At 68.5% G+C, this 55,321-nt stretch carries 56 protein-coding genes (2 of these 56 only partly in view); 16 read left to right on the plus strand and 40 right to left on the minus strand.

The window, feature by feature from the left end:
• From HPF_RS21940 to HPF_RS21950, 3 genes are all read left to right on the plus strand, one after another.
• Positions 1-231, plus strand: the end of a protein-coding gene (locus HPF_RS21940) for a hypothetical protein (RefSeq protein WP_066156791.1). It extends 474 nt beyond the left edge of the window; the window shows 231 of its 705 coding nt (coding positions 475-705); its start codon lies off the left edge, out of view; the stop codon is at positions 229-231.
• Positions 232-245: 14 nt separating this feature from the next.
• Entirely contained in the window at positions 246-542 is a 297-nt protein-coding gene (locus HPF_RS21945; RefSeq protein WP_133157825.1) for a hypothetical protein, read from the plus strand.
• A 188-nt stretch (positions 543-730) separates the two neighbouring features.
• Positions 731-2,548: a methyl-accepting chemotaxis protein gene (locus HPF_RS21950; RefSeq protein WP_243721644.1), complete on the plus strand. Its 1,818-nt coding sequence runs from the start codon at positions 731-733 to the stop codon at positions 2,546-2,548.
• A 7-nt stretch (positions 2,549-2,555) separates the two neighbouring features.
• Here the strand turns inward: HPF_RS21950 and HPF_RS21955 are convergent, their stop codons facing one another.
• Both HPF_RS21955 and HPF_RS21960 read right to left on the minus strand, forming a co-directional pair.
• The gene (locus HPF_RS21955) at positions 2,556-3,815 is read right to left on the minus strand and encodes a cytochrome c (protein ID WP_133157827.1); all 1,260 of its coding nucleotides are present in this window, start codon (positions 3,813-3,815) and stop codon (positions 2,556-2,558) included.
• Entirely contained in the window at positions 3,812-4,501 is a 690-nt protein-coding gene (locus HPF_RS21960; RefSeq protein WP_424955184.1) for a c-type cytochrome, read from the minus strand. Before HPF_RS21960 ends, HPF_RS21955 begins: the two co-directional genes overlap by 4 nt.
• Positions 4,502-4,616: 115 nt before the next feature.
• Between HPF_RS21960 and HPF_RS21965 the strand changes: the two genes are divergently transcribed.
• Positions 4,617-4,847, plus strand: a complete 231-nt coding sequence (locus HPF_RS21965) for a cysteine-rich CWC family protein (protein ID WP_079367392.1) — start codon at positions 4,617-4,619, stop codon at positions 4,845-4,847.
• Between the two features lie 36 nt (positions 4,848-4,883).
• Here HPF_RS21965 and HPF_RS21970 read toward each other — a convergent pair whose 3' ends face one another.
• On the minus strand, positions 4,884-6,362 hold the full coding sequence (locus HPF_RS21970) for a DegQ family serine endoprotease (RefSeq protein WP_133157829.1): 1,479 nt from the start codon (positions 6,360-6,362) through the stop codon (positions 4,884-4,886).
• A 92-nt stretch (positions 6,363-6,454) separates the two neighbouring features.
• On the opposite strand from HPF_RS21970, the gene HPF_RS21975 reads away from it, so the two are divergent.
• Entirely contained in the window at positions 6,455-7,144 is a 690-nt protein-coding gene (locus HPF_RS21975) for a DUF1345 domain-containing protein (RefSeq protein WP_165961757.1), read from the plus strand.
• On the opposite strand, the gene HPF_RS21980 is transcribed toward HPF_RS21975, so the two are convergent.
• Both HPF_RS21980 and HPF_RS21985 read right to left on the minus strand, forming a co-directional pair.
• A complete protein-coding gene (locus tag HPF_RS21980; RefSeq protein ID WP_133157830.1) occupies positions 7,145-8,482 on the minus strand; it encodes an ATP-binding protein in 1,338 nt (445 codons plus the stop codon). It lies immediately after the preceding gene.
• The gene (locus HPF_RS21985) at positions 8,479-9,138 is read right to left on the minus strand and encodes a response regulator (RefSeq protein WP_133157831.1); all 660 of its coding nucleotides are present in this window, start codon (positions 9,136-9,138) and stop codon (positions 8,479-8,481) included. Before HPF_RS21985 ends, HPF_RS21980 begins: the two co-directional genes overlap by 4 nt.
• Before the next feature lie 127 nt (positions 9,139-9,265).
• Here HPF_RS21985 and HPF_RS21990 point away from each other — a divergent pair, with 127 nt between their 5' ends.
• Both HPF_RS21990 and HPF_RS21995 read left to right on the plus strand, forming a co-directional pair.
• Positions 9,266-10,771, plus strand: a complete 1,506-nt coding sequence (locus tag HPF_RS21990; protein ID WP_133157832.1) for an MFS transporter — start codon at positions 9,266-9,268, stop codon at positions 10,769-10,771.
• A 4-nt stretch (positions 10,772-10,775) separates the two neighbouring features.
• Positions 10,776-11,561, plus strand: a complete 786-nt coding sequence (locus HPF_RS21995; protein WP_066156823.1) for a class II glutamine amidotransferase — start codon at positions 10,776-10,778, stop codon at positions 11,559-11,561.
• Here the strand turns inward: HPF_RS21995 and HPF_RS22000 are convergent.
• From HPF_RS22000 to HPF_RS22060, 13 genes are all read right to left on the minus strand, one after another.
• Positions 11,548-12,123: a hypothetical protein gene (locus tag HPF_RS22000; protein ID WP_066156825.1), complete on the minus strand. Its 576-nt coding sequence runs from the start codon at positions 12,121-12,123 to the stop codon at positions 11,548-11,550. The two genes, HPF_RS21995 and HPF_RS22000, sit on opposite strands and share 14 nt — an antisense overlap.
• Before the next feature lie 215 nt (positions 12,124-12,338).
• Entirely contained in the window at positions 12,339-13,286 is a 948-nt protein-coding gene (gshB, locus tag HPF_RS22005; protein WP_133157833.1) for a glutathione synthase, read from the minus strand.
• Positions 13,283-14,467, minus strand: a complete 1,185-nt coding sequence (locus HPF_RS22010; RefSeq protein WP_133157834.1) for a benzoate/H(+) symporter BenE family transporter — start codon at positions 14,465-14,467, stop codon at positions 13,283-13,285. Before HPF_RS22010 ends, gshB begins: the two co-directional genes overlap by 4 nt.
• A gap of 19 nt (positions 14,468-14,486) precedes the next feature.
• Entirely contained in the window at positions 14,487-16,355 is a 1,869-nt protein-coding gene (locus HPF_RS22015) for a potassium transporter Kup (RefSeq protein WP_127806752.1), read from the minus strand.
• Between the two features lie 141 nt (positions 16,356-16,496).
• Positions 16,497-17,780, minus strand: a complete 1,284-nt coding sequence (gene gshA / locus HPF_RS22020) for a glutamate--cysteine ligase (protein ID WP_066156836.1) — start codon at positions 17,778-17,780, stop codon at positions 16,497-16,499.
• 105 nt (positions 17,781-17,885) lie between these two features.
• The gene (locus tag HPF_RS22025) at positions 17,886-19,166 is read right to left on the minus strand and encodes a glutamate-5-semialdehyde dehydrogenase (protein ID WP_133157835.1); all 1,281 of its coding nucleotides are present in this window, start codon (positions 19,164-19,166) and stop codon (positions 17,886-17,888) included.
• 21 nt (positions 19,167-19,187) lie between these two features.
• The gene (gene holA / locus HPF_RS22030) at positions 19,188-20,240 is read right to left on the minus strand and encodes a DNA polymerase III subunit delta (protein WP_133157836.1); all 1,053 of its coding nucleotides are present in this window, start codon (positions 20,238-20,240) and stop codon (positions 19,188-19,190) included.
• Positions 20,241-20,244: 4 nt separating this feature from the next.
• A complete protein-coding gene (locus HPF_RS22035; protein WP_133157837.1) occupies positions 20,245-20,814 on the minus strand; it encodes an LPS-assembly lipoprotein LptE in 570 nt (189 codons plus the stop codon).
• Positions 20,815-20,865: 51 nt separating this feature from the next.
• On the minus strand, positions 20,866-23,541 hold the full coding sequence (gene leuS, locus HPF_RS22040) for a leucine--tRNA ligase (RefSeq protein ID WP_133157838.1): 2,676 nt from the start codon (positions 23,539-23,541) through the stop codon (positions 20,866-20,868).
• 75 nt (positions 23,542-23,616) lie between these two features.
• Positions 23,617-24,069 carry an ExbD/TolR family protein gene (locus HPF_RS22045; RefSeq protein ID WP_066156844.1) on the minus strand — a complete coding sequence of 151 codons (453 nt, stop codon included), beginning with the start codon at positions 24,067-24,069 and terminating at the stop codon, positions 23,617-23,619.
• A complete protein-coding gene (locus tag HPF_RS22050) occupies positions 24,066-24,731 on the minus strand; it encodes a MotA/TolQ/ExbB proton channel family protein (protein WP_127806755.1) in 666 nt (221 codons plus the stop codon). The genes HPF_RS22045 and HPF_RS22050 overlap by 4 nt, the downstream gene beginning before the upstream one ends.
• 27 nt (positions 24,732-24,758) lie before the next feature.
• Positions 24,759-25,580: a 4-hydroxy-tetrahydrodipicolinate reductase gene (dapB, locus tag HPF_RS22055; protein ID WP_133157839.1), complete on the minus strand. Its 822-nt coding sequence runs from the start codon at positions 25,578-25,580 to the stop codon at positions 24,759-24,761.
• Entirely contained in the window at positions 25,577-26,158 is a 582-nt protein-coding gene (locus HPF_RS22060) for an outer membrane protein assembly factor BamE (protein WP_133158207.1), read from the minus strand. The genes dapB and HPF_RS22060 overlap by 4 nt, the downstream gene beginning before the upstream one ends.
• A 174-nt stretch (positions 26,159-26,332) precedes the next feature.
• Between HPF_RS22060 and fur the strand changes: the two genes are divergently transcribed.
• Positions 26,333-26,776 (plus strand): ferric iron uptake transcriptional regulator, encoded by a 444-nt coding sequence (gene fur, locus HPF_RS22065; RefSeq protein ID WP_066156852.1) that lies wholly within the window; start codon positions 26,333-26,335, stop codon positions 26,774-26,776.
• Positions 26,777-26,794: 18 nt separating this feature from the next.
• On the opposite strand, the gene hprK is transcribed toward fur, so the two are convergent.
• The 4 genes from hprK to HPF_RS22085 all read right to left on the minus strand — a co-directional run bounded on the left by hprK (position 26,795) and on the right by HPF_RS22085 (position 30,169).
• The gene (gene hprK / locus HPF_RS22070; RefSeq protein ID WP_066156855.1) at positions 26,795-27,745 is read right to left on the minus strand and encodes an HPr(Ser) kinase/phosphatase; all 951 of its coding nucleotides are present in this window, start codon (positions 27,743-27,745) and stop codon (positions 26,795-26,797) included.
• 104 nt (positions 27,746-27,849) lie between these two features.
• Positions 27,850-28,320 carry a PTS sugar transporter subunit IIA gene (locus HPF_RS22075; RefSeq protein WP_066156858.1) on the minus strand — a complete coding sequence of 157 codons (471 nt, stop codon included), beginning with the start codon at positions 28,318-28,320 and terminating at the stop codon, positions 27,850-27,852.
• A gap of 140 nt (positions 28,321-28,460) precedes the next feature.
• Complete coding sequence (gene hpf / locus HPF_RS22080) at positions 28,461-28,790, minus strand: ribosome hibernation-promoting factor, HPF/YfiA family (RefSeq protein WP_066156861.1); 330 nt, start codon at positions 28,788-28,790, stop codon at positions 28,461-28,463.
• Positions 28,791-28,942: 152 nt separating this feature from the next.
• Positions 28,943-30,169: an MFS transporter gene (locus tag HPF_RS22085; RefSeq protein ID WP_133157840.1), complete on the minus strand. Its 1,227-nt coding sequence runs from the start codon at positions 30,167-30,169 to the stop codon at positions 28,943-28,945.
• Positions 30,170-30,212: 43 nt separating this feature from the next.
• Between HPF_RS22085 and HPF_RS22090 the strand changes: the two genes are divergently transcribed.
• Together HPF_RS22090 and corA are read left to right on the plus strand one after the other, a co-directional pair.
• Positions 30,213-31,481 (plus strand): patatin-like phospholipase family protein, encoded by a 1,269-nt coding sequence (locus HPF_RS22090; protein WP_133157841.1) that lies wholly within the window; start codon positions 30,213-30,215, stop codon positions 31,479-31,481.
• A 178-nt stretch (positions 31,482-31,659) separates the two neighbouring features.
• Positions 31,660-32,646: a magnesium/cobalt transporter CorA gene (gene corA, locus HPF_RS22095; protein ID WP_066156869.1), complete on the plus strand. Its 987-nt coding sequence runs from the start codon at positions 31,660-31,662 to the stop codon at positions 32,644-32,646.
• A 25-nt stretch (positions 32,647-32,671) separates the two neighbouring features.
• Here the strand turns inward: corA and HPF_RS22100 are convergent, their stop codons facing one another.
• From HPF_RS22100 to HPF_RS22125, 6 genes are all read right to left on the minus strand, one after another.
• Positions 32,672-33,337 (minus strand): dihydrodipicolinate reductase, encoded by a 666-nt coding sequence (locus HPF_RS22100; RefSeq protein WP_133157842.1) that lies wholly within the window; start codon positions 33,335-33,337, stop codon positions 32,672-32,674.
• Positions 33,334-34,083, minus strand: coding sequence for a 5'-methylthioadenosine/adenosylhomocysteine nucleosidase (locus HPF_RS22105; RefSeq protein WP_066156873.1), 750 nt, complete (start codon positions 34,081-34,083; stop codon positions 33,334-33,336). The genes HPF_RS22100 and HPF_RS22105 overlap by 4 nt, the downstream gene beginning before the upstream one ends.
• A 64-nt stretch (positions 34,084-34,147) precedes the next feature.
• Positions 34,148-35,845 carry a long-chain-fatty-acid--CoA ligase gene (locus HPF_RS22110; protein WP_133157843.1) on the minus strand — a complete coding sequence of 566 codons (1,698 nt, stop codon included), beginning with the start codon at positions 35,843-35,845 and terminating at the stop codon, positions 34,148-34,150.
• 213 nt (positions 35,846-36,058) lie between these two features.
• A complete protein-coding gene (gene pntB / locus HPF_RS22115; RefSeq protein WP_133157844.1) occupies positions 36,059-37,477 on the minus strand; it encodes a Re/Si-specific NAD(P)(+) transhydrogenase subunit beta in 1,419 nt (472 codons plus the stop codon).
• 19 nt (positions 37,478-37,496) lie between these two features.
• Positions 37,497-39,119, minus strand: coding sequence for a Re/Si-specific NAD(P)(+) transhydrogenase subunit alpha (locus tag HPF_RS22120; RefSeq protein ID WP_066156878.1), 1,623 nt, complete (start codon positions 39,117-39,119; stop codon positions 37,497-37,499).
• 49 nt (positions 39,120-39,168) lie between these two features.
• Positions 39,169-39,900 (minus strand): hypothetical protein, encoded by a 732-nt coding sequence (locus HPF_RS22125; RefSeq protein ID WP_133157845.1) that lies wholly within the window; start codon positions 39,898-39,900, stop codon positions 39,169-39,171.
• Positions 39,901-40,188: 288 nt separating this feature from the next.
• Here HPF_RS22125 and HPF_RS22130 point away from each other — a divergent pair, with 288 nt between their 5' ends.
• A complete protein-coding gene (locus HPF_RS22130) occupies positions 40,189-40,671 on the plus strand; it encodes an NUDIX hydrolase (protein ID WP_079367373.1) in 483 nt (160 codons plus the stop codon).
• 11 nt (positions 40,672-40,682) lie between these two features.
• Here HPF_RS22130 and HPF_RS22135 read toward each other — a convergent pair whose 3' ends face one another.
• Together HPF_RS22135 and HPF_RS22140 are read right to left on the minus strand one after the other, a co-directional pair.
• Complete coding sequence (locus HPF_RS22135; RefSeq protein ID WP_066156883.1) at positions 40,683-41,330, minus strand: response regulator; 648 nt, start codon at positions 41,328-41,330, stop codon at positions 40,683-40,685.
• Entirely contained in the window at positions 41,305-42,660 is a 1,356-nt protein-coding gene (locus HPF_RS22140; protein WP_066156888.1) for a HAMP domain-containing sensor histidine kinase, read from the minus strand. Before HPF_RS22140 ends, HPF_RS22135 begins: the two co-directional genes overlap by 26 nt.
• 199 nt (positions 42,661-42,859) lie before the next feature.
• On the opposite strand from HPF_RS22140, the gene HPF_RS22145 reads away from it, so the two are divergent.
• The 5 genes from HPF_RS22145 to HPF_RS22165 all read left to right on the plus strand — a co-directional run bounded on the left by HPF_RS22145 (position 42,860) and on the right by HPF_RS22165 (position 47,856).
• Positions 42,860-44,746 (plus strand): methanol/ethanol family PQQ-dependent dehydrogenase, encoded by a 1,887-nt coding sequence (locus HPF_RS22145; RefSeq protein WP_066156890.1) that lies wholly within the window; start codon positions 42,860-42,862, stop codon positions 44,744-44,746.
• A gap of 75 nt (positions 44,747-44,821) precedes the next feature.
• A complete protein-coding gene (locus HPF_RS22150) occupies positions 44,822-45,430 on the plus strand; it encodes a pentapeptide repeat-containing protein (RefSeq protein WP_084397364.1) in 609 nt (202 codons plus the stop codon).
• 2 nt (positions 45,431-45,432) lie between these two features.
• On the plus strand, positions 45,433-45,903 hold the full coding sequence (locus HPF_RS22155) for a c-type cytochrome (RefSeq protein WP_066156893.1): 471 nt from the start codon (positions 45,433-45,435) through the stop codon (positions 45,901-45,903).
• 100 nt (positions 45,904-46,003) lie between these two features.
• A complete protein-coding gene (locus HPF_RS22160) occupies positions 46,004-46,504 on the plus strand; it encodes a hypothetical protein (protein WP_243721646.1) in 501 nt (166 codons plus the stop codon).
• Complete coding sequence (locus tag HPF_RS22165; protein ID WP_133157846.1) at positions 46,501-47,856, plus strand: GAF domain-containing protein; 1,356 nt, start codon at positions 46,501-46,503, stop codon at positions 47,854-47,856. Before HPF_RS22160 ends, HPF_RS22165 begins: the two co-directional genes overlap by 4 nt.
• Before the next feature lie 15 nt (positions 47,857-47,871).
• Here the strand turns inward: HPF_RS22165 and HPF_RS22170 are convergent, their stop codons facing one another.
• The 10 genes from HPF_RS22170 to ypfH form a co-directional block, all read right to left on the minus strand.
• Entirely contained in the window at positions 47,872-48,615 is a 744-nt protein-coding gene (locus HPF_RS22170) for a hemerythrin domain-containing protein (RefSeq protein ID WP_066156897.1), read from the minus strand.
• A gap of 154 nt (positions 48,616-48,769) precedes the next feature.
• Positions 48,770-49,171, minus strand: coding sequence for an alternative ribosome rescue aminoacyl-tRNA hydrolase ArfB (gene arfB / locus HPF_RS22175; RefSeq protein ID WP_066156899.1), 402 nt, complete (start codon positions 49,169-49,171; stop codon positions 48,770-48,772).
• A gap of 28 nt (positions 49,172-49,199) precedes the next feature.
• Positions 49,200-49,739, minus strand: a complete 540-nt coding sequence (locus HPF_RS22180) for a cytochrome b/b6 domain-containing protein (RefSeq protein ID WP_133157847.1) — start codon at positions 49,737-49,739, stop codon at positions 49,200-49,202.
• Positions 49,740-49,752: 13 nt separating this feature from the next.
• Positions 49,753-50,010, minus strand: a complete 258-nt coding sequence (locus HPF_RS22185) for a PepSY domain-containing protein (RefSeq protein ID WP_066157162.1) — start codon at positions 50,008-50,010, stop codon at positions 49,753-49,755.
• 140 nt (positions 50,011-50,150) lie between these two features.
• Entirely contained in the window at positions 50,151-51,020 is an 870-nt protein-coding gene (locus HPF_RS22190; protein WP_133157848.1) for an ABC transporter permease, read from the minus strand.
• Positions 51,021-51,024: 4 nt separating this feature from the next.
• A complete protein-coding gene (locus HPF_RS22195; protein WP_207959238.1) occupies positions 51,025-51,894 on the minus strand; it encodes an ABC transporter permease in 870 nt (289 codons plus the stop codon).
• A gap of 5 nt (positions 51,895-51,899) precedes the next feature.
• Complete coding sequence (locus HPF_RS22200) at positions 51,900-53,036, minus strand: ABC transporter ATP-binding protein (protein ID WP_133157849.1); 1,137 nt, start codon at positions 53,034-53,036, stop codon at positions 51,900-51,902.
• A gap of 4 nt (positions 53,037-53,040) precedes the next feature.
• The gene (locus tag HPF_RS22205) at positions 53,041-54,105 is read right to left on the minus strand and encodes an extracellular solute-binding protein (RefSeq protein WP_066259533.1); all 1,065 of its coding nucleotides are present in this window, start codon (positions 54,103-54,105) and stop codon (positions 53,041-53,043) included.
• Positions 54,106-54,258: 153 nt separating this feature from the next.
• Positions 54,259-54,723 (minus strand): hypothetical protein, encoded by a 465-nt coding sequence (locus tag HPF_RS22210; RefSeq protein ID WP_133157850.1) that lies wholly within the window; start codon positions 54,721-54,723, stop codon positions 54,259-54,261.
• A protein-coding gene (gene ypfH / locus HPF_RS22215) for an esterase (RefSeq protein WP_133157851.1) crosses the window boundary here: on the minus strand, positions 54,720-55,321 show its 3' portion. The gene runs 43 nt beyond the window's last position; the window shows 602 of its 645 coding nt (coding positions 44-645); the start codon falls outside the window, past its right edge; it ends in the stop codon at positions 54,720-54,722. Before ypfH ends, HPF_RS22210 begins: the two co-directional genes overlap by 4 nt.

A 55,321-nucleotide genomic window follows, 5' to 3' on the forward strand; every position in this document is an offset into this window, starting at 1 on the left:
ATGCGCGAGGGCATGCGGCAGTCCTTCGGCAACAAGATCTACTACGGCGAACCCAAGGAGCTGCAGGAGCGCCTGACCCGCCACATCCGCGAGCAGTGGCTGCCCTGGGTCGATGCGCAGATGAAGCACACGCTGCAGCGCCACCGCGAGATCGACACGCCCGAGGAGTACGCGCGCAACCGCACGGCCTGCGGCGGCGAGATCGCGCGCACGCTGGACGCCATGCGCTGAACCCGGAACCACCCATGTCCCTGAACTACCTGATCTTCGACGCCGCCGACGATGGCGAAGGCACCGGCAGCTGGGAGGCCGTCGCCAGCGTGCGCCGCGCCGACCTGCCGGCGGTGATGGCCGAGGTGGAGGCCGTGCTGGCGCTCGCACAGCGCGAAGCACCCGGACCGCGCGGTCCGCTGGACGAAGGCGGCGCCTGGGACGCCGACACCCAGGTGCACGAGGATGGCGACTGGACCGAGGTCCGGCTCACGCTGACCGGGCCCTGGGACTGGGGCGAAGCCCTGGTGGCCGACTTCAGCGGCCTTTGAACATCGGCCGGCACCACACGCTGCACGAAGTGGCGCCGGCGCGGCGAAAAGGAGGGGATCCGCCCGTCTGTTCGGGCTCAAGTGCCGTTCGACTTTGGCCGATCATGAACAACCCCGAGGTCTCGCCTACCAGGCCAGACCGTCCAACGCATTCATCAGATGCGGTGTTTCCGTCCAATGAGGTCAACGTGATCCCAGCTTCGTCAAAATTTCTTCGCCTGTCGATCAAGGCCCGCCTGGTCCTGACGGTCGCCGTGCTGGTGGTGGTCAGCCTGGTCGTCGTCAGCACCTTCAACTTCCTGAGCCTGCGCTCGACCACCCGGGCATCGGTGAACGCCTCGGCGCAAAGTCTGGCCCTGGCGCGCGCCGAGGGCATCGGTCAGTGGGTCGCCAGCAAGTCGGCCGTGGTGGGTGCGCTGTTGCCCGCCACCCAGGTGGAAGACCCCATGCCGGCGCTCACCCAGGCGGTCAGGAGCGGGTTCTTCGACACCACCTACATCGGCTACCAGGAAAAAAGGGCGATCTTCTCGAGCCCGCAGAACCTGCCGCCCGACTGGGACCCGACCGGACGGCCCTGGTACCTGCAGGCGGCCAATGGCCAGGGCGTGGTGCTGACCGAACCCTATGTGGATGCGGGCAGCAAGAAGCTGGTCATGACCTTCGCGGTGGCCGACCGCAACGGCAGCGACACGCGGGCGGTGGCCGCCGGCGACGTGTTCATGGACGTGGTGGCCGCGGCCGTGACCGCCATCAAACCCACGCCGTCGAGCGATGCCTTCGTGCTGTCGGCCGAAGGCAAGGTGATGGTGCACAGCAACCTGGATCTGGTGCTCAAGGAGGCGTCCAGTCTGAGCCCTGCGCTGACCCCGGCGGCGGTGGCGGCGCTGGGCGCCGACCTGACCGAGGTGGACATCGGCGGCACCGCCCGCCTGTTGACCGCGGTGCCGGTGGCGGGCACCAACTGGAAGCTGGTGATCTCGCTGCACAAGGGCGAAGCGCTGGCCTCGGTGTCGAACTTCCTGCTGCAGTCCCTGATCGGGGCTGTGGTGGTGACCGTGGCGGCCGTGCTGCTGGCGGGTGTGGTGGTCGCGCGTTCGCTCCAGCGCCTGGACCGCCTGCAGGCGGCCATGCAAGACGTGGCCTCGGGCGACGGTGACCTGACCAAGCGGCTGGACGCGAGCGGGCACGACGAGCTGGCGCGCATTGCCCAGGGCTTCAACGCCTTTGTCGACAAGATCCAGGCCACGCTGCGCGACATCCGCGCCACCAGCGACGCCGTGCATGAAGCGTCACGCGAGATCGCCAGCGGCAACCACGACCTGTCGTCGCGCACGGAGTCGGCCGCCTCCAGCCTGCAGCAGACCTCGGCCACCATGGAGGAAATGACCTCGGCGGTGGCGCAATCGGCGCAGTCGGCCCAGGAGGCCAACCAGATTGCCGGCGGCGCGGCCGCCTCGGCCGAAAAGGGTGGCGAAGTGGTGGGCCAGGTGGTGGCCAGCATGGAAGCCATCACCCACAGCTCGCGCAAGATCAACGACATCATCTCGGTGATCGATGGCATCGCCTTCCAGACCAACATCCTGGCGCTGAATGCGGCGGTGGAAGCGGCCCGCGCCGGCGAACAGGGTCGGGGATTCGCCGTGGTGGCCGGCGAGGTGCGCAACCTGGCGCAGCGCAGCGCCGAAGCGGCCAAGGAGATCAAGCAGCTGATCGGTCGCTCGGTCGAAAGCGTCGAGGCCGGCTCGGCCCTGGTGGGGCGCACCGGCGAGGTGATGCAGGAGATCGTGCAGAACGTGCGCCGCGTCTCGCAGATGATGCAGGAGATCGCCACCGCCTCGTCCCAACAGCGATCAGGCATCGAGCAGGTGGGCATGGCCATCGGCAACCTGGACCAGATGACCCAGCAGAACGCCGCGCTGGTCGAGGAAAGCGCCGCTGCGGCCAGCGGTCTGCAGGATCAGGCCGAGCGCCTGGCCCGCACCGTGGGCCAGTTCCGCATCGGCTGATCCCCCCTCAGCGCACGCGCTGCACGTCCAGCGGGTTCACCGGGTTCGCCTGGTGGCCCCAGCTCTGGCGCAGGAAGCTCGCCACCGCGGCGATCTCCGCGTCCTGCAGCAGGGTGCGGAACGGCGGCATGCCGTAGGGGTGCGGATGGCCCGGTGTGGACGGCGCGAAGCCGCCGCCGACGATGGCCTGCAGGGCGTTGGTGGGGTCGTCCATGGTGACCACGCGGTTGCCTGCCAGCGGCGGGTACGCGCCCTGGCGGCCCTCGCCCTGCTCGCCGTGGCAGTCGGCGCAGTGCTGCCGGTACAGGCGCCCGCCGGTCTCCAGCAGCCCTCCGTCGGCGCGCTTGAAGGCCGGAGGTTCACTGGCTTTCACAGGCAGGCTCTTCAGGTAGCCGGCCATGGCGTTCACATCGGCCTCGGGCAGGTACTGCATGCCGTGGAACACCACCTCGGCCATCGGCCCGGCCACGCTGGCGCCTTCCACGCGGCCGTTCTTCAGCAGGGCGGCCACGCGCTCCACCGGCCAGTCCTGCACGCCCGCCTGGCGCGGGTCGAGCAGCGAGGGCGCAAACCAGCGGCCATCGGGCAGGCGCTCGCCGCCGAAGGCCTCGGTGGTCGCGCCCCAGGCGTTGCGCGTGCCGTGGCAGGCGGCGCAGTGGGCGACGCCGTTGACCAGATAGGCGCCGCGGTTCCATTCGGCGCTCTGCGCGGCGTCGGGCTGGAAGCGGCCAGGCTCGAAAAACAGCGCGCGCCAGACCGCGAGCGCGGGCTGGGTGCCGTAGGGGAAGCGCAGCGCGTGCGGCGTGTTCGGCTGGCGCACCGGCGGCAGGCTGCGCAGGTGCGCCCAGAGCGCGGCCACATCCTCGTCGCTCAGGCGGGTGAAGTGGGCATAGGGAAACGCGGGGTAGAGCAGCCGGCCGTCGCGCGAGCGGCCTTCGTGCAGCGCGCGCTGGAAGGCCTGCTGCGACCAGGCGCCCAGACCGGTCTCGGCGTCGGGCGTGAGGTTGCCGGCATAGAGGTCACCAAACGGCGTGCCGATGCGGCGACCGCCCGCATAGGGTGCGCCCCCGCGCTCGGTGTGGCAGGCCATGCAGTTGCCGGCGCGCGCCAGTTCGGCGCCGCGCGCCAGCAGCGTGGGGTCGGCGGGTGCGGCGTCGGTCGCGGGCGGCAGCGCAGGCGCGTGCATTTCCACAGCGATCACGGCGCCCAGCAGGGCCAGGCCCGCGACGAAGACGGCGGCGATCCAGCGCAGGGGGCGGCGGCTCATTTCGCAGCTCCCGGCGCAGGCGGTGTTAGCCCGCAGCGCAGCGGCAGTGGCTCGGTGGTGGGTGCGGCCGGGTGCGGGTCGGCCGGCAGCGGCTGCGCGGCGAGCCAGCTGGCCACGGCCGCCACATCGGTGGGCGAGAGACGCTGCGCCACATGGGCCATGCAGTCGGGCGCAAAGGCCTTGCGCAAACCGGTCTGCCAGGCGCCGAGCTGGCCGATCAGGTAGTCGCGCGGCAGGCCCAGCAGGCCGGGCACGGCGGGCCGCACACCGGTCATGGCCGCGCCGTGGCAGGCGGTGCAGGCCGGCAGATCACGCGCCGGGTCGCCGCGGCGCACCAGCGCCTCGCCGCGGGCCAGATCGGCGGCGCTGCCCTGCGGCGGCAGCGGTGGCGGGTAGGGCAGGTCCAGCGATGCAAAGTGCTGCGCGATCAGGCGCAGGTAGTCGTCGCTCAGGTGGTCCAGCAGGTAGCGCATGCCGTCGTTGTTGCGCCGGCCGTCGCGGAAGTTCAGCAGCTGGTGGTAAAGGTAGTCGGCCGGCTTGCCCGCGATGCGCGGGAAGAAGCCACCCGGCGTGGCGCGGCCTTCTTTGCCGTGGCAGAGGGTGCAGGCCTGGACGCGCTGGTCCATGGAGTGGGGAACGGTGCGCGGATCGGCCGCCGCCGCGCCGCCAACGGCGAGTGCAAGCACGAACGACACAAGAAGGGGAAAGGGTGACAGGGACAGCACGGAAGACCTTGGACAGAGCAGTGCAAAAAGTACCACAGGGCGTGGATGACTACACTGATCAGAACCGGCCTTTTCCATGCAGACCACACCCACCTCCGACCCCACCCGCTGCCCGCTCTGCGGCGGCGACAACCGCTGCGCGATGGAGCTTGAGCGCGCGACCGGCCAGCCCCAGCCGCCCTGCTGGTGCGTTGATACCGCGTTCCCGCCCGGCCTGCTGGCGCAGCTGCCCGCGGAAGCCGAAGGCAAGGCCTGCATCTGTGCCGCCTGTGTGGCGCGTTTCGCCGGTGAAGGTCTCGGGCCCTGAACCCGGCACACCGCGCGCCCGCGGTGCCGGGCACCATCAGCCCAGTTTCACCGGCACGAAGATGCGGTCGCCGTCGCGCTGGATCAGCAGCGCCACCGACTTCTGGGCCTTGGCCACCGCCGCACGCACCTGGTCGATGCTGGTCACCGGCGTGCCGTTGACCGCCACCAGCAGATCACCCGGCTGCACACCGGCGCGGGCCGAGGCACCGGCCACGTCCTCGATCACCAGGCCGCCGTCCACACCCGCCTCGCGCTTTTCCTGCGGCTGCAGCGGCCGCAGCGCCAGCCCCAGGCGGCCCTGGCTTGCGGCCTTGTCGGTCTGGGCCACCTCGGCCTTCTTGTCGCCCGCATCGCCCAGCTGCGCGCTGAGTGTTTCGCGCTTGCCTTGGCGCGCGAGTTCGAGCGCGACCTTCTCGCCCGGGCTGGCCTGGCCGATGTAGGCCGGCAGGTCGGCCGAGGACACGATGGGCTGGCCGTTGACGCTCAGGATCACGTCGCCAGTCTTCAGCCCGGCCTGGGCCGCCGGGCCACCAGGTTCGACGCCAGAGACCAGGGCTCCCTCGGGCTTGTCGAGCTTGAAGGAATCGGCCAGCGCCTGGTTCACCTCCTGCACCGTCACGCCCAGCCGCGCATGGCTGGCCTTGCCGGTGGCGACGATCTGGTCGCGCACCTTGCTGGCCACCTCGATCGGGATGGCGAAGGACAGGCCCTGATAGCCGCCCGAGCGGCTGTAGATCTGCGAGTTGATGCCCACCACTTCGCCGCGGGCGTTGAACAGCGGCCCGCCCGAGTTGCCGGGGTTGATGGCCACGTCGGTCTGGATGAAGGGCACCAGGCTGTCGTCGGGCAGCGAGCGGCCCTTGGCGCTGACCACGCCGACGGTCACGCTGTTCTCGAAGCCGTAGGGCGCGCCAATGGCCAGCACCCATTCGCCGGGCCGCATCGACTTGGAGCTGCCCAGCGGCACCACGGGCAGGTTCTTCGCGTCGATGCGCAGCACCGCCACGTCGGTGCGCGGGTCGGTCCCGAGCACCTTGGCCTGGAACTCGCGCCGGTCGGTGAGCTTGACCGTGACCTCGCTGGCGTCCTGCACCACGTGGGCGTTGGTGAGGATCAGACCGTCGCTGCTGACGATGAAGCCCGAGCCCTGGCCGCGCACCGGCTGCTCCGAGGGCCCGCCGCGCGGGCCGGCGAAGCCCGGGAAGCTGCGGAAGAAGTCGTAGAAGGGGTCCCGCGGGTCGAGCCCGGGCACGCCGGCCCGCTCCTCGTCGGACACCTTGCGCATTCCGCTGACGCTGATGTTGACCACGGCCGCACCGTGGCGCTCGGCGATGCCCGCGAAGTCGGCCTGTCCCGGGCTGGTGGCGGGCGCCGCCGCCACCACGGCGGACGGCGAAGGCGCAGCGGCACTGGCATGCGAACCGTGCAGCCAGGTGGCGCCGGCACCGCCGATCGCACCGGCGGCCGCCAGGGCCAGCACCAGACGGGTGGGGGTGAGGGTGTTGAGTTGCATGATCGCTCCTGTGAAATGGGTTGGACTGGCCAAGAATGTGGGCGCGTTCACTTAGACGGGGCTTAATCCGCCCGCGGTGGCACACTGGCCGCATGAGATCGCACCCCCTGCACGGCCTGCACTGGTCGGCCCGCTTCAGCGCCCTGGAACGCCAGGCGCTGGCGCTGCTGCCCGGGGTGCTGACCGGCCTGGCGGTGGCGCGGCTGGTGGCGGCGCCGGCCGGCACCGCCCTGCTCTGCGGCTGGGTCGCGTACTGCACCACCTACCTGGGGCTGATGGCCCACCTGGCCCACCGCCTCAACGCCGCCGACACCCGCCGCCGCGCCCAGTGGGAAGACCCGGGCGCGGCCATGCTGTTCGTGCTGGTCACGCTGGCGGGGCTGGCCTGCCTGGTGGCCGTGGCCATCGCCGCCGACGCCGGCGCCCACCTGCGCGGCGCGCCGCGCATGGCCCACCTGGCGCTGATGGTGCTGTCGCTGATGGGCGCCTGGCTGCTGATCCAGAGCGTGTTCGCGCTGCACTACGCGCGGCGCTACTACCGGCCGGACGGGCATGACCGCCCGCACGTGGGCGGCCTGGCGTTTCCGGGCGGCGAGGCGCCCGACTACCTGGACTTCTTCTACTTCAGCGCGGTGATCGGCATGACCTCGCAGGTCTCGGACGTCGCCATCACCGAGCGCTCGCTGCGCCGGCTGGCCACGGGGCACGGTCTGCTGTCGTTCGCCTTCAACCTCACCGTGCTGGCACTGGCGGTGAACGTGCTGGCCAGCACGCTGGCCTGATCAGGCCGCCGGCAGCTCCAGCCGCACGCGCAGGCCGCCCAGCGTGGGCGAGGCGTCCAGCCGCAGCGCGCCGCCGTGCATCTGCGCCACCGACTGCGCGATGGCCAGCCCCAGGCCGCTGCCGGTGGAAGGCGCGTCGGGCAGGCGGTAGAAGCGGTCGAGCACGCGCGTGCGCTCGGCCTCGGGAATGCCCGGGCCGCTGTCCTCCACCACCAGCGCCACCCTGCCCGCTGCTTCGCCGGCCAGCACACCGACCTCGATGCGGCCAGCGGCCGGCGCGTACTTGATGGCGTTTTCGATCAGGTTGCGCAGCAGCAGGCGCAGCGCGTCGGCATGGCCCGTCACCATCGCCGTCTCCAGGCCCGACAGCCCCAGCGCCTGCGAGCGGGCCTGGGCATCGGCCACCGCCTCGCCGATCACCGACCTCGCCAGCGCCGCCAGGTCCAGCGGCGCGGCCGGGGCGCCCTCGGCCTGCCGCGCCTGCTGGCGCGCCAGCTCCATCAGCTGGCCGACCAGCCGTGTGGCGCGGTCGATGCCGGCGTCCAGCCGCTGCAATGCGCGCTCGCGGGTCTCGACGCCCTCGGCGCGGCGCAGGCCCTGCACCTGCAGCTTGAGCGCCGCCAGCGGCGAGCGCAGCTCGTGGGCCGCGTCGGCCACGAAGCGCTGCTGCACCTCAAAGGCCTGGCCCAGGCGCTGCAGCAGGCCGTTGAATTCCTGCACCAGCGGGCGGATCTCGTCGGGCAGGTCCTGCCCGGCCAGCGGCGCCAGGTCGTCGGCGCTGCGCGCAGCCACCTGCTCGCGCACCCGCGCCACCGGGGCCAGGGTGCGGCGCACCAGCCAGCCCACCGCCAGCATCAGCACCGGCGCCAGCCACAGCACCGGCGCGGCCGTGCGCAGCGCCAGGTCGCCGGCCATGCGCTGGCGCACCGCCATGTCCTGCGCCACCTGGATCACCAGGCCACCGGTGATGACCGAATAGACGCGGTAGGTGGTGCCATGCGCCACCACGTCGGCAAAGCCCAGCACCGCGCGTGCGGGCAGTTCGGGCCGGTCGGCCGAGCGCAGCAGCAGCGAGCCGTCGACCGACCAGATCTGCAGCACGAAGTCGAAGTCCTGCTGCGACGGCGGCACCGGCAGCACGCCGGTGGCCAGGCCCTCGGGCAGGCCGGCGCGCAGGGTCTGGGCGGTCTGGCGCATCTGGTAGTCGAACAGGGCGTCGGCCTCGGCCCGCGCCGCGCGCCAGGCCAGGGCGGCCTGCAGCAGCGCGGTGGCCAGGATGGCCAGCAGCACGAACACCAGCAGGCGGGCGCGCAGGGAGGTGGGCCAGCGCAGCGTCATGCCCTGGGCACCAGGTAGCCGACGCCGCGCACGTTCTGGATCAGGTCGGCGCCCAGCTTCTTGCGCAGGCCGTGGATGTAGACCTCGACCGCGTTGGAGCTGATCTCGTGCTTCCAGTCGTAGAGTTTTTCTTCCAGCTGCGCGCGCGAGAGCACGAGCCCCGGCCGCGCCAGCAGCGGCTCCAGCACCGCCCACTCACGCCCCGAGAGCACCACCGGTTCGCCATTCACCGTGACCTCGCGCGTGGCCGGGTTGATGCACACGCCCTGGTGCTCGTAGACCGGCTCCGCCCGGCCCGAGGCGCGGCGCAGCAGGGCGCGGATGCGCGCCAGCAGCTCGTCCATCTCGTAGGGTTTGACCACGTAGTCGTCGGCCCCGGCGTCCAGGCCTTCGACGCGCTGGGCCAGGGCGTCGCGGGCGGTGGCGATCAGCACCGGCACGCGGGAACGGCGTGCGCGCAGCCGGCGCAGCACCGACAGGCCGTCCTGCCGCGGCAGGCCGAGGTCGAGCAGCACCAGGTCGTAGTCCTGGGTGCGCAGGGCCGTGTCGGCAGCGTCGCCGTCGCGCACCCAGTCCACGGCGTACTGCTCGGCGCGCAACAGGTCGAGCACCGATTCGCCGATCATCGAGTCGTCTTCCACCAGCAAGAGGCGCATTGCAAACCGCGCCGGCCTGAGTGCCGCGCGCGGGTGCCGGCAATGTTACGCGGCATGCATGCGCGGCATGTCCCCGGCGACGCCGGGCACCGGCAAACCCGATAAGCTGCCGCCTGGACCCGCCCGCATGAACACACCACCCGACCCTCATTCCATCGCCGCCCTGCGCGAACGCCACGGGCCGCGCTACCGCTGGCTGCTGCTGCTCTCGGTGATGGTCGGCACCATGGCCTCGGTCATGTCCTCGACCATCGTCAACGTGGCCATCCCCGACATGAGCCACCACTTCGCACTCGGCCAGGAGCGCGCGCAGTGGGCCTCCTCGGGCTTCATGGCGGCGATGACGGTGTCCATGCTCACCACGCCCTGGCTGCTGACGCGCTACGGCTACCGCCGCACCTACACCGGCTGCATGTGGCTGCTGCTGGTCGGCGGCCTGGTGGGCGGCTTCGCACAGCACTACCCGCTGGTGCTGGCCGCGCGCGTGGCCGAAGGACTGGCCGCGGGCGTGGTGCAGCCGATCCCCGCCATCATCATCCTGCGCGCCTTCGACTCCCAGGAACAGGGCCGCGCCAGCGGCATCTTCGGCATGGGCGTGGTGCTGGCGCCGGCGCTGGGCCCGTCCATCGGTGGCCTGCTGGTCGACGCCTTCGGCTGGCGCTCCATCTTCTTCCTGGTCGTGCCGTTCTGCCTGGCCTCGCTGTGGATGGCGCGGCGCTTCGTGCCGACCACCGCCCCCGGCGGTGCCGCCCCCAATCCGCAGGGCGCCGCGCTGGACTGGCGCGGCCTGCTGCTGGCCACGGCCGGCACACTGTGCCTGCTCAACGGCCTGGTGGAGCTCAAGGGCGGCACGCCCCTCGCGGCCTTCGGGTTGCTGGGTGGGGCCGCGCTGGCGCTGCTGGTCTTCGTGGCACTGCAGCGGCGCATGCTGCTGGCGCGCACCCGCCACCCCGACCAGGGGGTGGACCCGCTGCTGAACCTCTCGCTGTTCCGCGACCGGCGCTTCGCCATGGGGAGCATCGTGGCCTTCATCTACGGCGTGGCGCTGTTCGGCTCGACCTACCTGCTGCCGGTCTACATGCAGATGGGCCTGGGCCTGTCGGCGTCGTTCGTCGGCACCATCCTGCTGCCCGCCGGCCTGGTGCTGGCCGTGACCATCGCCGTCGTGGGCCGGATCTCGGACCGCCAGCCGGCCCACCGCCTGGTGAGCATCGGCCTGCTGTTGCTGGCCTGCTCGTTCGCGCTGATGCCCACCATCGACACCGACCACCGCGCCCAGACCCTCACCCTGTTGGTGGCCTGGGCCATCCTGGGCCGGCTCGGTCTTGGCTTCATCCTGCCCTCGCTGAACGTCGGGGCGATGCGCGGTCTGGCACGTGCACAGATCCCGCAGGGCGCCAGCGCCATCAACTTCCTGCGCATGCTGGGTGGCGCCGCGGGGGTGAGCCTGTGCGGCATCGTGCTGGAGTGGCGAACCGCGGCGCACGGTCTCAAGCTGGTCCCGGGCAACACCGCGCCCGGCCACCTCGCGCCGTTCAACGAGACGTTTTTCATGGTCGCAGCCATTTGTGCGCTGGCCATCGGGGCCGCCGTGAAAATGCGTGCAAAAACCGGGAAGGCTGCCGGACAATAGTCGGATGTGCCAGCTGCTCGCCCTCAACTGCGCCACCCCGACCGACGCATCCTTCAGCTTTACCGGCTTCTGCCGGCGCGGTGGTGCCACCGACCACCACGCGGATGGCTGGGGCATCGCCTTCTTCGAGGGCCGGGGCCTGCGGCTGTTCATCGACCACGAGAGCGCGGCCAACTCGCGCATGGCCGAGTTCCTGCGCAGCTACCCGCTCAAGAGCAGGAACATCGTCGCCCACGTGCGCAAGGCCACCATCGGCGAGGTGAGCCTGGAGAACGCCCATCCCTTCACGCGCGAGCTCTGGGGCCGGCACTGGGTGTTCGCCCACAATGGCGACCTCAAGGACTATTTCCCCAAGCTGCACAGCGCGTTCCGCCCGGTCGGCACCACCGACAGCGAGCGCGCCTTCTGCTGGCTGATGCAGGAACTGGCCAAGTCGCACGCCAGCCTGCCCAGCGTCGAGGAGCTGACGCACACCCTGCGCGAACTGATCCCGCAGGTCACCCGCTTCGGCACCTTCAACTTCCTGCTGTCCAACGGCGAGGCGATGTGGGCGCACTGCAGCACGAAACTCCACTATCTGGTGCGCCAGTACCCGTTCTCCAAGGCCACGCTGATGGACCACGACTGGACGGTCAACTTCGCCGAGGTCAACCAGCCCGGCGACCGCGCGGCCGTGATCGTCACCACACCGCTGACCAGCGACGAGCAATGGACCGCGTTCGAGCCCGGGGAACTCAAGGTGTTCGTTGACGGCCTGCCTCAGGGCGGTGGGTCGCTCACAGAATCTTGAACAGCTTCTCGCGCAGCTCTGGCAGTCTGCGGGCACCGGCGCTGTGCCCCGCCATGCTGGTTTCCCAGTCGCGGTAAACCTTGCGCAGGCCTTCCGATCCCTGCGCCTGGAAGATGTTGGTGACCAGGGTGACGCGCATGTTCTGCCCGATGATGGCGTTGATCGAATTGATCATGAAGTTGCGCGCCATCTCGTTGTCCTGGGCGCTGCGGCTGTCCGCCGGCGGAAGCCCCGCCAGGTCTGCCCCGGTGTCGTCCGGCTCGCCTGCGGTGTGAGCCGCCGCCATCCGCTCATGGGACGCGGCCGCCCTGGACGTTGTTGCGGCGGGGGCCTGACCGACGGCTTCAATGCAACCCAGCTGCAGAAGCTGCTCCAGCACCTCTGCGATGTCGCCCTTGCCCACGAGGAAGACCGACAGCTCGTCGGCGGTGCGTTTGCCATCCACCAGCACCAGGGCGCGGCGCACGATCGGTGAAAGTCCCAGGTCGCGCGTCTGGATCTGCTGCTGGCCCAAGGCGGTCTTGGCAAAAATGGTGCGCTTCGTATCGATGTTCTCGGGCATGGTGTGCTGTTCGGATGCTTACTCTCCCCTGGCCCGCGTATTTGTAATGCAGCACCCACACCCTCGCAAGCCAAGCAAGACCGGGTTAACCCTTGTGTGCGTACTTTCTACCGATCGAATTTGTCACGATCGGCCGACTTCGGGACCAAGGGTTCTTGATGCATGACCGACGGCGGCCGGCATGCATTTGGCGCTAGCGATTTGGGTGCAAGGGCTCAGCGGCCCAGCGCATCGAGCAAGGCGTCAGCGAACATGGCCGGCACATCGAAGCCGGTCTGGTCGTGAATCTCCTGGAAGCAGGTCGGGCTGGTGACGTTGATCTCGGTGACCTTGTTGCCGATCATGTCCAGCCCCACCAGCAGCAGGCCGCGCGCCGCCAGCACCGGCGCGATGGCCTCGGCCACGGCGCGGTTCTCGTCGGACAGCGGCTGGGCCACGCCCTTGCCACCCGCCGCCAGGTTGCCGCGCACCTCGTTGCCCTGCGGGATGCGCGCCAGCACATAGGGCGCCACCTTCCCGCCGATCAGCAGCAGGCGCTTGTCGCCGTCCACGATCTCGGGCAGGTAGCGCTGCACCATCACGCTGGTGGCGCCGCCCTGGTTGAGCGTCTCGATGATGGAGCCGAGGTTCATGCCGTCGGCGCCGACTCGGAAGATGCCCATGCCGCCCATGCCGTCCAGCGGCTTGAGGATGATGTCCCGGTGTTCGGCGTGGAAGGCGCGGATGGCCTCGGGCGAGCGCGTCACCAGCGTGGGCGGCGCGAACTCGGCAAACTCCATCAGCGCCAGTTTTTCCGGGTGCTCGCGCAGCGCGGAGGGCCGGTTGAACACGCGCGCGCCTTCGCGCTGCGCCTGCTCCAGCAGGTGGGTGCAGTAGAAGAACTCGCTGTCGAACGGCGGGTCCTTGCGCATGAGCACGGCGTCGAAGTCTTTCAGCGATTCGACTGCCTCGCCGGTGACTGCGAACCAGTCGTGCGCGTCGCCGGTCAGGCGGATGCGGCGCACCGTGGCGTTGACGGTGCCACCGCTGCGCCAGCCCATGTGGCGTGGCTCGGTGGCGGCGATGGCGTGGCCGCGTTGCTGCAGCTCGCGCATCATGGAAAAAGTGGTGTCCTTGTAGGTCTTGAAGGACTCCAGCGGGTCGGCAACGAAGAGGATGTTCATGGTGTGTGCTTTCGGGCTCCGTACTGTTGCACAAACAGCGCCAGCGCGCCGGCGACCACGCCCCAAAACGCCGAGCCGATGCCGGCAATCACCACGCCGCTGAGCGTGACCAGGAAGGTGATGAGCGCGGCTTCGCGGTGGGTGTCGTCCTTGAGCGCCGCATGCAGGCCGCCACCGATGCTGCCCAGCAGCGCCAGCCCGGCGATGGCCAGCACCAGCTCCTTGGGGAAGGCCAGCAGCAGGCCGGTGACCGCCGCGCCCACCAGGCCGATGGCGATGTAGATCAGCCCGCAGGCCACGGCCGCGGTGTAGCGCTTGTCCTTGTCGGCGTGCGCCTCTTCGCCCATGCAGATGGCGGCGGTGATGGCGCTGAGGTTGAGCGCGTAGCCGCCGAAGGGTGTCAGCACCAGGGTGGCGACGCCGGTCATGGTGATGATCCTGGAGATCGGCATGTGGTAGCCCGCGGCGCGGATCGCGGCCACGCCCGGCAGGTTCTGCGAGGCCATGGTCACGATGAACAGCGGCAGCGCCAGGCTGACGAAGGCACCGAAGGTGAACTCGGGCGCGGTGAACACCGGCACCGCCCACTGCAGCGTGAGCGCACCGGCGTTGAACTGCCCGTTGGCCACCACGGTCACCACTGCCACCAGCAGCGTCAGCGGCACGGCGTAGCGCGGCAGGAAGCGCCGCCCCAGCAGGTAGGCCAGCAGCATCAGCACCACCAGCGGCAGCGCGGTCTGCGCCGCGGCGAAGGCCTGCAGGCCGAAGCGCGCCAGCACGCCTGCCAGCAGCGCCGACGCAATCGCCATGGGAATGCGGTTCATCACCCGCTCGAACAGGCCGGTCGCGCCCGAGAGGATGATGAGCACGGCGCAGGCCATGAAGGCGCCCACCGCCTGCGCCATCGTGAAGCCGCCGGCCAGGCCGGCCGTGGCCAGCACCGCGGCACCCGGCGTGCTCCAGGCCACCATGACGGGCTTCTTCATGATCAGCGAGGGGATGGCCGAACACAGGCCCATGCCCAGGCCCAGCGCCCACATCCACGAGGTGATGAGCTCGGGCGTGGCGCCGAAGGCCTGCGCGGCCTGGAAGACGATGGCGACCGAGCTGGTGAAGCCCACCAGCACCGCCACGAAGCCGGCCGTGGCGGCCGAGAGGTTCAGGTCACGGAAAAAAGACATCCGGCGATTGTGCCGGGCGTCAGATCTCGAGTTTCGAACCCAGCTCGATCACCGCATTGGCCGGCAGGTTCAGGAACTCGGCCGCCGCACCCGCGTTGTGGTGCATCTGCGCGAACAGCTTCTCGCGCCACAGCGCCATGCCCTCGCCCAGCGTGGGCACCACCAGGTCGCGCGAGAGGAAGTAGCTGGTCAGCATGGGCTCCAGGTCGCAGCCGCGACCGCGCATCAGTTCCAGCGCCTTGGGCACGTCCGGGTCGTTCTTGAAGCCGTAGTGGATGACGACTTGCCAGCAGTCGTGGCCCAGCGGCTCCACTTCCAGTCGCTTGTCCAGGCCGATCCAGGGGCGTTCGTGGCTGCGCACGGTGACGAACAGGTTCTGTTCGTGCAGCACCTTGTTGTGCTTGAGGTTGTGCAGCAGCGCGTTGGGCACGGTGCCGGTGTCCGCGGTCAGGAACACGGCCGTGCCGGCCACCCGCGTGGGCGGGTCCATGAACACGGCTTCGAGGAAGCTGTCCAGCTCGATCGCCTCGGCCTGCTGCGCCCGGGCCATCAGGGCCCGACCCTGTTTCCAGGTCATCATCAGCGTGAACACCACGCCACCGATCAGCAGCGGGAACCAGCCGCCCGCAAACAGCTTGAGCAGGTTGGAGCTGAAGAAGGCCAGGTCGACGATGAAGAACCAGCCGGTGGCGGCCACGCACAGGGCCAGCGGGTACTTCCAGCCGTAGCGGATGACAAAGAAGGTCAGCACCGTGGTGATGAGCATGTCCAGCGTGACCGCGATGCCGTAGGCCGCCGCCAGGTTGGACGAGGACTTGAACATCACCACCGCCAGCACGATGGCGGTGAACAGGCCCCAGTTGACGAAGGGGATGTAGATCTGCCCGGTGTCGCTGACGCTGGTGTGGCGGATGTTCAGGCGCGGCAGGTAGCCCAGCTGGATGGCCTGCTTGGTCACGCTGAAGGCGCCGGAGATCAGCGCCTGCGAGGCGATCACCGTGGCCATGGTGGCCAGGCCCACCAGGGGCAGCAGGGCCCAGTCGGGCGCCATGTTGAAGAAGGGGTTCTTCACCGCCTCCGGGTCTTCCAGCAGCAGCGCGCCCTGGCCGAAGTAGTTGATGGTGAGGCAGGGCATGACGATGGAAAACCAGGCCAGGCGGATCGGCTTCTTGCCGAAATGGCCCATGTCGGCGTACAGCGCCTCGCCACCGGTGACGCACAGCACCACCGCGCCCAGGATGATGAAAGTCGTGCCCGGCTGCTCCCACATGAAGCGCAGCGCATGGTGCGGGCTGAGCGCCCCCAGGATCTCGGGGTGGCCGACGATGTGTGGGACCGCCAGCAGGGCGATGGACAGGAACCACAGCACGGTGATCGGTCCGAAGAACCGGCCGATGCCACCCGTGCCGCGCTTTTGCACGAAGAACAGCGCGAACAGCACCAGCAGCGTGATGGGCACCACGTATTTCCTGAAGTGGGGCGACACCACCTCCAGACCCTCCACCGCGGACAGCACCGAGATGGCCGGTGTGATGACGCCGTCGCCGTAGAACAGCGAGGTGCCGAAGATGCCGATGGCCAGCAGCCACTTGCGCAGTTCGGGCTTGTCTTTCACCGCCTGCGAGGCCAGCGCCAGCATCGCGATCAGGCCGCCTTCGCCGCCGTTGTCAGCGCGCAGCACGAGGGTGACGTACTTGAGGGAGACGATGACCGTCAGCGTCCAGAAGACGATGGAGAGCACGCCGTAGACGTTGGCGTGGGTGAAGGGCACATGGCCCGACCCGAAAATTTCCTTGATGGCGTACAGCACCGAGGTGCCGATATCGCCGTAGACCACACCGATGGCGCCCAGGGTGAGCGCAGCAAGCGACGACTTGTTCGAGGACACAAAACCGTCCGGCCCGGGCGGGCCAGACCCGTTGTCTGGAAGACCGCGATTCTGCGCCCGCGCCCACCTGGCTGTCAGCCGGGAGATGGCCTCAAACGGACGGCCGGGCGCCGGATGTTGCGGCGCAACAACCGTCCGGCGTCAGTCGTAGGTTTCGGCCTCGGGGTCGGTGGCTTCGAGTTCGTAGGCGGCCGACAGCATGGCCAGCCGGCCGATCACCCCGTACATGTAGAAGCGGTTGGGCACGCTGGCCCCGGGTTTGGCACCCGGCTGCGGCAGCTGGGCGCTCTGCTCGAAGGCCAGGGGCACGAAGCTCGCGCCCGGGGCCGACAGGCTCTCGTCGGTGCTGCGGTCGGCGTGCACGCGGTAGAAGCCCCCCACCACGTAGCGGTCCATCATGTAGACCACCGGCTCGGCCACGGCGGCGTTGATGCGCTCGTTGGTGAGCACGCCTTCCTGGATGATCACTTCGCCGATCGCGTGCCCCGCAGTGGCCTTGGCGCGCGCCTGGAACCAGGCATCGTCCAGCTCCTTGGCGTCGCGCACCGTCAGCTGGCCCAGCGCCGCATGGCTGTTGTCGGCCTTGATGACGACAAAGGGCTTCTCGTTGATGCCGTATTCCTTGTACTTGCGCCGCACGCGCGCCAGCAGCGCGTCGGTGTTGCTGCGCAGGCACTCCAGCCCGCTCTGCTCGGCGAAGTTCACCGCGCCGCACTGGTTGAACATGGGCGTGATCAGCCAGGGGTCCATGCCCAGCAGTTTGCCGAAACGCTTGGCCACCTCTTCATAGGCCTTGAAGTGGTTGCTCTTGCGGCGGATGCCCCAGCCGGCGTGCAGCGGCGGCAGCAGGTACTGCTCGTGCAGGTCTTCCAGGATGCCCGGCGCACCGGCGGCCAGGTCGTTGTTGAGCAGGATGGTGCAGGGGTCGAAGTGCTTGAGGCCCAGGCGGCGCTTGCTGCGGATCAGCGGTTCGAGCGTGACCGACTCGCCGCCGGGCAGGTCGAAGGTGGTCGGTGCCTTGATGTCGTTGGACAGCGAGCCCAGGCGCACGTTCAGGCCGGCCTGGTAGAAGATGCGCTGCAGCTGCGCCAGGTTGGCCAGGTAGAAGGAGTCGGTGCGGTTTTCCGGCACCAGCAGCAGGTTCTTGGCCTCGGGGCAGATCTTCTCGATCGCCGCCATCGCCGCCTGCACCGCCAGCGGCATCATCTCGGGCGTCAGGTGGTTCCAGGCGCCGGGGTAGAGGTTGGTGTCGACCGGTGCCAGCTTGAAGCCGGCGTTGCGCACGTCCACCGAGGTGTAGAACGGCGGGGTGTGCTCCATCCATTCCAGACGGAACCAGCGCTCGATCACCGGCGTGGACTCGAGGATCCGCTGCTCCAGCTCGTTGATCGGACCGGTCAATGCCGTGACGAGGTGCGGAACCATGGGACAACCTTTGCGCGAAGAATAAGACGACCGCCCCATTGTAGGGACCGGCCAAGACAGCCAAAGGTCGGAAATGGGGGCGGCGGCCCGGCTTGCAAGCCCCGCTCAGGTGCGGATTTCGCCTTCGCCCAGCACCACGTACTTCAGCGAGGTCAGGCCTTCGACGCCGACCGGCCCGCGGGCGTGGAACTTGTCGGTGCTGATACCGATTTCGGCGCCCAGCCCGTACTCGAAGCCGTCTGCGAAGCGGGTGCTCGCATTCACCATGACACTTGCCGAATCGACCTCGCGCAGAAAGCGCTGGGCGTGCACGTGGTCGGTGGTGAGGATGGCGTCGGTGTGGTGGCTGGAATAGCGGTTGATGTGGGCGATGGCCTCGTCCACGCCGTCCACCAGCTTCACGCTGACGACGGGCGCGAGGTATTCCTCGCTCCAGTCCTGTTCGCTGGCGGTCGTCACATGGGCACCGGGCACGGCGGCCAGGATGGCCAGGGCCTCGGGGCAGCCGCGCATCTCCACACCCTTGGCGGCGTAGACGGCGCCGATCTTTGGCAGGAACTCAGCCGCCACGCCGCGCGCCACCAGCAGGCTTTCGGTGGCGTTGCAGGGGCTGTACTTCTGGGTCTTGGCGTTGTCGGCCACCTTCACCGCCATGGCGATGTCGCAGGGGTCGTCCACGTAGGTGTGGCAGTTGCCGTCAAGGTGCTTGATGACCGGCACCTTGGCCTCTGCGCTGATGCGCTCGATCAGGCCCTTTCCACCACGAGGAATGATGACGTCCACGTACTGCGGCATGGTGATCAACTGGCCCACGGCCGCGCGGTCGGTGGTGGGTACCAGCTGCACCGCGTCGGCCGGCAGGCCGGCGGCCACCAGGGCCTGCTGCACCAGCGCGGCCAGCGCGCGGTTGGAGTCGATGGCCTCGGAGCCGCCGCGCAGGATGCAGGCGTTGCCGCTCTTGATCGACAGGCTGGCGGCCTCGATGGTCACGTTCGGGCGGCTCTCGTAGATCATGCCGAACACGCCGATGGGCACGCGCATCTGGCCCACGCGGATGCCGCTGGGCTGCTGCTTCATGCCCATGATCTCGCCGATGATGTCCGGCATCGCGGCCAGCTGCTCGCAGCCCTCGGCGCAGGTCTCCAGCACCTTGGGGCTGAGCTTGAGCCGGTCCACCATCGGCTCGGCCAGACCGGCGGCACGGGCGCGCTCCAAGTCCTTGGCGTTCTCCACCTGCAGCGGCGCCACGTTCTCGCGCAGCAGGCGGGCCAGCTCGCGCAGCGCCTTGACCTTGGTCGCGGCGCCGGCCTTGGCCATGAGCGCCGAAGCGGCCTTGGCCTGGCTGCCCAGGGTGTTCATCAGTTCGGAGGTGGAAGTCGCGTTCATCACGCGATTTTCGCAGAGTGCCTACTTCAGCGCACAGGCATTGGCCACCCTCAGTGCCATGCGGTGCAGGGCGTCCCACGGATCGGCCGGCCAGTCGGGCTGCTTGAGTCCCTTGACGATACCGTCCACCGTGTGCGCATCCTGCAGCCACTGCGCCAACTGCGCGGGTCGGATCAGCGGCAGGGCGCGCTCCATGAGCTTTTCCTTGATGCCCCAGACCCGGTTCTCGCGCAGCGCCATGGGCAGCGGCCGGCCGGCGTCCATCGCGGCGCGCACCCGGTGCAGCGTGCGGATGTCCTCGGACAGCGCGAAGTGCACCAGCACCGCAGCCTCCCCCTCGGCCTGCAGGCCATCGAGCATGCGCTGCACCCGCAGCACCTGGCCGCCCAGCACCGCCTCGGCCAGCTTGAACGGCGTGTAGCGCGCCACGTTCAGCACCGCGTTCTCGATCTGCTCGAAGCTCAGTTCGCCAGCCGGATACAGCAGACCCAGCTTCTGGATTTCCTGGTGCGCCGCCAGCAGGTTGCCCTCGACCCGGTCGGCAAAAAACTGCAGCGTGCGCTGCCCTGCTTCTCCCGCCGGCACCCGCTGCCCCTGGGCCTGAAGGCGCTGGGCGATCCAGGCGGGCAGCGCCTGCCGCTCGACCGGGTCCACCCGGACGGTGACCCCAAAACTGTCCAGAGCGCCAAACCAGGCGCCCTTCTGCGTGGCCATGTCCAGCCGCGGCAGCAGCACCAGCGTGAGGGTCGAGTCGTTGTCCCGCGCGGCCTCGGCCACTTGCTGCAGCACCTGCGAGCCGTCCTTGCCCGGTTTGCCCGACGGGATCTGGATCTCGATCAGCTGCCGGTCGGCAAACAGGCTCATCGAACCGCCGCTGGCCAGCACCTCGCTCCAGTCGTAGTGGGCACCGGCCACGGTGTGCACGGTGCGCTCGGTGTAGCCCTGGGCGCGCGCGGTGGCACGGATCGCATCCGCCGCCTCCTGGATCAGCAGCGGCTCATCACCGTGCAGCGTGTAGAGGGAGCGCAGTCCCTTTTGCAGATGCCCGGCCAGCTGCGGGGCGGCAAGCTGCATGGGATCAGAGGGTCTTCACAGCGGCGAGCCGGCGCAGCACCTGCTGCACGATGTCGCCGTCCATGTCGCGGAACATCAGGTTCTCTTCGGCGGCCTTGGCCAGGGCCGCCGTTTCGCTGAAGCTGATGTCGCGCTCCAGCAGCAGCTCGGTGTCTTCGATCAGGATCTTTCCCGCCGGGGTCGTCAGCCGGAAACGGAACCGGGCGCGCAGGGTCAGTTCCCGCACCTGGCCGGTGTCGGTCTGGCCGGACACCACGCGCTCATGGCGGTCCAGTGTGACGATGAGCACCACCTGCGGCGGCACCGCGGCCTGCGCGGGATCCACCGGCGCCCGGGCGCCAGCCGACGAATTGACCACGCGCAGCCCCGACGACACCAGCGCCTGCTGCAGCGACCGGGACACCGAGGTGTTTTCAAAGCCCGCCACCTGCACCGACTCGAACGCGAACTTGGGCGCCTGGCGCAGCGCAAAACCGCAGCCCGTCAGACCGGCCAGAAGACCTGCCGAACCGGCCGCTGCCAGACCCCGCAGGGCGGCCCGACGGGCCGGTGATTTCAGGACAGCAGGGGCCATGGCTTGGGTTCTCGCTCGGTTGAAAGGGGACATGCGACGGGAATCGAAGTTTTATACCACCACGTTCACCAGACGGCCGGGCACCACCACGACCTTCTTGGGCGCAGCGCCGTTGGCGGCTTTCTGGAACGCCTCGCTGGCCAGCGCAGCGGCCTCGATGGCGGCCTTGTCGGCGCCGGCCGGCACGATCACGCTGCCACGGAGCTTGCCGTTGACCTGGAGGACCAGCTCGATCTCGTCGCGCTGCAGGGCCGATTCATCGGCCTTGGGCCAGGGCGCATCCAGCAGGTCGCCCGACACGGCTGCATAGCCCAGCCCGCTCCAGAGCGTGTGGGCGATGTGCGGGGTGGCGGGATACAGCGCGCGCAGCAGGATGCCGAAGCCCTCTGCCAGCGCGGCGTTGTCGCCCTCGCCGCCATCGCCCTTGAAGTCTTCCAGCGCGTTGAGCATCTTCATCGCGCCCGAGACCACGGTGTTGTACTGCATGCGCTGGTAGTCATAGTCCACCTGCTTGAGCACGGTGTGGATCTCCAGACGCAGCGCCTTGGCCGCCTTGGACAGGCTCTGTCCCGACACGCCGGCCGCCAGCGCACCCAGGCCACCGATGGCGCTGAGCTTGTGGCCGAACCCCCAGACGCGGCGCAGGAAGCGGTAGCTGCCCTCCACGGCCGCGTCGTTCCACTCCAGTGTGGCCTCGGGCGGCGCGGTGAACATGGTGTACAGGCGCGCGGTGTCGGCGCCGTACTTCTCGATCAGGTCCTGCGGGTCGACGCCGTTGTTCTTGGACTTGGACATGGTGCCCACGCCCTCGTAGTCGATGGCCGTGCCCACCGGCAGGTCACCCACCGCGTTCTTCAGCTTCGCGCCGACGATCTTGCCGCCTTCGTCGAGCACATGCTCCACGTCGTGCGGCCAGAAATACTCCTTGCCGCCCTTCTCGGTGCGGCGCGAGTAGATGTGGTTGAGCACCATGCCCTGCGTCAGCAGCTTGGTGAAGGGCTCGTCCACCTTCACCAGGCCCAGATCGCGCATGACCTTGGTCCAGAAACGCGCGTACAGCAGATGCAGGATGGCGTGCTCAATGCCACCGATGTACTGGTCCATCGGCATCCAGTAGTCGGCGCCGCCCGCGACCATCTTTTCAGAATTGGTCGGGTCGCAATAGCGCATGAAGTACCAGGACGAATCCACGAAGGTGTCCATGGTGTCGGTCTCGCGCCGCGCGGGTTTGCCGCAGCAGGGGCAGTCCACCTTCAGGAAGGCCTCGCACTTGTTCAGCGGGTTGCCGCTGCCGTCCGGCACCAGGTCCTCGGGCAGGCGCACCGGCAAGTCCTTCTCGGGCACCGGCACCGGGCCGCAGGACTCGCAGTGGATGATCGGGATCGGCGTGCCCCAGTAGCGCTGGCGGCTGATGCCCCAGTCGCGCAGGCGGAACGTGGTCTTCTTCTCGCCCAGACCCCTGGCGGCCAGCAGCTCGGCGACCTTGTCCACCGCGGCCTTGTGGCCCAGGCCGTCGAGTTCGCCGGAGTTCACGCACACGCACTTCTGTTTGTCGCCATACCACTCGGCCCAGGCGTCGGTGGAGAAGGTCTCGCCTTCGACCGCCACGACCTGCTTGATCGGCAACTGGTACTTGAGCGCGAACGCGAAATCGCGCTCGTCGTGCGCCGGCACACCCATGACAGCGCCGTCGCCGTAGCTCATGAGCACGTAGTTGCCGACCCAGACCTCAATCTGTGCTCCGGTCAGCGGGTGGGTGACGAACAGGCCTGTGGCCATGCCCTTCTTTTCCTGCGTGGCCAGCTCGGCCTCGGTCGTGCCGCCGGTCTTGCACTCGTTGATGAAGGCGGCCAGCGCGGGCTGCGTCGAGGCGGCGTGGTGTGCCAGCGGGTGCTCGGCGGCCACCGCGCAGAACGTCACACCCATGATGGTGTCGGCGCGCGTGGTGAACACGTACATCTTGCCGTCGCCGATCAGCGCGCCGTCGGTACCCTGGATGTCGTGCGTGAAGGCAAAGCGCACACCCTCGCTCTTGCCGATCCAGTTCTCCTGCATCAGGCGGACCTTGTCGGGCCAGCCGTTGAGCGTCGCCTTCTCATTGCCCAGCTGCACGTGGTTGAGCAGTTCGTCGGCATAGGACGTGATGTTCAGGTAATACCCGGGAATCTCACGCTTTTCGACCAACGCGCCGGTGCGCCAACCGCGGCCGTCGATCACCTGCTCGTTGGCCAGCACGGTCTGGTCCACCGGGTCCCAGTTGACGACCTGGGTCTTGCGGTAGGCGATGCCCTTGTCCAGCATCTTCAAGAACAGCCACTGGTTCCACTTGTAGTAGTCCGGAGAACAGGTGGCGACCTCGCGCGACCAGTCGATGGCCAAGCCCATCGCCTGCATCTGCTGCTTCATGTAGGCGATGTTTTCGTAGGTCCACTTGGCCGGCGGCACGCCGTTCTTGAGTGCCGCGTTCTCGGCCGGCAGGCCGAAGGCGTCCCAGCCCATGGGCATGAGCACGTTGTGACCGTTCATGCGCAGGTAGCGCGTGAGCATGTCGTTGATGGTGTAGTTGCGCACGTGGCCCATGTGCAGCTTGCCGCTGGGATAGGGCAGCATGGAGCAGGCATAGAACTTCTTCTTGCCGGCGTCTTCGGTCACGCGGTAGGCGTCGGTGGCGGTCCAGTGGGCGTGCGCTGCGCGCTCGACGTCCTGGTGGGCGTATTTGTCTTGCATGGGGCTGGGGCCGGGCTGGGCCGGCGTTCGGAAGGGGCAGCGGACTGCGTCGCCCCTGATTTTAGGGCTTGCGGTTCAGCGACCCGGCACCGGCGCGGAGGGTGCGCCCGTGGCCGGATCGGCCACAAAACCGATGCGTGAAAGGCCGACGGACTGCGCCATCCCGATCAGCTGCACCATGCGCCCGTAGGGCACCGCGGTATCGGCGCGCAGCTGCAGCTCGGTTTCCGGGTCGCGCCTGGCGATCTCTTCCAGGCGCTTCTGGAGCGCGGCCGCATCCACCGGCTGCTCGTCCCAGTAGACCTGACCCTGTGCATCGACGCTGATCGACACGAAGGCCTCGGGCTCCTCGACCTGGGCGGCCTTGTCTTCGGTCTTGGGAAGCTCCAGCTCCAGCCGGCTGGACATCAGCGGCGCGGTGATGATGAAGATCACCAGCAGCACCAGCATCACGTCCACCAGCGGCGTGACGTTGATGTCGCTGATCGGCTGGTTGCCGCCCGGTTTTTCCAGTCGTCCGAAGCTCACTGCGCACGCTCCTGGTGGTGCACCAACAGCTCGCGCAGGTCGCGCGCGAAGCCCTCGAGGTCGGCCTCGATGCGGGCGATCTGACGGCCCAGCACGTTGTAGGCCAGCACCGCCGGGATGGCGACGGCCAGGCCGGCCGCTGTCATGACCAGCGCCTCGCCCACGGGGCCAGACACCTGTTCGATGCGGAACTTGCCGTCGATGCCGATCTCGGTGAGCGCGTGATAGATGCCCCACACCGTGCCCAGCAGGCCCACGAAAGGCGCCGTGGAGCCCACGGTGGCCAGCAGCACCTGCCCGAACTGCAGGCGGTGCAGCACCCGGTGCAGCGCATCGCGCAGCACGCGCGTGAGCTGCTGCGAGCGGTCACCGGCGGCGGCCAGCGTCTGCGGGGCGGCCTGTTCGATGGTGCGGGCGGCCTCCAGCAGAGGCAGCACCAGACGGCGGGGATCGAAGGTCTTGAGGCGCTGCTGCGCCTCGTCGAGGTAACCGGCCTGCCAGAAGGCGGCGGTCGAGGTCTGAACGTCGCGCACCGCCCGGCGCAGCAGCCACCCCTTCCAGAGGATCACGACCCAGCTCGCGACCGACATGGCCAGCAGCAGCAGGGCCACACCGCGGCTGACCGCATCGCCCTGCCAGATGGTTTGCCAGACGCCACCCATGGATCGTTCTCCCTCGTCCCGTCCGGCTCAGCGCAGGCCGAGCACGTCAAACATGTCGTACAGGCCAGCCGACCGGCCGGCCAGGAACCGCACCGCGCGCAGGCTGCCCTGCGCATAGGTGGCGCGGCTGCTGGACTTGTGGGTGATTTCAATGCGCTCGCCGGTGCCGGCGAACAGCACGGTGTGGTCGCCCACGATGTCACCGCCGCGCACGGTTGCAAAACCGATCGTCGACGGATCCCGCTCGCCGGTCACGCCCTCACGGCCGTACACCGCGCAGTCTTTGAGGTTGCGGCCGAGGGCGTCGGCGATCACCTCGCCCATCTTCAGGGCTGTGCCGCTGGGGGCATCGACCTTGTGGCGGTGGTGTGCCTCGATGATCTCGATGTCGTACCCGGTCGACAGGGCCTTGGCCGCCATCTCCAGGAGCTTGAGCGTGACGTTCACACCCACGCTCATGTTGGGCGCCATCACGATGGCGATCGACTTCGTGGCCTCCGCGATCTCGGCCTTCTGCTCATCGCTGAAACCCGTGGTCCCGATCACCAGGTTGACCTTGTGGGCCACACAGGCCTTGAGGTGGGCCATCGTGCCTTCGGGGCGGGTGAAGTCGATCAGCACCTGGCTGCCCGCCAGTCCGGCGGCCATATCGGCGGTGATCGCCACGCCCGTGGACTTGCCGGAGAACGCGCCGGCATCGAGGCCAATGGCGGTGCTGGTTGACACATCCAGCGCGCCAGTCAGCGTGCAGTCACCGCTGCCACGCACCGCGTCGACCAGCATCTGGCCCATGCGGCCACTGGCACCGGCGATGCACACCCGGTGCAGGGAGTCGGTCGCCAGGCTCATCGTGGTGCCCCTGAGGTTTCCAGCGGTGGGTAAGAAGTGGAGGGCGCGGCTGGGGCCGCCGGCGCCGGGGCGGGCGCAGACCCTGCATTGCGCGCCTGGAAGGCCTTGAGCTGCTCTTCGGTGGCCTCCAGTGGCGGCACCTTCTCGGTCTTGCGGCGGGAATCCAGGGACGACACGAACTCGGTTTCGCTGGGGAGTTCGTCCGCCTCGATGCGGTCCATGATGTCGCCCTTGAAGAACACGGTCAACCGGCGCTGCTGCGGCGGCTGTCCCTGGCGCTTGAGGGTGAACACATAGTCCCAGCGGTCGGCATGAAAGACACTGGCCAGCAGCGGCGAGCCCAGCACGCCACGCACCTGGTCGCGCGCCATGCCCGGCTGCAGCGCCTGGGCCTGCTCGCGGGTCACCACGTTGCCCTGAAGAACGTCCACCTTGTAGGGCGTCACGAAACCCGCCACGCTGGAGGCGGAAGGCATCTTCTCACCCACGCTGGAACAGGCCCCGAGGGCCATGCAGGCAGCCAGCACCAGTGCAGAGCGTGGCCATGCGCCACTGCGGATACGGGCCTGCGGCTGCATCAGGGGATTCAGGATAGACAGGCGCATGTGCGACTCTCAGATAAAGCGCTCGACCGCGGGGATCCCCGGGTCATTGGCACCACCGCCGCGCGCTGACGATATGATCCGGCCATTGTAGCCCCGGGGTCCAGACAGGATCCGGCGGCCATTCAATTGCCACCCGCTTCTGCCGCCATGTCCAACATCGAAGAACTCAAGAGCACGGGCCTGAAGGCCACCCTGCCGCGGCTGAAGATTCTCGAAGTCTTTCAAAACGCCAAGCGCCGCCACATGACGGCGGAGGACGTCTACCGCATCCTGCTCGAAGAGCACTCCGACATTGGCCTCGCCACGGTCTACCGCGTGCTGATGCAGTTCGAGCAGGCCGGCCTGCTCTCGCGCAGCAACTTTGAGTCGGGCAAGGCCGTCTACGAACTCAACGAGGGCCAGCACCACGACCACCTGGTGTGCCTGGACTGTGGTCGGGTCGAGGAGTTCTTCGATCCGGAAATCGAAAAGCGCCAGCAGATGATTGCCAAAACCCGGGGGTTTGTGCTCCAGGAACACGCCCTCTCGCTGTACGCCACGTGCAGCAAGGCGGATTGCCCGCACCGCGCCACACCGGCGGATCACCGCTGACCCGTCGCGGTCCCTGATTCACTCGCTGCGCATCATGGCCGCGCGGTGCCGTGAGACGAATTCCTGGTAGGTGTCGATGCCGCGGAACTGCAGGATGGTGTTGCGCACCGCGGCCTCCACCAACACGGCGATGTTGCGGCCGGCCACCACCTGGATCACGGCCTTTCTCACCGGTACGCCCAGCACATCCTGGTACAGGGGCTCGTGCGGCATCCGGTCGTAGTCCCGCTCCATGGTTTCTTTTCGAACCAGGTGCACGATGAGCTGCAGCCTCATCTTGCGGCGCACCGCGGTCTCGCCAAAGATGGCCTTGATGTCCAGCAGGCCGATGCCGCGCACCTCCAGCAGGTTTTGCAGCAACTCGGGGCAGCGGCCCTCCACGCTGGTCTGGTTGATGCGGTAGAGATCCACCGCGTCGTCGGCCACCAGGCCGTGACCGCGGGAGATGAGTTCCAGCCCCAGTTCGCTCTTGCCCAGGCCCGACTCGCCGGTGATCATGACGCCCATGCCCAGGATGTCCATGAACACGCCGTGCATGGACGACCGGTCGGCGAAGTGCCGGGAGAGGTAGGCCCGCAACACGTCGATCACGAACGCGGCCGGCTCGGGCGTCGCGAACATCGGGATCTGTGCACGTTCGGCCATCGCCATCAGCGGATCAGGCACCGCCTGGCCGTCGGCCACGATCAGCACCGGCGGCTCCAGGGTCACGATGCGCGCGATGCGGCGCCGGTTGTCGTCGTCGCTGGGGCTGGTGAGGTAGGCCATCTCCCTCTCACCGAACACCTGGACACGGTACGGATGGATGTAGTTGAGGTAGCCAACCAAGTCGGCGCCCGAGCGGGCTTCGCGCACCGCAACCTCGTCAAACCGGCGCTCGGACGCTCCGAGCCCGGCGACCCATTGCCATTTCAGCGCATCGCGGTGGTCTTCGAAAAGAACGTCGGCACTGACAACGGTGGGCTTCATGAAACGACGTTGGAAGGGCCTGCCACCAGGCAACCCCAAGGCAAGACCAGCCCCCTCGGGGGGCAGCGACCCGCGCAGCGGTGGAGCGTGGGGGCAGGCAAGTCTTATGCGGCCGCGTGGGCCGACTGCCAACCGGTGATGAGCGCGTGCAGGGCGGCCGCGTCGGTCGAGTTCTTCATCTGCTCGCGCAGCGGGCTGTCGCTGAGCAGTTCGGCGATCTCGGAGAGGATTTCCAGATGCTTCTGCGTGGCGGCTTCCGGCACCAGCAGGAAGATCATCAGCTGCACCGGCTGTTCGTCGGGCGCGTCGAAGCCGATCGGGTTGCCCAGCTGGAACACGGCGGCCAGCGGCTGCTTGAGGCCCTTGATGCGACCATGGGGAATGGCCACGCCATGACCCAGCCCGGTGGAGCCCAGGCGCTCCCGGGCGAACAGGCTGTCGGTGATCAGCGCACGGTTGAGACCATGCAGGGTTTCAAACAGAAGGCCCGCCTCTTCAAAAGCACGCTTCTTGCTGGTGGCGTCCACACCAACGAGCACTTGGGTGGCAGGCAGGATCACGGATAGACGGTTCATTGGGGCCTCTTCGGAGCGCAAATTATGCCGAGTTGAGGATGCTTGCCTAGACAGCAGGTACAAAAAAGCCGCTTGACTTTCCAAGCGGCTTGTTGCATTGCAGCACGCGCGGCGCCAAGGCGGCCGGCCGCAGCGGGGACTCACATCAGCCGTTTAGCCGAATCGTGGTGGTGATCCTGCGCCTTGTCCTTGTAGCGCAGCACCTGACGGTCCAACTTGTCGGCCAGTTCATCGACAGCGGCGTACAGATCGGCGTGAGCCGATTCGGCAAACAGGTCTTTCCCCTTGACATGGATGTTGCATTCGGCCTTCTGCCGTTGGTCTTTCTCCTTGAGGTTGTCCACCGTCAGCAGCACCTTGATGTCGACCACCTGGTCGAAGTGTCGGGAGATGCGTTCCAGTTTGGAAGTGACGTAACCGCGCAGGGCGGGGGTGACTTCGAGGTGGTGACCGCTGATCGTCAGGTTCATACAAGAGCCTCCTAATGCTCCGGGTTGACACAAGCCGCCGGTGGGGCGGACCCCCCTGCGGCCTCGGGGATGTCTTGAACCCACTATGCCCACGATTGCGCCAGGGCGCAAGCCCGCAGCGCAACAAAGGACATCAAAGAAAACCTTGGCATTCATGCCCGTCCGGCGGGTGCGGCCGAATGGATGACCAGGCGGCGCGCCAGAGAGATGGACGCCAGACTGGCACCGACGCCAATCACCCCCGCCACCCAGTAGTTCTGCACCTGTCCTGCGGCATCGCGACCGATGACCAGGCCGGACAGGAACGAGGCGAACCCCATCGAAGCCGACTGCACCGCCCCGTTGAGCGCCATGAAGGTGCCACGCAGGGACGGATCGGCGGCTCCGGTGATGAGGGCCATGCCGGGGATCATGCGCCCGCTGAGAAACACGAACAGGGCCGTGGTGGCCACCAGGATCACCGGCAAGGGCCAGGGCGGCAGCAACGTCATCGTCAGGATCGGCGCAGTGACGATGGCGGCCAGCGCGCTGAACACGGCCACCTTGCCCCGGCGGTCGGTCAGGCGCCCGATCCAGCGGGCCGTGATCAGCGTCGTGACACCACCGACCAGGTAGATGTAGGGCACCTGCTCCGGCAGAACGCCGGCGTTGGACTGCAGGTAGATGGTGATGAACGGGATCACGCAGAACCCGGCGAACACCAGCAGCGCGGAAAAGCAGAATGCCCGCAGGTGGTTGCGATTGACCAGCACGCGGCCGATGGCGCGCCAGGCCGAGGACTGGCCATGGGCCTGCAGATGGCCGCGCAGGGCCGGCAGCGTGAGCGCCGCCGCGACCGCCAGCACACCGCTGAGACCGGCAATGGCCAGGAAGGGCAGTTGCCAACCCCAGCGGGAGGCCAGGAACAGGCCGATCGGCACACCGGCCACCGTGGAGAACGAAAACGAGGACATCACGATGCCCATGGCGCGCCCGCGCCGCTCGAACGGCACCACGTCGGCCACGATGGTCTGCGACAGCGCCGACAGCACACCACCGAACAACCCGGCAGCGACGCGCGCCGCCATCAGGAAGCCATAGCCGGGCGCCAGACCACAGGCCAGGGTGGCCAGCGCGAACAGCCCGTACAGCACCAGCAGCAGCCGCTTGCGGTCGAAGCGGTCGACATAGGTCGCCGCCGCGAGGCCAGAAAAACCGGCCGAGAAGGTGTAGGCCGAGACCAGCAGACCGAACTGCGCGTCGCTGATGCCGAACAGCCGCGTGAACTGCGGCCCCAGCGGCATCATGATCATGAAATCGAGGATGTGCGTGAACTGGATGCCGGCGATGGTCAGCAGCAGCCAGCGCTCGCGACCGGGAGCGAGGGAATGTTGTGTCATGATTTTCCGAACAGCCCGCCAATGTAAGCGCAGGCCCTCATCTGTGTCCCTCGATACGCTGATCACCTACAACCTGCTGAGCCCCGCCCCTGCACCGGCGGATGATGGTGCCTGCGCACTGGTCCTGATGGGTGGCGGTGCTCGCACCGCCTACCAGGCGGGGGTGCTCAAGGCCATCGCCGTGATGCATGGCCACTGGCGAAACGACGGATCGGTGTCCGACCGCGGGTTTCCCTTCCGCTGGCTCTTCGGCACCTCGGCCGGCGCGCTCAACGCCACCTTTCTGGCCAGCCGTGCCGCGCTGGATCTGCAGGCCTTTCATGACCTGGCCGCGTTCTGGAGCGCCCTGCGGTCGGAACGCGTCTACCGGCTGGACGCGCCGACCTGGGTGCGGGCCAACCGCGTCGTCGCCGGACTGACGCTGGCGCGCCAGGTGCGCCGCCACCGCGCCCTGCTCGACACACTGCCGCTGGTGGACACCCTGCACCGGGCCATCGATCTGCGCAGCCTGGAACTCGGGCTGGCCGATGGCCACCTGGAGGCCCTGGGCGTGACCGCCTCCAGCTATTCCACCGGCGAACACTGGACCTTCTGCCAGACCCGACCGAAACACCCGGTGCCGCCCTGGCACCGGCCGGGCCGGCGCGCCGACTTCCAGCCCGTCACGGTCGAGCACCTGATGGCCTCCAGCGCCATCCCCTTCCTGTTTCCGGCCGTGCCGCTATGGGTCGACGGCCACCGGGAGCATTTCGGGGATGGCTCGATGCGCCAGCTCTCGCCGCTGTCGCCCGCCATCCATTTCGGCGCGCGTCGCATCCTGGCCATTGGCGCCGGCCAGCCCCAGCGCTCGGGGCTGGCGGTCCGCGTGACCGACGAGCCCACCGCAGGCACCATCGCCGGCCACGCCATGGCCAGCGTGTTCCACGACACGCTGCAGGCCGATGTCGAACAGGCCCAGCGCGTGAGCCAGACCATTGCGCAGCTGCCCCAGGGACTGGCCGCCGCCCTGCCCTACCACCCGGTGCGCGTGCTGGCCCTGCAGCCCAGCTTTTCGCTGGACGAGCTGACCCACAAACACATTGCCAGCCTGCCCGCGGCCACCCGCAACACGCTGATCGGCCTGGGCGCGCTGGACACCGGGCGCGGTGCGGCCGGCAGCGCGGCCTCGCTGGCCAGCTACCTGATGTTCGAGCCACCCTTCGTCAACGCGCTGATGGAGCTGGGCGAACACGATGCCTGGCGCCGCCAGGCCGAAATCAAGGCCTTTTTCGCGCCTCTCGCCGCCTCTTCGCCCGGTGTGGCGATGCCATAATCCGGTCTTCCCGTTCCCGAAAGAGCCTCATGGAAAGCACACCTCCCAGTTGTGTGCTTTCAGCCCTCCCCGCGACCGTCTGATGCGCAGGCGGCCGGCCGGCTGAAAGCGCCGCCCGAACCGCCCACCGGCGCGCCCCCGCGCCCGGTTTCGCCAGACCACCCGCCCGGGAGCCCCCATGCTCAACGTCTTCACCCTGGCCAATGGCCGCCTGTTCCAGGAAGAAATCGAGTCGCTCGAAGCGCTGACCCGATTCAAGCCCATCTGGGTCGACCTGGAGAACCCCACGCCCGAAGAGCGGCGCTGGGTCAAGCAGCACTTCGGCCTGTCCATCCCCGAAGACGCGATGGACGACGACATCGAGGAGTCGGCCCGCTTCTTCGAGGAAGACAACGGCGAACTGCACATCCGCTCGGACTTCCTGATCGACGACGAGGAGAACCCGCGCGCCATCCGCGTGGCCTTCATCCTCAACCAGCACAACGCCGAGCTCAAGAGCCAGGGCGTGCTGTTCTCGATCCACGACGAGGACGTGCCGGTGTTCCGCCTGCTGCGCATGCGCGCACGCCGCATGCCCGGCCTGATCGAGGACGCCAAGGACGTGCTGCTGATGCTGTTCGACGCCGATGCCGAATACTGCGCCGACACGCTGGAAGACATCTACGACGACCTCGAAACCGTCAGCCGCCAGGTGCTCGCGGGCGACGTGACCGACAACAAGGCCGGCGAGGTGCTGGCCGCCATTGCGCGCCACGAGGACATGAGCGGCCGCATCCGCCGCAACGTGATGGACACGCGCCGCGCGGTGAGCTTCCTGATGCGCAGCCGCATGCTGAACGCCGAGCAGTTCGAGGACGCGCGCCAGATCCTGCGCGACCTCGACTCGCTGGACGGCCACACCGCCTTCCTGTTCGACAAGATCAACTTCCTGATGGATGCGACCGTCGGTTTCATCAACATCAACCAGAACAAGATCATCAAGATCTTCTCGGTGGCCAGCGTCGCGCTGCTGCCACCGACGCTGATCGCCAGCCTGTACGGCATGAACTTCCAGTACATGCCCGAGCTGAGCCAGAAGTGGGGCTACCCGTTCGCGCTGGGGCTGATGGTGCTGTCGGCCGTGGTGCCGATGCTGTACTTCCGCAAGCGCGGCTGGCTCAAGTGATGCAGGGCCGTGAGGCCGGGGCCGGTCAGAGCCAGCCCTTGTCTATGAACTCGACCACGTCGTGGCAGCGCGGCTCCAGCGGATGGGCCAGCGCCGCGCCAACGATGCGCCGCACACCCTCGGCATAGGGCGCGCCGCCCGTCACCAGGGTCTCCAGGCGCAGCCGGCAGTCGCCCTCGCCGATCTCGATGCGGTGGAAGGCGTGGCGCCCCAGGTCGGCGGCCGGGATGCCCAGCCCGCCCGCCTGCTGTGCCGGGTCGCGCACCGAGACGATGGCCTCGGGCGACAGGCCCAGCGACGCCGCCAGGGCCACCGCCGTGCCCGGCACCGAGGTCTTGCCGGCCTGGTGCGACTCGGTCAGGCGCATGGGCTCACCGCGGAACCACGGCCCGCAACGCGCGAGCATGGCCATGAACTTGAGCATCAGCAGGTTGGCGTTGGCGCAGACCACCACCGGCACGCCATCGGCCAGGTCCGCAATGCCGGTGCCGGTGGACAGCTCGATCAGCGGCAGCGCGCGTTCGCGGCAGAAGCGAAGGATCTCCGGCAGCTCGCGCCCGGAGCCGGCGTGCACCACGGCCCGCACCGCGTCCGTCCGGTCGCGCCAGGGCCGGGCGTCGGGCGCCAGGCCCGCGAGCAGTTCGCGCGCCAGCTTGCCGGAGCCGGCGATCAGTAGAGGCGGGGTGTTCATGTCCGCAGCAGGGTGTCGATCAGCGCGCCGCTGTAGCGGCTGGCCACCTCGCGCAGGAAGCGCGGGAAGTCCACGTGCGCCGCGTCGTCGGCGCGGTCGGAGATGGTGCGCACCACCGCCAGCGGCACGCCGAAGTCGTGGCAGACCTGGGCGAAGGCCGCGCCTTCCATCTCCACCGCCAGGGCGTCCGGCAGCCCGCGCTGCAGCGCAACGCTCTCGGCGGTGGTGGCGACGAAGCGGTCGCCGCTGATCAGCAGGCCCTGGTGCAGGCGCGGCGCCTGCAGGCCGAAGGCGTCCACCGTCGAGGTGCCGAGCTGCTGCGGCAGGCTGTGCAGCATGCGCTCGCAGGCCAGCTCCAGCGCGTCGGCCAGGGCCGCGTCGGCCTCGAAGCGGGCACGGCCGTACAGCGGCACCTCGTGGCGGGGAAACAGCGGCGAGGCGTCCATGTCGTGCTGCAGGAACGAGCGCGCCAGCACCACGTCTCCCACCTTCACGCCCGGGCCCAGTCCGCCGGCCACGCCGGTGAACACGATGCGCTGCACCTTGAAGCGGTCGATCAGCAGGGTCGCGGTCGTGGCGGCCGACACCTTGCCGATGCCCGACAGCACCGCCACCACGTCCTGCCCGTGCAGATGACCGACCCAGAACTCGCGCCCGCCCACCACCTCTTTCTGCTCGTCGGGCATCAGCGCCAGCACGCTGGCGAGTTCGTCGTGCAGCGCGGCGACGATGGCGGTTCGGGTCATGCAACGGCTCCGGAAATGACAAAGGCGGCCGAAGCCGCCCTGTCATTGTGTCGCAGGCGCTGCGTCACTTCTTGTCTCTGAGTTCGCGCCGGAGAATCTTGCCCACCGGCGTCTTGGGCATCTCCTCACGGAACTCGACCACCTTGGGCTGCTTGTAGCCGGTGAGGTTGGCCTTGCAGAACTCGCGCACCTGGGCTTCGGTCAGCGCCGGGTCTTTCTTGACGATCACCAGCTTGACCGCCTCGCCCGACTTCTCGTCGGGCACGCCGACCACGGCGCACTCCATCACGCCCGGCAGCTGGGCCACCACGTCCTCGACCTCGTTGGGATAGACGTTGAAGCCGCTGACCAGCACCATGTCCTTCTTGCGGTCCACGATCTTGAAGTAGCCGCGCGCGTCCATGATGCCCACGTCGCCGGTCTTGAAGAAGCCGTCGGCGGTCATGACCTTGGCGGTTTCGTCGGGCCGTTGCCAGTAACCCGCCATGACCTGCGGTCCCTTGATCGCGATCTCGCCCGGCTGGCCCTGCGGCACTTCGTTGCCCTCGTCGTCCAGGCACTTGAGCCACGTGTTCGGCAGGGGCACGCCGATGGTTCCGGTGAACTCGGTGTTGGTCACCGGGTTGCAGGTGGCCGACGGGCTGGTCTCGGACAGGCCGTAGCCCTCGCAGATCGGGCAGCCGGTCTTCTCCAGCCACAGCTTGGCGACCGCGCCCTGCACCGCCATGCCGCCGCCCACGGACACCTTGAGGTTGCGCCAGTTGACGGTGTGGAAGTCGGGGTGGTTGGCCAGGCCGTTGAACAGCGTGTTGACCGCCGGGAAGCTGTGGAAGGTGTGCTTGCTCAGCTCCTTGAGCACCGCCGGCAGGTCGCGCGGGTTGGGGATCAGGATCACTTTGCCGCCGGTGCGCATGCCCAGCATCATGTTCACCGTGAAAGCGAAGATGTGGTACAGCGGCAGGGCGCAGACGCTGGTGGTCTGCTCGCCGGCCGGCACCTTGCTCATGACCGGCGCGTTCCAGGCCTCAGACTGCAGCACGTTGGCCAGCACGTTGCGGTGCAGCAGCACCGCGCCCTTGGAGACACCGGTGGTGCCGCCGGTGTACTGCAGCACCGCCACATCGTCGGGCCGGATGTCCGGGCGCTTGAGCGTGCCGCGCGTGCCGCGCGCAATGGCCTCGTTGAAGCGCACCGCCTGCGGCAGGTCGAAGGCCGGCACCATCTTCTTCACGTTGCGCACGACGTAGTTGACGATGCCGCCCTTGATCAGGCCCAGCAGGTCGCCCATGGCGGCCAGCACCACGTGCTTGACCGGCGTCGCCGAGATGCACTGTTCCAGCGTCGCAGCGAAGTTCTCAATGATGACGATGGCCTTGGCGCCCGAGTCCTTGAGCTGGTGCTCCAGCTCGCGCGCGGTGTAGAGCGGGTTGACGTTGACCACCACGAAGCCGGCGCGCAGGATGCCGGCCACCGCCACCGGGTACTGCGGCACGTTGGGCATCATGATCGCGACGCGATCGCCCTTGACCAGCCCGAGGCCCTGCAGATAGGCCGCGAACGCCTGGGACAGGCTGTCGACCTGCGCATAGCCCACGTCCTTGCCCATGAAACTGTAGGCGGTGCTGGCGGCGTGCTTCTGGAAGCTCTCTTCCAGCAGGTGCACCAGCGAGGGGTATTGCTCGACGTCGATGTCGGCCGGCACACCGTCCGGATACGCACCCAGCCAGGGGCGGGCGGCGGACGCCTGCGTCGGTTCAGTCATGAGAGGGTCTCCAGGGTCGATGTTGTCGTTCAGCATGCATTTTCCCGTTCAGGCCCGGAACCCCGAGCGCGTGTTTTCCCTGACGCGATTCTGACGCATCGCCCACGGGCGGCAATCCTTGAACCTTTCCCGCTACAAAAAGTGAACGTCTGCCAGGCCGCCCACAAAAAGAACAAGGCCCGGACTCGCCGGGCCTTGGCAGGGCGACCGGGATCAGCCCCGCAGCGCCGCCAGCACCTCGTCAAGCATCTTCTTGGCGTCGCCGAACAGCATGCGGTTGTTGTCCTTGTAGAAGAGCGGGTTGTCCACGCCGGCGTAGCCGCTGGCCATGGAGCGCTTCATCACGATGCTGGTGCGCGCCTTCCAGACTTCGAGCACCGGCATGCCGGCGATCGGGCTGGTGGGGTCGTCCTGCGCGGCCGGGTTCACGATGTCGTTGGCGCCGATCACCATGGTCACGTCGGTGTCCGGGAAGTCCTCGTTGATCTCATCCATTTCCAGCACGATGTCGTAAGGCACCTTGGCCTCGGCCAGCAACACGTTCATGTGACCCGGCATGCGGCCGGCCACCGGGTGGATGCCGAAGCGCACGTTCACGCCCTTCTCGCGCAGCAGCTTGGTGATCTCGAACACCGTGTGCTGGGCCTGCGCCACCGCCATGCCGTAGCCGGGCACGATGATCACGTTCTTGGACTCGCGCAGCAGCTCGGCGGTTTCCACCGCGCTGACCGGCGTCACTTCGCCCTGCGGCTCGGCCGCAGCGCCGGCCGCTGCCTTGGGTGCCGGCGCGCCGCCACCGAAGCCACCCGCGATCACGCTGATGAAGTTGCGGTTCATCGCGCGGCACATGATGTAGCTCAGGATCGCGCCCGAGGAGCCCACCAGCGCACCGACCACGATCAGCAGGTCGTTGCTGAGCATGAAGCCGGTGGCCGCGGCCGCCCAGCCCGAATAGCTGTTGAGCATCGACACCACCACCGGCATGTCGGCGCCGCCGATGGCCATCACCATGTGGATGCCGAACAGCAGCGCGATCACGGTCATCACGATCAGCGGCGTCATGCCGGACTGGATGTCGTGTGCATTGAGGAAGGCGCGACCGAACCAGATCACGACCAGCAGACCGGCCAGGTTCAGGAAGTGGCGGGCGGGCAGCAGCAGCGGCTTGCCGCCGATTCGGCCAGACAGCTTGCCAAACGCGATGAGCGAGCCCGAGAAGGTGACCGCGCCAATCAGGATGCCGATGTAGATCTCCATCTCGTGGATGGCCTTCTCGGCCGGTGTGGCGAAGACGGTGGAGGTGTCCACGTAGCTGGCGAAGCCCACCAGGCAGGCCGCCAGGCCCACCAGGCTGTGCATGAGCGCGACCAGCTCGGGCATCTGCGTCATCTGCACTTTCTTGGCAGCGAAGAGGCCGATGGCGCCGCCAACGACCAGCGCGCCGACGATGTAGGGGATGCCGGCCGCGGTGACGCGCGGGCCGAGCACGGTGGCCAGCACGGCGATGGCCATGCCGACCATGCCGAACAGGTTGCCGCGGCGGGCGGTTTCGGGGTTGGAGAGGCCGCCCAGGCTGAGGATGAACAGGATGGTGGCGCCGATGTAGGCCATGGTGGCCAGACTGGAGGTCATGGGTGTCGTCCTCTTCTTCTTACTTGCGGAACATCGCCAGCATGCGGCGCGTGACGGCGAAGCCGCCGAACATGTTGATGGCGGTCAGCACCAGCGCGACCACCGCGCAGCCCAGGATCAGGGCGTTGGGCCGGTCGGCGGCCCCGGCCGCGTCCAGCGGCGGCGCGACCTGGATCAGCGCGCCGATGGCGATGATCGAGCTGATCGCGTTGGTCACGCTCATCAGCGGCGTGTGCAGACTAGGCGTGACGTTCCACACCACCATGTAGCCCACGAAGCAGGCCAGCACGAACACGGTGAAGTGCGACAGGAAGGAGGCCGGTGCGTAGAGGCCGACCAGCGCGAACAGCAGCGCGCCGACACCGAACACGATGGCCAGGGTCTTGGCCGACATGGGCTCGCCCGGGCCGTGGCCGTGGGCCGGCGCCTTGGGCGCGGCCACAGCGGGTTTGGCCGGCGGCTTGGGTGCAGCCGCGATGGGTGGTGCGGGCCAGGTGACCTCGCCGTCCTTGATGACGGTCAGGCCGCGAATGGCGTCGTCGGCCATGTTGACGTTGATGACGCCGTCCTTGGTCTTGCACAGCTCTTCCGTCAGGCGGAACAGGTTGGTGCCGTACAGCGTGGACGACTGGCGCGCCATGCGCGAGGCCAGATCGGTGTAGCCGACGATGGTCACGCCGTGCTTCACGACCGCCTTGCCGGGTTCGGTGAGTTCGCAGTTGCCGCCCTGCTCGGCCGCCATGTCGACGATCACGCTGCCGGGCTTCATGCTGCGCACCATCTCGGCGGTGATGAGCTTGGGCGCCGGCTTGCCCGGGATCAGCGCGGTGGTGATGATGATGTCCACCTCACGCGCCTGCTTCGCGTACATCTCGCGCTGCGCGGCCTGGAAGCCTTCGCTCATGACCTTGGCATAACCGCCGCCGCCCGAGCCCTCTTCCTCGTAGTCCACCTTGACGAACTCGCCACCGAGCGAGACCACCTGGTCGGCGACCTCGGCGCGCGTGTCGTTGGCGCGCACGATGGCGCCCAGGCTGGCGGCCGCGCCGATGGCGGCGAGACCCGCCACACCGGCGCCGGCGATGAACACCTTGGCCGGCGGCACCTTGCCCGCGGCCGTGATCTGGCCATTGAAGAAGCGGCCGAAGGCGTTGGCCGCCTCGACCACGGCGCGGTAGCCGCTGACACCGGCCATCGAGGTCAGCGCGTCCATCTTCTGCGCGCGGCTGAGCGTGCGCGGCAGGCAGTCGATGGCCAGTACCGTCACCTTCTTCGCCGCCAGCTGCTGCATCAGGTCGGGGTTCTGCGCCGGCCAGACGAAGCCGATCAGGGTCTGGCCCGCGTGCATCAGCGCCACCTCGTCGGCGGTGGGCGGGCGCACCTTGAAGACGATGTCGGCGCTGCTCCAGAGCTCGGCGGTCGAGCCGGCGATGCTGGCACCGGCCTCGCGGTAGGCATCGTCGGAGAGGTCGGCGAGCTCACCGGCACCGGTCTCCACCACCACGCCGAAGCCCAGCTTGGCGAGCTTGGTGACCACGTCGGGCACGGTGGCCACGCGCTTTTCACCAGGGAAGATTTCACGGGGGATGCCGATGCGCTGCGGGGTGGCAGCGGCGGTGTCGGTCGGGGCGCCAGAAGTCATGGGCAGGTCCTCATTGCTGGAAGTTCAAAAAACAGTGCAGGGCGTGCGGTCAGCCGCCGCCGGCCGCGGCAGGCTGCGGCGGCGCGACCAGCCGGATGGGCGGCATGTCCAGACGGCCAGAGAGCGAATACACACTGCTCTTGACCGCGTCCTTGAGCTGGCGTCCCCACACCACATGGGCAGGTGGCACGTCCTTGGGCAGTGCGTCTGCAGCAGCGGCGCCTTCGGCGCTGATCGGAAACACCGTGAAGACGCGCACATCCACGAACGAACCCGTGGAGATCGCGTGCCGGCTCCACACGGTGTAGAACGGCGGCATCTCGGCGCCTTCGGTCTTGAGAGCCCCTTCCAGCTGGGGTGCCAGGGCCTTGATCACGCCGGGGCCGTCGTACAGGGGCGTCACCGTCAGGCACTGGGCGAAGCTGGCCCTGAAGCCCTCGTTGCCTTCGCGGTAGTTGTGTTCATCGGACTTGCACTCGACCGAGTACGTCATGTGGCCGCCCCGGCCACCGCCCAGCCCCTCCGAATTGGCGCTCACCAGGATCAGCACCGGCGTTTCGCTGGCGCCTCCATCCCGGACAAACAGCTTCTCCTGGACCGCCAGCGCGCCCGACCGGTCGCCCCCGTAGGCTTGCGCCGCATCCGGCAGGGGCACTTCCTTCCAGCCCTCGTCAGCGAACCGGATGTCCACCCGCCCGACCGAGAACTCGGCCGCGTGGCTGGTCACCGCTCCCCAGAGCATCCAGCCGCAGACCGCCGCCTTCCACATCCTTCTGGACATTCGTCTTTTTCCAATCATGTGCGCCGGGGCCCTCCGCCCCGTGTTGTCTCTCGCGCCTAACGGACGCCGTCCCTGGTCGGCGCGAGCGCCCGCCCGGGAGCGCCGTTGGCAGCGCGCCAGCTTAACCGACGCCCTTCAGGCCTTCACCAGCCGCAAGCCCTTGTCGCACAAGGGTTTGTACCAAGCACCGGATGCCCCCAGACCCATCGCATCCCTGCCGAATTTCATGATGCGGCAGGATGTCCCGTTCAAAGGAACACCCGAACGGTCGGTCGGGATAATGGCGCCATGAACACCCGATGGAAACCCAGTGCCACCGTGGCCGCGATCATCGAGCGCGAGGGCCGCTACCTGCTGGTGGAGGAAGAGACGCCCGAGGGCCTGCGCCTGAACAACCCGGCCGGGCACCTGGACCCGGGTGAGAGCCCCGAACAGGGCGTGGCGCGCGAGGCACTGGAAGAAACCGCCTTTGCCTTCCGCCCGACCGCGCTGGTGGGCATCTACCTCTCGCGCTTCCAGCGCGAGCGCACGGGCGAGGACATCACCTACCTGCGCTTCGCCTACTGCGGCGAGCTGGGCGAGTTCGATGCGCACCGCTCGCTCGACACCGGCATCGTGCGCACCCTGTGGATGACGCCCGACGAGGTGCGCGCCAGCGCCGATCGCCATCGCAGCCCGCTGGTGCTGCGCTGCATCGAGGACCACCTGGCCGGGCGGCGTTTTGCGCTCGACACGGTGCAGACGGATCTGTCGGTGTTCGTGGCGCGTTGAGGGTTCCGACCTCAGCAAGCGGCTTCACCGGTCAGGTCCACCAGTCCGTGGCGAACCGCCAGGCGCAGCAGCTTGAAGTCGCTGTCGGCGCCCAGCTTCTGCCGCACCATGGACAGGTGGTTCAGCACCGTCTTCGGGCTCAGGTGCATCTGGCTGGCGATCCGGTGCGTGGCTTCGCCGGTGGCGGCCAGCCGCAACACCTCGAACTCCCGCGGCGTCAACCGGTTGAGCAGGCCGTCACCGTCCAGCGAGGCGTCGGCCAGCGACCGGGCGACATCGGGCGCCAGCACCCGTCGGCCGCGCGCCACCGCCCGGATGCCGTCGAGCATGTCACCCGGCTCGCTGCTCTTGCTCAGGTAGCCCAGCGCACCGGCGCGCATGGCCTGCGTCACGTACCCGGGGCTGTCGTGCATGGACAAGACCATCACACGCAGCTGAGGGTCCCGGGCGACCAGGCGCCGGATCGCCTCGACGCCGCTGGCACCCCGCAGGCTCAGGTCCACCACCGCCACGTCGATGCCGCCCAGCTGGAGGTGGGCATAGGCCTCATCCGCCGTGCTGGCCTCGGCCACCACGCGCAGGTCCGGCTCCGCGTCGATCAGCCGGCGGTAGCCGGTGCGCACCACGGCATGGTCATCCAGCAAAAGCACATTCACCATCGAAGTCTCCTTGTCCCTGGGTTGCCAGCGGCAGCCACAGCATCACGCGCAGCCCCCCCAGCGGGGCGGTGCCCAATTCGAAGCGACCGCCCGCCATGGCGGCCCGCTCGCGCATGCCCATCACGCCGGCCCGGGCTGCCCGCAACACGTCGTTCGCACGCCCCGCACCATCGTCGTCCAGCGTCATCTGCAAACCCTGCGCACCCAGGGCAATGACCAGGCGCACGCGCGCGGCATGGGCGTGGCGCAACACGTTGGTCAACGCCTCCTGGACCGTCCGGTACAGCGCCAGACCCGCCTCCGCCGACAACCTGGGCAGCACGTCCGGCACCTGGGTCTCGATGGCAACGCCCTCGGCCCGCAGGCGACTGCCATACACCAGCTCAGTGATGGCCTCGCGAAGGTTCATGGCCTCCAGGCCGTGCGGCCGCAGCTGTCGCAGCCGGCTTCGCACCTGCAGGGTCATGCGGGTCGATGCGGTGCGGATGTCCCGCGCGCATTCGACCAGGGTGTCGGGACGCGCGGAGTCGGCGTGCCGTTCGACAAAGGCGGCCGCCGCGCCCATGGCCGCAAGGCCCTGGCCGAACTCGTCGTGCAGCTCGCGCGCGAGTTCCTCCCGTTCGCTCTCCTGCATCGCCATCAACCGCTGTCCCAGACGGCGCTCGCTCTCGTGCGCCTGCGCCAGGGTCTGCTCCAGTCGATTGATGGCATGGGCCACCCGCTGGTACTCGCGCAAGGCCATGGGGGGCATCGGCCGGTCCAGCTCTCCGCGACCGATGCGCGCCAGGCCCTCCTCCAGTTCGCGCACCGGGCGCAAGGCCCGATCGGCGGCCCACCAGGCGGCCGCCAGGGACACACCCGCAAACAGCAGGAACACCGCCAGCATCGCCGCCGCATCCTCCAGCACCTCGTCGACCTCGCTGCGCGGGTCCATGCGGATCAGCAGTTGTTCGTTCGGTCCCACCGCGAGCCGGTATTCGGGTAAATCCCAATCCTGCAGGCCGGCCAGTCGCTCCGCCCAGCCGGCGTCCTCGTCCCGGGTTGTTGCGGAATGGAGCAGTGGCTGCTCCGCGGCTGAACGCACCCACTCCACGCGGACATGGCGCAGCCCGCCGCGGGCCAGCAGGCTGTCCACCGCGCGGTGCGCGGCCTCGCTGCCCTGGGGAGAGGCCTGGGCCGCCTGCAGGACCAGCGCCACCAGCCGCGCCGTGCCTTCCAGCTCGTCCTGCACGTCGTCCCGCAGGCTCGTCGCCACCAGCAGCGCGCCCGCCACCAGCAGGGCCGCGAAGCCCGCCGACAGGCAAGCCAGCAATCGGTGTCTGAGGTCCATGGGTTGCTCCAGGCGACAGGGAACCCGTGCTTCGCAATCCACATGCCACCCTGTCCGGCTTTCCCGGGCCTGTCGGGCATTTTTCCCGGGTTGAGGGGGCGGCGCTCCCGCGACGGTGATCCGGGCGCTGCCGATACTGGCGGCGCTCTGCAGTTCCGCTGCGACCCGGCAGCCACCACCCACACCGAGGAGACCCACCATGACCGCACGCCCTGCGTTCACCCCGCGGCCGAGCCACATTGCGCTCGCACTGGCCACCCTGCTGACCGCGACCGCCCATGCCGCCAAGCCGGTGACCTGGGAAGACATCGCGAACGACCACAAGACCACCGGCGATGTGCTGAGTTACGGCCTGGGCCTGACCGCCCAGCGCTACAGCCCGGCCAAGACCATCAACACCCAGAACGTCGCCGGGCTGCTGCCGGTGTGGAGCTACTCGTTCGGCGGAGAGAAACAGCGCGGCCAGGAAGGCCAGGTGCTGGTGCACGACGGCGTGATCTACGCCACCGCGTCGTACTCGCGCTTCGTCGCCATTGAGGCGCGCACCGGCAAGCGCCTGTGGAGCTACGAACACCGCCTGCCCGAAGACATCCGCCCCTGCTGCGACGTGGTCAACCGCGGCCCGGCCATCTACGGCGACAAGGTGTTCTTCGGAACGCTGGACGCGTCCATCGTGGCGCTGGACCGGGCCACCGGCAAGGTGGTGTGGAAAGAGAAGTTTGCCGACCACGCCGTGGGCTACACCATGACAGGCGCACCCTTCATCGTGAAGGACCAGAAGACCGGCAAGGTGATGCTGGTGCACGGTTCCTCGGGCGACGAGTTCGGCGTCGTCGGTTTCCTCTACGCCCGCGACGTGGACACCGGCAAGGAGCTCTGGGCCCGGCCCTTTGTCGAGGGCCACGTGGGTCGCCTCAACGGCCAGCCCAGCACCCCGACCGGCGACCCCAAGGCCCCAACGTGGCCCAACGACCCGAACTCGCCCACCGGCAAGGTCGAGGCCTGGAGCCACGGCGGCGGCGCTCCCTGGCAGACGGCGTCCTTCGACGTCGAGACCAACACCATCGTCGTGGGCACCGGCAACCCCGCGCCGTGGAACACCTGGAAGCGCACCGCCCCTGGCGACAAGCCGATCAACTGGCCCAGCCTGTACACCTCGGGCCAGGCCTACGTGGACCCGACCACCGGCGAGCTCAAAGGCTTCTTCTCGCACACACCCAACGACGCCTGGGACTTCTCGGGCAACAACTCGGTGCTGCTGTTCGACTACAAGGACCCCAAGACTGGCAAGGTGGTCAAGGCCTCGGCCCACGCCGACCGCAACGGCTACTTCTTCGTGACCGACCGCGAAAAACTCGCCAAGGCCGGCGGCGGCCACCCCTGGAAGCAGAACGCCATCATCAACGCCTGGCCTTTCGTGGACGGCATCACCTGGACCAAGGGCTTCGACCTGAAAACCGGCATGCCCCAGGTGGTCGACGCACAGTACCCGCCGCAGCCCAAAGACGGCCAGGACAAGGGTGAGAGCATCTTCGTCTCGCCGCCTTTCCTGGGCGGCACGAACTGGATGCCGATGAGCTACAGCCCGGACTCCGGCCTGTTCTACATCCCGGGCAACCACTGGGCCATGGACTACTGGGCGGAGAAGATCACCTACAAGCCGGGTGCGGCCTACCTGGGCCAGGGCTTCCGCATCAAGAAGCTGTTCAACGACCACGTGGGCGTGCTGCGCGCCATCGACCCGGTGAGCGGCAAGATTGCCTGGGAGCACAAGGAGCAGTTCCCGCTCTGGGCCGGCACGCTGACCACCGCCGGCGGCCTGCTGTTCACCGGCACGTCCGACGGCTACATCAAGGCCTTCGACCAGAAAACCGGCAAGGAGCTGTGGAAGTTCCAGACCGGCTCGGGCATTGTCTCCATCCCCGTCACCTGGGAGATGGACGGCGAGCAGTACATCGGCATCCAGTCGGGCTACGGCGGCGCGGTGCCGCTGTGGGGCGGCGACATGGCCGAGCTGACCAAGCAGGTGTCCCAGGGGGGATCGATGTGGGTCTTCAAGCTGCCCAAACAGGTGGCTTCGCGCTGATTCACCCTTTGCGTTGACCTGGCACGCCCCCTCCGATCCTCTGGGCGGGTCAGGTCTTTTTTTCTTTCACCCACTATGTTCACGCCACTCATCCGGCGCTTGGCGCCCGCGGTGCTGGGAGCCCTGTGCGCCGGCGCCGGCGCACAGGCGCCTGGCACCGAAGCCCCGACCGACGCCGACCAGCCGCTGGTCATCAACGGCTGTCCCATCTGGCCCTACACCCGCTGCCCCGGCGCCGACCTTCGCCATGCCAACCTGGTGGGCAGCAACCTGGCCGGTGCCGACTTCCGCGGGGCCGACCTGACCCGGGCCGACCTGCGCGGTGCCAACCTGGCCGTGGCCGATCTGGAAGGTGCGAACCTCACCGGCGCCAGGCTGTCCAAGGCCACCGTGTCCAACGCCAACCTGAAGAGGGTGCGCTTCTACGGCACCGACCTCGAAGGCGCACGCCTGCTGCGCTCGGACTTCTCGGGGGCAGAATTCAACGGCGCCAGCTTGGAGATCGCGCGGCTCGACAAATCCTGGTTCCTGGGCACCCGCTTCATCGGCAACAACCTGCAGGAGGCGAAGTTCAACCAGGTCAACCTGCAGGGCGCGGTGTTCGACGGCAACGTCATGCTCTATTCGGTCTTCCCATCGTCCAACATGGTGGACTGCCAGGGCTGTCCGAAGGGCTGGGACTGACCATGACGCACCCCCTCAGCGCATCGCGGGCCCTGTGCCTGCTGGGTCTGTCCCTCACCGTCCTGACGGCACGGGCCGACGCCGACGTCAAGCGCCCGGACGTGGACACCGCCGCCTTGCCGGCCATCGCACCCGGCTGGGCCGACCTCAACCCCCTGCGCGGCAACGCCGACGCAGCCCGCATCGGTGGCACCATCTTCAACCAGACCTGCGCCCGCTGCCACGGCGAGAACGCCAACGGCATGCGCTCACCTGCCCCCGACCTGCGCCGCATCGGCATGGCCTGCCAGCGCGTGAAGGACCCTGCCTTGCGCCAGCGTTGCCTGTCGGACGCCGACCACTTCTTCGTCAAATCGGTCCGCTACGGCAAACAGAAGTTCGGCATCGTGCACATGCCGCCCTGGGACGGCGTGCTCGAACCCTCGCTCGTGTGGTCGCTGCGCAGCTTCGTGGAAACTGCGCCACGCAACTGAGCAAACCATCGTCCGCCGCGGCCCGCACTTGGCCGCGCACGGGCGGCTCACTATCATCGGCGGCTCCTACCCACGGTTTTCCCGACACAGGCGCTGCCCCTTGGAAACCCCAGGCACTCCCCCGCTGCTGCCCCCGGAACTGCTGGCCATGATGGCGCGCGGCGTGTCGGTCATCGTGAGCTCGTGCGGGCCTGACCTGACGCCCAGCCTGATGCGAGCGGTGGGCAGCCAGGTGGGACCGCAGGGCGAACAGGTCACGGTGTTCCTCAACCGCGGGCAGTCGGTGCAGCTGCTGCGCGACGTGGCCCGCACCGGTCGCGTCGCGGTGGTGTTCAGCGAGCCCCACAGCCACCGCACGGTGCAGCTCAAATCGAACAGTGCGCGCCTGCGCGAGGTCACACCCGACGATGTGCCCGCGCTGCAGCGCTACCTGCTGGCCATGCAGGGCGAGCTGGGCCGCATCGGCTTCGCCCCCGACTTCGCCGCCGCCATGCTGGCGCACCGCCTGGACGACCTGAGCGCCGTCACCTTCGCACCCGAGCAGGCCTTCGACCAGACCCCCGGCCCCCGGGCGGGCCAGCCGCTGCGGGGGCCGGCATGAACAGCACGGTCACGCTGGGCGAGGTGCGCCCCTGTTTCGAAGGGGCCATCCCGGCCATCATGGCCACCACGGCGGCAGACGGCACGCCCAACGTGGCCTACATCTCGCAGGTGTTCCATGTGGACGAGCGGCATGTGGCGCTGTCGTTCCAGTTCTTCAACAAGACGCGCCGCAACATCCTGGAGCACCCGCGCGCCACCGTGCTGCTGCTGCACCCGGTGACGGCACAGTTCTACCGGCTGCATCTGCGCTATCTGCGCACCGAAACCGGCGGCCCGGTGTTCGAGAGCATGAAGGCGCAGCTGGCGGGCATCGCCTCGCACAGCGGCATGGCCAGCGTCTTCGTGCTGCGCGGCTCCGACATCTACGAGGTGCTCGACATCGAGCGGGTGGCCGGCGAGCCACTGCCTGGCAGCGCGCCGCGCTGCAGCCTGCTGGGCGCGTTGCGCCGCGGCAGCGAGCGGCTGGCCCGCGCCACCACGCTGGACGAGGCGCTGGAGGCCACGCTGCAGACGCTCGAACACGACATGGACATCGCCCACGCGATGGTGCTGATCGCCGACCCCGCCACGCTGCGCCTCTACACCGTCGCCAGCCGCGGCTACCCGACCTCGGGCGTGGGATCGGAGATCGCGCTGGGCGATGGCGTCATCGGCGTGGCCGCCCGCGAAGGCACGCCGGTGCGCATCACGCACATGACCAGCGCCTACCTCTACAGCCAGGCGGTGCGCAGCGGCCTCGAAGACCGGGGCCTGGCGCCGGAGGACATGACCGAGATCCCCTACCCCGGGCTGCCAGAGCCCCACAGCCAGCTGGCGGTGCCGCTGCGCGCGGGCGACCGGGTGCTGGGCGTGCTGTTCGTCGAAAGCCCGCAGGACCTGCGCTTCAGCTTCGAGGATGAAGACCTGCTGGTCACGCTGGCGGGCCAGCTGGCCGCAGCCATCGACCGGCTGCAGGAAACGCCGGAGGTGGGCGAGCACCCCGAGGACGACACCCCCGAGCCGGTCGCGGCGCCCCCGCGGGGACCGGCCCTGCAGGTGCGCTACTACCCGGCCAACCACAGCGTCTTCATCAACAACGCCTACCTCATCAAGGGCGTGGCCGGCGCCATCCTCTGGAAGCTGCTGCAGGTGCACCGCCGCGAGGGCCGCCAGGAGTTCTGCAACCGCGAACTGCGGCTCGACCCCGGGCTGGGCCTGCCCGATGTGGTGGACAACCTCGAGGCGCGGCTGCTGCTGCTTGCGCGCCGCCTGCAGGAGCAGTGCCCGGCGCTGCGCATCGAGAAGACGGGCCGCGGGCGCTTCCGCCTGCGGGTGGGCGCCGCGGTCGACCTCCAGACCGTGCAGGCCTGAGGGTCGACCGGCGCCTCACACCGCGTCCACCAGCCCTGGCACGGCGGGCAGGCCCAGCCCACCGCTCAGCTTGGCCCAGTCGCGCGGCGACAGGTGCGGCTGCACGACATCGAGCACCGCGCGGAACACCGGCTCCGGTGCCTCCTGGCGCATGCCGCCCAGCACCGCCAGCCGCTCGGGCGCGTTCATCTGCGGCAGCATCCAGCGCATCACCAGCATCATCTCGCCCGGCGGGATGGTCGCCACCAGCGCGCCGTGGATCGCGCGCAGCTCGTCGTCAGTGTAGGCGCACCACAGGGCCGCGTTGTGTTCGGTTTCTTCCACGTGCATGTGCCGCAGGTTCTCGGCCACGAACAGCGACAGGTCCAGGTACAGCGTGTGCAGGGCGCTGGTCAGCGCCGCGCCCTGCAGTGTGTCCAGCTGCCGCGCCGCCGCGCGCAGGCGGGCGATCTGCTCCAGGTGGCCGAGGTGCTCGTGCGCCACGTCGGCGCTGAGGCCGGGTGTGCGCGCCTCGATGGCGGGGTGCACGAAGTTGTTCTCGTGGTGCACGTGGGACACGCACAGGTCCATGAGCGCGCAGACACGGGCCCCGGCGTCGGTCACGTCCTGCGGGTCCGTCGGGTCGGCGCGGCCGACCGCCAGCAGGCACTCGGCCATGACGGCGCGCAGCGCCTTGTGGATGCCGGCGTACAGGTCCTCGCGACCGGCGGCCTGGCTGGCTTCGGCCAGCTGTTTCATTTCCTGTTGGGTGAATTTCATGATGACTTCCTTGTGCGGACCAGGTCCGCTTTTGCTGCCTGGCGACAGCGCCCCATGCGTTGCCTGCCATGGGAAGAAAGTCTAAAAATCAGTGGCCGGATGCGCTGCTAAATAGCACTTAAGAAAACCCTAAAAACACCTTAAGCGAACCGATTCACTCAGAACCGCGCACCCGGCCGCGCCCCTGCTTGATCTGCGCCCGGCTGGCCTTGCCCGCCAGGCGGCGCTGCTTCGAGGCCAGCGTGGGCCGCGTCGGCTTGCGCGCCTTGGGCACGTGGGCGGCGGCGTTCACCAGCGCCTGCAGCCGCGCCAGCGCGTCGGCCTTGTTCTGCTCCAGGCTGCGGCTGGTCTGGGCCTTGATGACGATCACGCCCTGCTCGGTGATGCGCTGGTCGCCGTGCGCGAGCAGCCGCGCTTTCACCGCCTCGGGCAGCGAAGACGCGGCCACGTCGAAGCGCAGGTGCACGGCGTTGGAGACCTTGTTGACGTTCTGCCCGCCCGCGCCCTGTGCGCGGATGGCGGTGAACTCCACTTCGGAAGGATCGATGCGCAGCATGGTGCGCGGCAGTGTGCCACGCCGCAGGTCAATACCGCTCTTTGGTGCCGGTGACCATCGCCTTGACCAGACGGGTGCGCTCGATGCGCCCCATCACGATGGCGGAGGCGGCGTGCAGGCCGGCCGACAGCAGCAGGGCATTCGCCAGCACCTCGTGCAGCTCCTGCAGCCACTCTTCACCGAACCAGGCATCGGTGCCCTGCATCCAGCCGGTGACGCCCAGGGCCAGCACGAGGCCCATGAGCAGGAACATCATCAGGGCGCCCAGCGGGTTGTGGCCCCAGTGGTGCTCCGGTCGGCCCGAACGCATGGCCTGCAAGTGTTGCCGCAGGCGACCAGGCGTCGGGAAAAAATCCGAAAAGCGCGCATGGCGCGAACCGATGAAGCCCCAGACGATCCGCGCGACCACGAGTGCGGCGGCCAGATAGCCGGCCCACTCGTGGGGCGTTTCGCCCTCTTCGAGCACGAACTGATTGAGCAGCACGGTGCCGACCAGGGTCCAGTGAAAGACACGGACAAACAGGTCCCAGACCGGGCGGCTGGACTCGGAGAGTGCGGAGGTCTTCATCGCGTCACACGAATTACTTGGTTTCGAGCACGGCGGCGGTCACGGGGTCGAAGTAGATCTCGACCTTCTTGCCGGCCTTGTCAAAGCCATAGATCTCGTAGCACTCGCCCTTGGAAACCTTGAAGGTCTTGATCTGGTAGCCCTTGTCTTCCAGGCCCTTCTTGAACTGGGCTTCGGGCATCCACTTTTCCTTGGGCTGCTCGCACTTGGGACCGGCCAGAGCGACACCGGAAACGGCGACCATGAGGGCGGCGACAGCAATCGATTTCATCGGAAACATCCTTTTCAATAGCACCCCAGCACGTGCTGGTGCGGGCATTGAAACGGCGCCGGATTAGCCCGACCTTAATTAAGCTGTGTGATTGTGTGACCGTCTGTACGACGGTTCTTGAGTGCGGCCGCCGCCGCGCCTCAGGCGGCTTTGGGGCGCGGCGCACGCCCGCTGCGCCACATCAGCAGCACCGCCAGCAGCGCCGAGGCCACCATCAGGAACAGGCTGACGGCGTTGAGCACCGGCGTCGCGCCCTCGCGCATGCGGCCGTACATCAGCACGGTCAGCGGCGCGTCCGAGCCCACCAGCATCAGCGTGGTGTTGAAGTTCTCGAACGACATCAGGAAGGCCATGGCCGCCGCGCCGATCATGCTCGGGCGCAGGTAGGGCAGCGTGATGGTCCAGAGCACGGCGGCGCGGCTGGCGCCCAGGTTGAACGCAGCTTCTTCGAGCGTGCGGTCGAAGCGGCGCAGGCTGGCCGAGATGGTCAGCGTGGCGATGGTCACGATGTAGCTGAACTGGCCCAGGATCACCAGCGGCAGACCGGGCCGCAGGAACTCCAGTTCGAGCCCCCAGGTGGCGTCGGCGAAGTTGGCGATGCGGCTGGCAAAGGCCAGGATGGAGATGCCCAGGATCACGCCCGGGATCACCAGCGGCACCATGGACAGCAGCGCCACCGCACTCTTGCCCGGGAACTCGAAGCGCTCCAGCAGGAAGGCGTTGCAGGTGCCCACCACCACCGACAGCACGGTCACCCAGAGCGCCACCCAGGCGCTCACGCCGATGGCCTTGAGCAGTTCGGCGTCGTGCAGCAGGCCCGTGCGGCTGTCGCTGTCGGCGAAGAACCAGTCGAGCGTGAAGCCCATCCAGGGCGGCGTCGGGTAGTCGGCGTTGTTGAACGCGAACACCGCCACCACCACCAGCGGCACGAACAGGAAGACAAAAAACGCGCCGACGAAGGCGGCGAGGCCATATCGCTGGATCGCAGGACGCGGAAGGCTGGGGATCATGGTGTCAGCTGGCTTTCATCACGGCACCAAACCGTTGCCCGGTGAGCTTCAACCCCGCCCACACCAGCAGGCTGGAGAGGAACAGCAGCAGGAAGCCGAAGGCCGCGCCCTGGTTCCAGTTGAAGCGGGTGATGAACTGGGTGTAGATCTGCTCGGTGAACCAGAGCGAGTCCTTGCCGCCCAGCAGCGTGGGGGTGAGGTAGTTGCCCAGGCAGAGCATGAAGACCACGATGGAGCCGGCGGCGATGCCCGGGGCGGCATGTGGAATGACGATGCGGCGCACGATGTTGGCCGTGCTGCCGCCGAGGTCGTAGGCGGCCTCGATCAGGCTGTCGTCCAGGCTCTCCAGGCTGTTGACCAGCGGGATCACCATGAACAGCAGGGATGCGTAGACCAGACCGACCAGGATGGTGGCGTCGTGGTACAGCAGCTCGACCGGCTGGTTCGCGAGGCCCGTGGCCTGCAGCAGGCCCGAGACCACGCCGGTCTCGCGCAGCAGGATCAGCCAGCCCAGGGTGCGCACCATCTCGCTCACCCAGAAGGGCAGCAGGCACAGCACCAGCATCACCATCTTCAGCCGCCCCTGGGCGACCTTGGCGATGTACCAGGCGGCGGGAAAGGCCAGCAGCAGCGTGAACAGCGTCGCCAGCACCGACATCACGGCCGTACGCACGAAGGTGTTCCAGTACAGCGGCTCGTCGACGAAGGTGCGGTACTGGTCCAGGCTGGCCGCGTACTGGCCCGGCCCCACGCGGGCCTGCAGCGACAGCAGGGCCAGTTCGACGTGCGGCAGCACCACCAGCCCGCCCAGCCAGAGCAGGGCCGGCGCGAGCAGGAAGAGCAGCATCCAGCGGCGGTGGGCGGCGACGTCCATACCGCTCAGGCCGCGAAGCACCAGGCCTGCGACGGCTGGTAGGAAAAATGGACCGTCTCGCCCGCGCGCAGGTCGGCCAGGCGGCCGGTCAGCGGCAGCGCGATCTGCAGCGGCGTGCCGGTGCGCGCTTCCTGCACCTGCACCGTCGAGTTGCCGCCGTCGAACAGCACGGCCTGCACCGTCGCGCTCCAGGCCGGCTCACCCGCCGGCAGCTCGCGCGGGCTGCGCCCGATCTCGATGGCTTCGGGCCGGATGAACAGGCTGGCGGTCTGCCCCTGGTCCACCGCGCCGACGCGCTGCGCCCACAGGCCCAGGCCGCCGCCGGTGCGCAGCAGCACCTGGTCGCCGTTGCGGGTCTCGATCTGGCCTTCGATGCGGTTGTTGTGGCCGACAAAACCGGCGACGAACGCCGTCTGCGGCTGGTAATAGAGGTCCTGCGGCGAACCGAGCTGCTCGAAGCGCCCGTGGTTCATCACCGCGACCTGGTCGGACATGACCAGGGCTTCGCTCTGGTCGTGCGTGATGTAGACGAAGGTGGTGCCCACCTCGGCCTGCAACTGCTTGAGCTCGACCTTCATGTGCTCTCGCAGCTTGAGGTCGAGCGCGCCCAGCGGCTCGTCCAGCAGCAGCAGCGCGGGTTCGAGCACCAGCGAGCGCGCGATCGCCACACGCTGCTTCTGCCCGCCCGAGAGCTGGTCGATGCGCTTGCCCTCGCTGCCCGGCAGGCCGACGCGCCGCAGCATGTCCGTCACCTTGGTCTTGGCCGTCGACCCCTTCACGCCCCGCCGCTCCAGCCCGTAGGCGATGTTCTCGCCCACGGTCATCATCGGGAACAGCGCCAGGTGCTGGAACACCATGTTCACCGGCCGCCGGTTGGGCGGCACGCCCTGCATGGACTGGCCCTTGATCACGATGTCGCCGGCGTCGGGCGCGATGAAGCCCGCGATCATGCGCAGCAGCGTGGTCTTGCCACAGCCCGAGGGCCCGAGGATGGAGAAGAAGGAACCGGAACGGACGCCGAAGCTCAGGTCGTCGACCGCCGCAAACGCGCCATAGCGCTTGCGGACGGTCTGGATCTGGAGGTCGTAGGCGCCCGCGCGGTCCGCTGCGGCGGCAGCGGTCACGGCGGGGGCGATGGTCATCGGCTTACTTGGCGGCCTTGATGCGGTCGAGCACGCGGCCTTCGATGTCCTCGATGCCGGCGGGCACGGCCGGGTACCACTTGATGTTCTTCAGCGCGGCCTCGGGGAAGCTGTCGGCAAACTGCTTCTTGAGCACCGGGTCCATGCCGGCGTCACCACCCTTGGCGGCGGTGAAGTTGCCGGCCGAGGTGGCGACCTTGGCGGCGATCTCGGGGCGCATGTTGAAGTTGATCCAGGCGTAGGCGGCCTCGTCGTTCTTGCCCTTGGCCGGCAGGGCGAAGGTGTCGACCCAGCCCAGCGCGCCGGACTTGGGCGCGACGAACTTGATGTCCGGGTTGGTCTTGTTCAGACCCCAGCCGCCGGTGTCCCACATCATGGCCGTGGTCAGCTCGCCCGAGCGCATGCCCGCCAGCAGCTGGTCCTTGCCGTCCCAGTAGAACTTCACGTTCTTCTTGCACTCGGTCAGTGCCTTGCCCACGTCGTCCATCAGCGCGCCGTAGGCCTTGGCGTCGCTGTACAGCGCGAACGGGTTCTTGCCCATGGAGAAGGCGAAGGCGATCAGGGTTGGGCGCTTCAGGCGCATGCTGACCTTGCCGGCGTTCTCGGCCGCGCACAGGTCGGTGTAGTCGGCGGCCTTGGAGGTCTTGGTATTGACCACCAGACCATCGGTGCCCCAGATGTGCGGCACGGCGTAGACCTTGCCGCCCACGGTGGTGTTCAGGCGGGTGGCTTCGAGCATCGAGGGAATGAACTGCTCGGACTTGATCTTGGACAGGTCCATCGGCTTGTAGATGCCGAACTCGGCCTGCGGGCCGGCGATGCGGTCCTGGCTGGGCTGGGCCAGGTCGAAGCCGGCGCCGGCGGTGGCGCGCAGCTTGGAAATCATTTCCTCGTTGTTCGAGAGCGTCACCTCGACCTTGATGCCGGTCTCCTTGGTGAACTGCTCCATCACGTCCTTGGGCACGTAGTCGGCCCAGGTGATCAGGCGGAGGGTCTTGTCCTGGGCATGGGCGGCGCCAACGGTCAGCAGCAGCGCGGCCAGGGCCACGCGGGAGATCTTGTTCTTCATGGGTGTGCTTTCAGTGTGGATGACGAAAACATGAACCGCGGCCGCGGGATTGCGGCCGACGTGGCGGAAACGGCGCAACGCAGAATCCGGCAAAGCCCAGCGTATGTCAAGCACGTGAAAGTCCCGTGACAGCGCGCCACGGCGCGCGCGGATTCAGTCCGGCCCGTGCAGCGACCGCACCCCCAGGTGGTGCATCAGTTCGCGCAGGATCAGCAGCACCGCGTCTCCTGCCGCATCGTCGAAACCCGTGCCACACGCCGAGGGCGCACCCACCGCCCGGGCCGCCAGCAGCTGGTACTCGCGCTCGATGTCCTCCAGTCCAATGGACCCCTGCGCCAGCGCGGCAATGGCACCGCCGCGTTGCAGCGGCGCCAAACTGCGCCCGCTCAGCACCATGTGCGCGCCGCGCGGCACTTCGGCCGCGATGCGCTCGATCGCGTCCTCCACGGTCTGGATGCCGTTCTCCACCGCCAGCGCCGAGGGCCCCGACGGCGTCAACGGCCACAGCGTGGCCGAACCCACAGGCAGGGTCCAGGTGGTGCCAGTGGGGGTGTTGATCACGGTCTCGCGCGCCCCGATGTCCAGCGCCAGCTGCGGGCCGGTGTCGGCGGCGTTCACGGCGCCACCTCGTCCAGCGCACGGGCCAGCAGCGCCAGGGCGCGCGGGTCGATGCCGTGCGCGAGACCTGGCAGCAGGTCGGCCCGGGCATCGGCGCCCAGGGCCTGCAGCTGCTGCGCTCCCTGCGAACTGAACGCCGCGGGAATCACCGGGTCCTGCGTGCCGTGGATGAAACGGAAGCCCACGCCCGACGGTGCGGTCTGCGGCGGCACGGCGAAGCGCCCGGACATCGCCACCACCCGCGCGGCCAGCGGCTCGCCGGCCTGCGTCGATTCGAGCGACATGATCGCGCCCTGCGAGAAGCCGGCGAGCACGGTCTGCGCGGCGTCAAGTCCGGTGTGCGCCTGCCAGCGCCGCACGGTCTCGGCAAAGCGCGGCATGACCGCCGCGATGCGTTCGGCGCGGTTGGCCTCGGTCACGCCCTGCACCGAGAACCACTGCCAGCCGGCGCCGAAGCCGGACTCGAACGGCGAGCGCACCGCCACGACCCAGCGGTCGTCGCGCGCCAGCGCAGGACCCAGGGGCTCAAAGCCTTCGGGGCTCGCGCCCACGCCGTGGAACAGCAGCACCAGCTGGCGCGCGGGCGCTGAGGGGCGGT

This window comes from Hydrogenophaga pseudoflava (assembly GCF_004353865.1).
In the GTDB taxonomy this organism is placed as follows: domain Bacteria; phylum Pseudomonadota; class Gammaproteobacteria; order Burkholderiales; family Burkholderiaceae_C; genus Hydrogenophaga; species Hydrogenophaga pseudoflava.

Bases quoted from the DNA above. Each gene is read 5' to 3' on its own strand.
- HPF_RS21945 (WP_133157825.1), top strand. From the start codon at position 246: ATGTCCCTGAACTACCTGATCTTCGACGCCGCCGACGATGGCGAAGGC.
- HPF_RS21955 (WP_133157827.1), bottom strand. From the start codon at position 3,815: ATGAGCCGCCGCCCCCTGCGCTGGATCGCCGCCGTCTTCGTCGCGGGC.
- HPF_RS21965 (WP_079367392.1), top strand. From the start codon at position 4,617: ATGCAGACCACACCCACCTCCGACCCCACCCGCTGCCCGCTCTGCGGC.
- HPF_RS21970 (WP_133157829.1), bottom strand. From the start codon at position 6,362: ATGCAACTCAACACCCTCACCCCCACCCGTCTGGTGCTGGCCCTGGCG.
- HPF_RS21975 (WP_165961757.1), top strand. From the start codon at position 6,455: ATGAGATCGCACCCCCTGCACGGCCTGCACTGGTCGGCCCGCTTCAGC.
- HPF_RS21980 (WP_133157830.1), bottom strand. From the start codon at position 8,482: ATGACGCTGCGCTGGCCCACCTCCCTGCGCGCCCGCCTGCTGGTGTTC.
- HPF_RS21985 (WP_133157831.1), bottom strand. From the start codon at position 9,138: ATGCGCCTCTTGCTGGTGGAAGACGACTCGATGATCGGCGAATCGGTG.
- HPF_RS21990 (WP_133157832.1), top strand. From the start codon at position 9,266: ATGAACACACCACCCGACCCTCATTCCATCGCCGCCCTGCGCGAACGC.
- HPF_RS21995 (WP_066156823.1), top strand. From the start codon at position 10,776: ATGTGCCAGCTGCTCGCCCTCAACTGCGCCACCCCGACCGACGCATCC.
- HPF_RS22000 (WP_066156825.1), bottom strand. From the start codon at position 12,123: ATGCCCGAGAACATCGATACGAAGCGCACCATTTTTGCCAAGACCGCC.
- gshB (WP_133157833.1), bottom strand. From the start codon at position 13,286: ATGAACATCCTCTTCGTTGCCGACCCGCTGGAGTCCTTCAAGACCTAC.
- HPF_RS22010 (WP_133157834.1), bottom strand. From the start codon at position 14,467: ATGTCTTTTTTCCGTGACCTGAACCTCTCGGCCGCCACGGCCGGCTTC.
- gshA (WP_066156836.1), bottom strand. From the start codon at position 17,780: ATGGTTCCGCACCTCGTCACGGCATTGACCGGTCCGATCAACGAGCTG.
- HPF_RS22025 (WP_133157835.1), bottom strand. From the start codon at position 19,166: ATGAACGCGACTTCCACCTCCGAACTGATGAACACCCTGGGCAGCCAG.
- holA (WP_133157836.1), bottom strand. From the start codon at position 20,240: ATGCAGCTTGCCGCCCCGCAGCTGGCCGGGCATCTGCAAAAGGGACTG.
- HPF_RS22035 (WP_133157837.1), bottom strand. From the start codon at position 20,814: ATGGCCCCTGCTGTCCTGAAATCACCGGCCCGTCGGGCCGCCCTGCGG.
- leuS (WP_133157838.1), bottom strand. From the start codon at position 23,541: ATGCAAGACAAATACGCCCACCAGGACGTCGAGCGCGCAGCGCACGCC.
- HPF_RS22050 (WP_127806755.1), bottom strand. From the start codon at position 24,731: ATGGGTGGCGTCTGGCAAACCATCTGGCAGGGCGATGCGGTCAGCCGC.
- dapB (WP_133157839.1), bottom strand. From the start codon at position 25,580: ATGAGCCTGGCGACCGACTCCCTGCACCGGGTGTGCATCGCCGGTGCC.
- HPF_RS22060 (WP_133158207.1), bottom strand. From the start codon at position 26,158: ATGCAGCCGCAGGCCCGTATCCGCAGTGGCGCATGGCCACGCTCTGCA.
- fur (WP_066156852.1), top strand. From the start codon at position 26,333: ATGTCCAACATCGAAGAACTCAAGAGCACGGGCCTGAAGGCCACCCTG.
- hprK (WP_066156855.1), bottom strand. From the start codon at position 27,745: ATGAAGCCCACCGTTGTCAGTGCCGACGTTCTTTTCGAAGACCACCGC.
- HPF_RS22075 (WP_066156858.1), bottom strand. From the start codon at position 28,320: ATGAACCGTCTATCCGTGATCCTGCCTGCCACCCAAGTGCTCGTTGGT.
- hpf (WP_066156861.1), bottom strand. From the start codon at position 28,790: ATGAACCTGACGATCAGCGGTCACCACCTCGAAGTCACCCCCGCCCTG.
- HPF_RS22085 (WP_133157840.1), bottom strand. From the start codon at position 30,169: ATGACACAACATTCCCTCGCTCCCGGTCGCGAGCGCTGGCTGCTGCTG.
- corA (WP_066156869.1), top strand. From the start codon at position 31,660: ATGCTCAACGTCTTCACCCTGGCCAATGGCCGCCTGTTCCAGGAAGAA.
- HPF_RS22100 (WP_133157842.1), bottom strand. From the start codon at position 33,337: ATGAACACCCCGCCTCTACTGATCGCCGGCTCCGGCAAGCTGGCGCGC.
- HPF_RS22105 (WP_066156873.1), bottom strand. From the start codon at position 34,083: ATGACCCGAACCGCCATCGTCGCCGCGCTGCACGACGAACTCGCCAGC.
- HPF_RS22110 (WP_133157843.1), bottom strand. From the start codon at position 35,845: ATGACTGAACCGACGCAGGCGTCCGCCGCCCGCCCCTGGCTGGGTGCG.
- pntB (WP_133157844.1), bottom strand. From the start codon at position 37,477: ATGACCTCCAGTCTGGCCACCATGGCCTACATCGGCGCCACCATCCTG.
- HPF_RS22120 (WP_066156878.1), bottom strand. From the start codon at position 39,119: ATGACTTCTGGCGCCCCGACCGACACCGCCGCTGCCACCCCGCAGCGC.
- HPF_RS22125 (WP_133157845.1), bottom strand. From the start codon at position 39,900: ATGTCCAGAAGGATGTGGAAGGCGGCGGTCTGCGGCTGGATGCTCTGG.
- HPF_RS22130 (WP_079367373.1), top strand. From the start codon at position 40,189: ATGAACACCCGATGGAAACCCAGTGCCACCGTGGCCGCGATCATCGAG.
- HPF_RS22135 (WP_066156883.1), bottom strand. From the start codon at position 41,330: ATGGTGAATGTGCTTTTGCTGGATGACCATGCCGTGGTGCGCACCGGC.
- HPF_RS22140 (WP_066156888.1), bottom strand. From the start codon at position 42,660: ATGGACCTCAGACACCGATTGCTGGCTTGCCTGTCGGCGGGCTTCGCG.
- HPF_RS22145 (WP_066156890.1), top strand. From the start codon at position 42,860: ATGACCGCACGCCCTGCGTTCACCCCGCGGCCGAGCCACATTGCGCTC.
- HPF_RS22150 (WP_084397364.1), top strand. From the start codon at position 44,822: ATGTTCACGCCACTCATCCGGCGCTTGGCGCCCGCGGTGCTGGGAGCC.
- HPF_RS22155 (WP_066156893.1), top strand. From the start codon at position 45,433: ATGACGCACCCCCTCAGCGCATCGCGGGCCCTGTGCCTGCTGGGTCTG.
- HPF_RS22165 (WP_133157846.1), top strand. From the start codon at position 46,501: ATGAACAGCACGGTCACGCTGGGCGAGGTGCGCCCCTGTTTCGAAGGG.
- HPF_RS22170 (WP_066156897.1), bottom strand. From the start codon at position 48,615: ATGAAATTCACCCAACAGGAAATGAAACAGCTGGCCGAAGCCAGCCAG.
- arfB (WP_066156899.1), bottom strand. From the start codon at position 49,171: ATGCTGCGCATCGATCCTTCCGAAGTGGAGTTCACCGCCATCCGCGCA.
- HPF_RS22180 (WP_133157847.1), bottom strand. From the start codon at position 49,739: ATGAAGACCTCCGCACTCTCCGAGTCCAGCCGCCCGGTCTGGGACCTG.
- HPF_RS22185 (WP_066157162.1), bottom strand. From the start codon at position 50,010: ATGAAATCGATTGCTGTCGCCGCCCTCATGGTCGCCGTTTCCGGTGTC.
- HPF_RS22190 (WP_133157848.1), bottom strand. From the start codon at position 51,020: ATGATCCCCAGCCTTCCGCGTCCTGCGATCCAGCGATATGGCCTCGCC.
- HPF_RS22195 (WP_207959238.1), bottom strand. From the start codon at position 51,894: ATGGACGTCGCCGCCCACCGCCGCTGGATGCTGCTCTTCCTGCTCGCG.
- HPF_RS22200 (WP_133157849.1), bottom strand. From the start codon at position 53,036: ATGACCATCGCCCCCGCCGTGACCGCTGCCGCCGCAGCGGACCGCGCG.
- HPF_RS22205 (WP_066259533.1), bottom strand. From the start codon at position 54,105: ATGAAGAACAAGATCTCCCGCGTGGCCCTGGCCGCGCTGCTGCTGACC.